The following is a 43,781-nucleotide window of genomic DNA, read 5'->3' on the forward strand; positions in this document are numbered from 1 at the left end:
CTGTCGGAGAGAACGCGGTCAAACCTAGACCCGTGACGCTTGAGAAGTTTCGCCCGCAATGGCTCGATCTTGCACGCGGTAGCAATGTCGAGCAGGACGTCGCGCGCCCAGTAATTGTCCTGGTATTGGTCGTACAGGCTCGCTATGGTCCCGGCCAATCGGTCTGGCCCAGCCTGCCAGAAGTTCTCAGACGTCAACCGGAACTTAGTGCGGCCGATGTGGTCGCCCTTTTCCACCAAGCGCTTGATGCTCTCCGTCAAAGCGTCCTGTGCAGCTTTGGTCGGGACGGCCGGATTGCGCAGGTCACCGAAGAACGCTAACGCCTGCGGATCCTTCTGCAGGATGACCTCGCGGCAATGCGCGTTCAGCGTGGCGAGCCATCCCAACATCGGCAAGAAGGCAGGCTGCACCCCTTGCTCGCCGCTAGTCGCAGCCCAGCTGAAGTTCTCGAGGAGCCGCTCCGCTTGGTCCGGCGAGGCCACCAGGCCGGCGAGGCGTTTGGCCGCGAGGAACGGCGCAAGCTCGTCGGGATAGACCTTGACCTGATGGAAGCCGGCGTCGATGAAGAGCTGGGAGTTCAACAGGGCCTTGATGCCCGCCTCATGAAGCATCGGTGACGCAATCAGCCGTGCTGACAAGGCCGTTTTAGGAATAGCCAGGGTCGCTTCGGGCATTTCGATATTCACCAGCTGGCACACGACCGACGCAGAGGCAAGGCGCTGAGCCACACTGGTCAGGACCTCCAGTTCAGGGATGCCGGCGTCAACTAGCCGATGGTCAGCCCCGCGCAGGGTGCCGATGGCGTTCACGACGCGCTCGAACACCTCGGTCAAGGATTCCGGCGGACTGGCCACCAAGTCGATGCGCGCAAGGATGTCCAGTCCGCCCGGGCTGCGAACGAAGCCCGACAAGCCACGCTCACTGGCAATCTCGATCAATTGCTTGGCATCCAGTGCTGGGTATCGCCCGGTAAGGTACAGGGCAGCCTGGTGGTCTTCTAGATGGGCCATAGAAAACAGGCGTAGCGGCACCGGCGCCTCGGCTTCCACTGCTACGCTGGTCGCACCGCCAGTACCAAGACCACTTGGTCCGCCCGAGCTTCCGACAGTCTTCGAGGCCGACTTAGAAAGCAACTCCGAGAGCTTCTCGAAGATGTCTGCAGTGAGGACAGCGGGCCGAGTCGAAATCACCCACCGAACATACTCGTTAGGCCACCCCAGTTCGTCGGCAACGTCGCCGACGAGGTGGCTGATATTTTCGGCCTTGCCGGCGGCGGCCTCATCCAACGAGTCGACAAACACCGTGATGGGGCCGCCTGGCGAGGCCTTCCACGCGCGATAGGCGTCGCGGTCATCGCCGGTCAGTGCCTTGTCGAGACTGCCGCGATCCGCGAGTTGGCGCAGCGCGACGAACACGGCGGTCTCGCCATTCGCACGGAGTTGCGCCGCCTGTTGGCGCATTTCGGTGGTCTTCCCAAAGTTCGCTGCTGCAACGATGACGCTGGCGCGGTTCTCGATCACCTTGGCCCACGCCACTTGCTTGCCACGCAGTTGCGCGGCGACGAGTTCGTGCTGGTCGTAGCTTTCGCGCTCGGCAAAACGTCGATTCAGATCGTAGTAGGCCAATTTGCCCTCCGCTGTTTGTATCTGCTTTATGCGGGAGCAGTTTAGTCACATGAAAACACTCCGAATTGAATCGGCGGCCTACGAACGTCGAGTGCTATTTCTTCCTGTGCAGCGGTCAAACTTGCCGCTGTCCATTGGTTGCCCGGTGAGGAAAAAGTGGTCGCTCGCTCTACCGGCGGAGAGGGACTCCGAGCAGCTTGTTACCGAAGTTTGACTAACTTCAGCTGAGAGCACATTGCCGCCGCTGACGCTCAATGACCACCCAGTTGCTCTGGACTAGGCCACGCCCGACCCGGCCAAGTCGATCGCAGATCCCTCGACGAAAACATTGCGCACTTGCAACTCAGCATCCATCACCACCAAGTCGGCCCAGGCGCCAGCCTGCAAGATGCCGCGCTCGTCCTGCAAGCCCAGGTATTCCGCCGGGTATTGGGACAAGCGGCGCGAGGCGTCCGCCAGGTCCAGGCCGATGGAGACTAGATTGCGCAAGGCTTGGTCCATGGTCAGGGCGCTGCCGGCCAGGGAATCGCCCAGCACTAAGCGCACGCAGCCAAAGCACTTCATCACCCGCTGCAAGCCCAAGGCGTATTCGCCGTCGGGCATGCCGGTGGCTGCCGTTGCGTCGGTGACGCCATAAGCCTTGGGGATGCAGCGCATGGCGGCGCGCAAGGCGCCGGGGTGCACATGGTGCAGATCGGGGATCAGCTCGGCAAACTCCGCATGGGCCAGGGCCGCGCCCACCATGCCGGGGTCGCGGTGGTTGAGCGGCGTCATGCCGTTGAACAAATGAGTGAAGCCCGCCGCACCGGCTTGCAGCGCGGCCAGGCCGTCTTCATACGTGCCCGCGCTATGGCCCAGCTGCACCCGTATGCCCATTTCACACAGCGCGGGGATCAGGGCCAGATGGCCGCTGACTTCGGGCGCCAGGGTCAGCACCTTGACGGGGGCGATGGCATGCAGGCGTTGCACACCTTCGAGCGTGGCCTGCACCACCAGGGGCGGCTGCGCGCCCAGGCGGCGGTGGTTGAGAAACGGCCCTTCCAGATGCACACCCAAGACCCGTGCACCGGCCGGGTCGCGCTGGGCGATGGCGCCGGCCAGGCCCTGCAAGGCGCGTTCGATCTCGGCCGCATGGGCCGTCATGGTGGTGCCCAGCATCGCGGTTGTGCCGTGGCGGGCATGGGCGCGCGCCACATGCTGGGCAGCGTCGCCGCCGCGCATGATGTCCACGCCCTCGCCGCCATGCACATGCAGGTCGATGAAGCCGGGCAGGATGATTTGATCGGCGGCCACGCTCGCGTCTTCTTCCAGACGCTGGATGCGGCCGTGCTCAAAGAACAGGCGGCCGAGCAGCCAGCCCTGGGCCGTCAGGATGCGGCCTTGCAGCACTTGGGCTTGGCTCATCAATCGACCAGGATCAGCTCGATGCCCAGTCGCTGCAGGCCATCACGGTACTCGGCGCTGATGCCGGCGTCGGTGATGACCGCCTGCACCCGCTCCAGGCCGATGATGCGATGCAGGCTGACGCGGCCGAACTTGCTGGAGTCCGTCATCACGATGGTGCGGCGCGAACGCTCCACCATCTTGCGATTCAGGCTGGCCTCGCGCTCGCTGTGGGTGGTGATGCCGAAGTGCAGATCGAAACCGTCCACACCCAGGAACAGTTTGTCGAAGTTATAGGCCGCCAGCGAGGCCTCGGCCTGCACGCCCTGGAAGGACTGCGAGGCCTTGCGCAAGACGCCGCCGGTGATCATGACCTGCACGCCCTCGGCCTGCGCCAACTCTTCGACGATATTGAGCCCGTTGCTCATCACCGTCAGGTCCTGGGCCGTGCGCAGATAACGCGCCAGCTTGTGGGTGGTGGTGCCGGAGTCGATCAGGATGTTCTCGCCCGGCAAAACCATCTCGGCCGCGCGTGCGCCGATGCGCTCCTTCAGCGTGGGATTGAGATGGTCTTTTTCACGGATGTCCTGCTCGGGTGTGCCGCGCGGATTGAAAAATGCACCGCCGTAATTGCGCGTTAGCAAACCCTGTTGCTCAAAGTGGTCGAGGTCGTGACGAATCGTCACGGCCGACACACCCAGCAGCGGCACCAGGTCCGAGACCTGCACGCTGCCTTGCTCCATCAAGAGCTTGAGCAATTGTTCCCTGCGTTGATTGGTATTCCTCATGCTGCCCTGGTTTCCGACCTGAGCCTGCACTTTAGCCGTGATTGCCGGCGCTTTCGCTGAAGTGGCGCTCATGGTTTTCGCTCTCCGCAGGCGCGCGCATACGAGGCGATGACCCGCTCGACCTGATGCTGCAGCAGGGCTTGCGCCTGCACGGGCAGCTCGCCTCGCAGCACCGCCTCGTATTGCAGCGGCATGAACTGGCTGAGCACCGGCAGAGGAATCCCGCTGGCATCCAGATTCGCCAACAGGGTGGCCTGGGCCGCGCGCAGCTGGGGCAGGCCCCAGTAATAGCGGCAGCGGTCGCTGAGCGAGTACTGGCGCAGCAAGGCTTGCTGGGCCGGCTCGCCCGTGTAGTACTTCTGCCAGTGCTTGGGGCTGGCCAGCATGCAGCTTTCCAGCACGCCGGGCAGATTGGCGCATTGCTCGGGCGGCAAGAGCACGCGCTCGATGGCGGACAGCGCGAACAAGGCCTCGCGCAAGGCAAAGGTCAGGGCCGGCCCCACCTTGAGGATGGCGAAATGGTCGCGCACCAGCTGGCTCAGGGCGGCCTCGGTCTGGTAGTCGGTGGAATGGGCTTCAAACAGCAGGCCGCCCAGGCCCTGCTCCGCCAGCTGAGCCAGCTCACGCGCGGCCTCGGGCTGGTAATGAAAGATGCGGCTGTGGTCAAAGTCCACGCCCGGCTGCACCACCAGGGCGACGACGCGGGGCCAGGTCTTGCTCAAGGCCCGGGCTTCAAAGGCTTCTCGGTGCACGGCCACCGTGCGCTGGGCCGCGGCCACGCGGGTGACGGCGATCACATCGGGCTCGCCCACCTCGCCGCCCGGCACCGGCACCTCGGTGCCGATGACGTAAACCGGTGCGGGCCCCGTCTGGCTGCCGCGCGCATAGGCTTGCTCGGCCACCTGGCACAGCTCGGCCGAGCGGGCGGCGATCACTTCGTCCGACAGAACGGCCGGGTCGTCTGCGCAGCGCATGCTGCAGTCCAGATGGATCTTTTCGAAACCGGCATCCACATAGGCTTTGATGAGATCGCGCGCATGGCCCATGGCCTCCGCGGCGGGCAGATGCTGCCAGGCGTTCGGCCCCAGATGGTCTCCACCCAGGATGACTTGCTCAGGCGCCAAACCCACCGTGGCCGCCAGCGCCAGCACATGGGCGCGGAATTCCTGCGGCCGCATGCCGGTATAGCCGCCGAACTGATCGACCTGGTTGGAGGTGGCTTCGATCAAGACAGGGCTGCCTTGACGCTGAGCATGCTTGAGCGCGGCCAGCAAGACCTGATCATTGGCCGAGCAGACGCTGTAGATACCCAGGGCTTGGCCGGCACGGTGGGCGGCGAGTTGTTGCAGGATCCAGGACATGGCGTTCTTCGAGAATGAGTGAGATTAAGAAGGCAAGACCAGCAAGGCTGCGCCGCGCGTGCCACCCGCGTCACCAAAGCGCGGCGGCAACACTTGCGGCGGCTGAACCTGGGCAAACAAATGCGGCCGCATCGCGCCGGGTAGGCGCTGATACATCAGCGGCATTTGCGAGAGCCCGCCGCCCAGCACCAAGACCTCGGGGTCCAGCACCAGCACCAACTGGGCCAGGCCATAGCCCAGCAGATCGAAGTAGCAGTCCAGGGTGTGGCGGGCCCCGGCGTCACCGGCCTCGGCCGCAGCGGCAATGGCCGCGGGCTCGCAAATCTTGCCGGTGAAGAACTGGTGCAGACGCCGCATGCCGCTGCCCGACACATAGGTTTCCAGGCAGCCTTGCAGGCCGCAGCCGCAGGCCACCAGGGGCAGCTGGTAATGCAGGGCCAGACGGGCCGGCACGGCCATATGGCCCCACTCGCCGGCCAGGCCCTGGGCGCCGCGCAGCAAGCGCCCATCGGCGCAGAAGCCGCCGCCCGCGCCGGTGCCAAGAATGGCGCCGAACATGCTGCGCGCCTGCGCGGCCGCGCCGCCATGGGCTTCCGACAGGGCAAAGCATTGGCAGTCATTGCCAAAGGCCAGGCGGCGGTTTTGCCCGGGCAGAACCAGGCGCTTCTCAAGCAGCTCCACCACCGGCTGCTTGTGCAGACAGGGCACGTTGCTGCTGATCTGCAAGCCGGTCTGGCCGTCGCGCAGGCCGGGCAAGCCGATGCCCACGGCGCAGGCCTGCAGGCCCAGCGCGTCCTCGGCCTCCTGCACCAGCTCGGCCACCGCCTGCACAAAGGCCGACAGCTGCTGGGTCGGTGTGGCCACACGCTTGCGGAACACGGCCTCCATCGCCTGCGGCCCAGAGGCCGCCACGCGGTAGGCCACCAGCTCGATCTTGCTGCCGCCTACATCGATGCCCAGCAGGGTTTCTTGGCTCATTTCAGCTGTTCTTGAAGGGGTAGATGGTCACGCCCTGCACCACGCGATTGACGGTGCCGCCGGGGAAGGGGTTATCTGGCGTACCGCCCACCGCGACCGAGCGATGCAGCGCGTACTGCTGGGCCAGCAAGAGGCCCAGCAAGGCCTGCCAAGCATCACCACCAGCCAGCGAAGGCAGGCAGAAATCGGGCGCAGCAAAGCCTGCCTGATCGGGGCCCAGGGCCAGCACCTCACCGGCCACGCCATCGCGCCGCAGCTCGTCCAGCAGGTCTTGCTGATAACGGCGAGCATGCGCGTCACCGCTGGTGTAGAGCAGGACCAAGGTCTCGGCATTGAGCAAGGACTTGGGGCCATGGCGGAAGCCCAGCGAGGTGTCGGCAAAGGCGACGACCCGGCCGGCCGTCAGCTCCAGCAGCTTGAGCGCGCTTTCCTTGGCGATGGCGGCCATGGGGCCGTCGCCCAGGAACACCACCCGCTGGCGCTCCGACAAGGCCAGGCGCGCCAGGCGTTCGGCCGTGGCCTGCAGGACTTGCTCGCCCTGCTCGGCCAAGGCCAGCAGACGCTGCTCGCGCAGCGGCCAGGGTTCGGCGCAGAACACGGCCAGCGCGCTCAGCAGCATGGCGCTGAAACTGCTGGTCATGGCGAAGCCGCGATCGCAGCTGCCGGCGGGCATCAGCAGGTTCAAGGTGTCGGCCTGACCCTGCCCCTCGCGATACAAGGCGCCCTGCTCGTTGCAGGTGATGTTGAGAAAGCCGCAGCCGCTGACCTGCTCGCGCAGCAGCTGCACGGCGGCCAGGCTCTCGGGGCTGTTGCCGCTGCGCGCGAAGGACACCAGCAGCGTGGGCCGCTCGCGCTTGAGGTAGAGCTTGGGATGGGTCAGCAAGCTGGTGGTGGCGATGGCGCGCACCTCGCAAGGCCATGGGTGATTGACCTCGTCCGCCACTGCCTCGCCGATGAAGGCCGAGCTGCCCGCGCCGGTGAAGATGAGGAGGCTGTCGGCCGCATGCAGCCAGTGCTGCAGAAAGCCGTCGATCTCGCTCTGCCGGGCGGCCAGGCTCGCGATCAGCTCGCGCCAGAGGCGGGGCTGATGGGCGATCTCCTCGGCGGTGTGCAGGCCGCTGAGGGCCTGCCATTGCGCGAGGCTGCGGGTCAGAAGAGGAAGGCTCATGGTGGAAGGCGATGAAGAAGGAGTCAGAAACATAGGTGGGAGCAAAGCAGGTGTTCTTCTTGCAATGGATTCAGTGCTGGTCGCGACCTTGCTTGAGTTGATCCAGGGCCACGGCGATCAGCAAGATGCCGCCGCGCACCACGTATTGGTAGAAGGCATCGATATTGAGCAGGTTCATCGCGTTCTGCACCGTGCCCATGATGAGCACGCCGATCAGCATGCCGAAGATGGAGGCGCGCCCGCCCATCAGCGAGACGCCACCCAGCACGCAGGCCGAGATGACGTTGAGCTCAAAGCCCTGGGCCGCATTGGGCTGGCCGCTGGTGATGCGCGAGGCCAGGATGATGCCGGCCGCAGCCGCCACCAGGCCTTGCACCAAAAAGATGGTGACCCGCAGGCGCGCCACCGGAATGCCGGCCAGGCGGGCGGCCTCGGGGTTGCCGCCTATGGCCAAGGTGTTGCGGCCGTAGACCGTGCGATTGAGCAACAGGCCGAACACCAGCACGCACAAGCCCATGATCCACACCGGCAGGGGCACGCCGAGGAAGAACTCGCTGCCCAGGGCAAAGAAGTCATCACGAACAATGCCCACGGCCTGGCCGCCCGAGGTGATGAAGGCCAGGCCGCGCACGATCTCCATGCTGGCCAGGGTGGCGATCAAGGCGTTGATGCGCAGCTTGGCGATCAAAAGGCCGTTGACCATGCCGATCAGGGCGCCAGCGGCCAAGGCGGCCGCCACGCCGAGGGCGATGCTGTCACTGCTGTTGATGACCACGGCGCAGATCACGCCGGACAGGGCGACGGTGGAGCCGATGGAGAGGTCGAAATCGCGCGAGGCCAGGCAGAAGGTCATGGCGCAAGCCACCATGCCGATCTGCGAGACCGAGAGCGCCAGGCCGATCAGATTGGGCACGCTGAGGAAGTAGTCCACGCTCAGGCTCAGGGCGGTGAACAAGGCCAGAAAGACCAGGGTCAGGCTGTGCTCCTGCAGGCGCGCGAAGCGCGGGCCGGCCGGGGCCGCGTGGGCCCCGGGGGAGGGAGATGAAGAAGTGGTCGTCATCGCTGAAATCTGCCGTGTTTGATTTGCTTTGTTGGGAATATCAATGCCGGGCAGCGCCCTGGCCATCGGGGAAAGCCAAGTGCAGCACCGCCGCCTCGCTGGCCTCGCTGCGCGCCAACTCGCCAACGATGGCGCCCTCGCGCATCACCAGCACCCGGTCCGCCAGGCCCAGCACCTCGCTGAGTTCGCTGGAGACCATCACGACGCTGACGCCGCTCTCGGCCAGCTCTTGCAGCAGCTCGTAGATCTCGCGCTTGGCACCCACATCGATGCCGCGGGTGGGCTCGTCGATGATGAGTACCCGCAAGGCCCGCTCGGCCAGCCAGCGCGCCAGAATCACCTTCTGCTGATTGCCGCCCGAGAGGCGCTGCACCTCTTGCTGCGGCCCGGCCGTGCGTATGCCCAGCTTACGGATGAAGGCATTGGCCAGCTCGCGCTCCTGCGTCGGCGCGGTGACGAAGCCGCCCAGGTGGCCACCGTGGCGGCGGCAGCTGATATTGATGTTCTCCTCCACCGAACGGCCGGTGAGGATGCCATCTTCCTTGCGGTCCTCGGGGCATAACATCAAGCCCGCCTGGATGCAGCTTCTGATCTCGGGGCGCAAATCCTGGCCGTCCAGCCGCAAGCGGCCGGCCGTGGCGGCATCGGCGCCAAAGATGGCGCGCATCAGCTCGCTGCGGCCCGCGCCCACCAGGCCAAAAAAGCCCAGGATCTCGCCACGCCGCACGCTGAACGTGGCGGGCTGCGGCAGCTGCGCGCTGCACAAGCCCTGCACCTCCAGGCGCACAGGGCCGATCTCGCGCGGCCGCCAGCCGTAGACGTCATCGATCTCGCGCCCCACCATGGCTTGCACCAGGGCGGCACGCCCGATCTCGGCCAGGCTCTCAAACTCGGCCACCACCCGGCCATCGCGCAAGACGCTGGCGCTGTCGCAGAGGCGAAAGATTTCGTCCATGCGGTGCGAGACGTAGATGATGATCTTGCCCGCCTCGCGCAACTCGCCCACCAGGCGGAACAGCTGCTCGGCCTCGCGGTGGGAGAGCGAGCTGGTGGGTTCGTCCAGGGCGATCACTTGGGCATCGCGCAGCAAGGCCTTGCAGATCTCCACCATTTGGCGCTGGCCGGTGGACAGCTCCCGCAATTTGGCCTTCAGGTCCAAGCCAATGCCCATGGCTTGCAGGCGCTCACCCAAGTCGGCCGCCGCCCGGGCGGGCTGCACAAAACCCCAGCGGCTGGGCATGCGGCCCAGCAAGAGGTTTTCCAGCACCGTCATTTCGGGCACGTATTGCAACTCCTGGTGAATCACGGCGATGCCGCGCTCCAAGGCATCGGCGGCACTGCTCAGGCGCAAGACCTGACCCCCAAGCCGCAGCTCGCCGCCATCGGGTGCCAGATCGCCGCTGAGGATTTTCAGCAAGGTGCTTTTGCCCGCGCCGTTCTCACCCATCAGGGCGTGGACGCGGCCGGGGCGCAGCTGCAGGTCCACCCCCGCCAGCGCGCGCACGCCAGGGAAGGATTTGCTGATGCCGCGAAATTCAAGCGTATTCATGACCACGGGCTCCGCCCCAGGCTCAGAGGCCCAGACGGGCACGCACCTGCTTGAGATTGGCGCGGTCCGCCACCTCGCCGCTGGTCAGGGTCAGGAGCGCCGGGGCCTGGCCGTCCTTGATCCAGCGGTACATGGCGAGGGCCGTGTCGTAGCCATGGCGACGCGGGCTCAGCATCACGGTGGCGACGAAGCCGGTGGCTTCGGCCTTGGCGAATTCATTGGCCGCCGCCGCGCTGCCGCCAATGCCAGCGCCGATGAATTTGTCGGCGCGCAAGCCCTTGCCCTCGGCGGCTCGCACCGCACCCAAGACCAACTCGTCGTTAGGACCGAAGGCGATCCACTGCTTGAACTGGGGCTTTTGCGTCAGCACGATGGCGCTGGCGTTGAAGGCGTTCTCCACATCCGCCTTGGGGGCGGGCGCGCTGAAGATCTGCGTTGCGGGCAGGCCGGCTTGGGTGAGCACGGCCGTCGCGCCATCGGTGCGTTCCTTGGAGGTGGCCAGCTGATCGTAGGTGACGCGGATGGCGCCCACATCTTTCAGCGCCCAGCCCCGCTTCTTGATCTCGGCCAGCAAGGCCTGGCCCACCTGCTCGCCGATGGCGCGGGCCGACACGCCCACATAAGGCACTTGCGCCATCACCTGGCCGGCCCCGTTGACCAAGCGGTCATCCACCGTCAAGAGCTTGAGCCCGGCTTGGCGGGCACGCGCCACCAGGGCCGGGCCCAGCTTCACATCGGGCACGCAGACCACCAGGCCTTGAGCACGCTGGGCGGCCAGATTGTCGATGGCGGCCAGCAGGCGGTCGCCGTCCGGCGCGGCGATCTTGACCAGCTTGAAGCCATGCTCCTTGGCCGCCTGTTCGGCGAAGCGCCATTCATCCTGGAACCAGGCCTCGTCCGCCTGCTTGATCACAAAGCCGATCTTGATCTCGGGGGCGGCCTGGGCCGCCGAGGCCGTCAGGCCCAGCAACCCCGCCAGGCCGCTGGCCAGGGAAGCCGAAACCGCTGTCTTGATGAACAGGCGCCGCATCGCAAGTCTCCTCTCTAGGTGTTATGGATCTCTCATTCGATTCACAAGACCCACACCGGAAGCGCAGGGGAATGAAATGAGATCAGCGGGGGCAAGTCTAACAACACAAGATAACGAAAGACAAGAGAACTTTCGTTTATCTTTCCTTTGAGTTTTTCTCTCAGTGTTTTCACTAAATACTTTTTTGTTTGTTTCGTATGCACAATGAATTTCAGCAAAGAAAAGGCCTGACACCGGGGGTTTTGGCAGCAAACACCGGTGAATCGAAAGATACAAGTTCACAAAATCGAAAAACGAAAGATATTTCGATGGGTGAATTCAGACAAGCAGGGCCGGCGGGCGAAATTCGCGCCGCCGTGACTGAAGAGGAGCACACAAGATGAACAAGAAACACATGGCAAGCCGGCAGCGCAGACTGCGCGGCACCGTGGCCGCCCTGGCGGGCACCCTGGCCGGTACTCTGGCCATGAGTGGCGGCGCCGCCCAGGCTGCGGCCGTGGGCAATCTGCGGGAAATCAAAGCCCTGGGCGAGGCTGCCGACCAAAGGCCCCAAGACAAGCAATCGGCCACGCCCCAATGGGAGTTGCGCACCGATGCCCAGACCCTGATCCGCATCAGCTTGCTGAACAAGTCCATGTTCCGCATCTGGGCCGGCGCCAAGGGAAAACTCAGCGAGCCCGGCAACAAGGCCGCCGCCATCGTCGAGAAAGAGCCCAGCGGCTGGGTGGATCACCAGATGAGCGATGCCGGCGACCACCACCTGCTGCGCACCGAAGAATTCGCCCTGCGCATCTACAAAAAGCCCCTGCGCTTTGAGCTCTACAAGGCCGACAACCGCCAGCCCCTGTGGCAAGAGACCCTGGGCCTGGACCTGAGCGACAAGCTCAGCGTGCAGACCCTGGCCAGCGACAAGGGCGAGCGCTTCTTCGGCGGCGGCCAGCAGAACGGCGCCTTCGAGTTCAAGGGCAAGCAGTTGGAGGTGTCTTACTCCGGCGGTTGGGAAGAAGGCGACCGCCCCAGCCCCGCTCCTTTTCTGATGAGCTCGCGCGGCTGGGGCGTTTTGCGCAATAGCTGGGCCGACGGCAGCTATGACCTGCGCGATGCCCGCCAGATCACCCTGGCCCACCAGGAAGGCCGCTTCGACGCCTACTACTTCGTCGGCCCCAGCATCCGCGAAGTGCTGGCCGGCTACACCTTGCTGACCGGCCGCGCCCGCCTGCTGCCGCGCTGGGCCTATGAGTACGGCGATGCCGACTGCTACAACGACGGCGACAACATCAAGAAGCCCGGCACCGTGCCCCCGGGTTGGAGCGACGGCCCGACCGGCAAGACGCCCGACGTGATCGAGTCCGTGGCCAAGAAGTACCGCGAACACGATATGCCCGGCGGCTGGATCTTGCCCAACGACGGCTATGGCTGCGGCTACACCCAGCTGCCCGAGGTGGTGCAGGGCCTGGCCAAGTACGGCTTCAAGACCGGGCTGTGGACCGAGAACGGCGTCGACAAGATCAAGTGGGAAGTCGGCACTGCCGGCAGCCGCGCGCAAAAGCTGGACGTGGCCTGGACGGGCGCGGGCTATCAGCACTCGCTGGACGCCAACCAGGCCGCCTACCAAGGCATTCTGGACAACTCCGACTCTCGCCCCTTTTTGTGGACCGTGATGGGCTGGGCCGGCACCCAGCGTTATGCCGTCACCTGGACGGGCGACCAGAGCAGCAGCTGGGACTACATCCGCTGGCACATCCCGACCCTGATCGGCTCCGGCCTCTCGGGCCAGGCCTACGCCACCGGCGATGTGGACGCCATCTTTGGCGGCAGCCCCGAGACCTTCACCCGCGATCTGCAGTGGAAGAGCTTCACCCCGGTGCTGATGGGCATGTCCGGCTGGGCGGCACAGGCGCGCAAACATCCCTGGGCCTATGAGGAGCCCTATCGCAGCATCAACCGCAAGTATCTGAAGCTGAAGCTGCGCCTAACGCCGTATATGTACGGCCTGGCACGCGAGGCCGAGCAAAGCGGCGCGCCCCTGGTGCGCGGCCTGATGTGGGACCACCTCGGGGACGGGAACGATGCACAGGCCCTGAGCGAAGCACACAAATACCAGTTCCTGCTGGGCCGCGATCTGCTGGTGGCCCCCGTCTACCGCAGCCAGGCGGCCAGCCAGGGCTGGCGCAAGGACATTTACTTGCCCGAGGGCCTGTGGTTCGACTACTGGGACGGCCGCCAAGTGCGCGCCGGCAAGCAGGGCCAGACCCTGGATCTGCAGGTGACGCTGGACAAGCTGCCCGTGTTTGTGCGCGCCGGCGCCATCCTGCCCATGTACCCCGAGGTCTTGTTCGATGGCGAGAAGCCCAAGGATCAGCTGACCCTGGACCTCTACCCCAGCGGCAGCTCGCAAACCACGCTTTATGAGGACGACGGCAGCAGCCGCCGCTACAAAGAGGGGGAGTTCAGCCAGCAAGAGATTCGCATGCAAGCGCCCGCCCAGGGCGCGGGCGATGTGCGGGTGGAGATTGCCGGCGTGCAGGGTCGCTATGCCGGCCAGGAAGCGCGCCGCAGCTATGCCTTGCTGGTGCACAGCCGCACCCGACCACAGGCGGTGGAGCTAGGGGGTCAGGTCTTGCCTGAGTTGAAAGACGCGGCGGCATTTGCGGCGGCCGAGAGCGGCTGGTTCTTTGATGCCGACGATCGCTACGGCACCGTGCAGGTCAAGACGGCCAAGCAAGACATCCGCCAAGCCTTGTCCTTTGTGATCCGCATTGCCGCCGATGCGGTGCTGACGGAAGGGTCGGGCTTCCCCGCCGCCCCCGTGCTGGGCCGCGAGGTGCCGGTGGACAGCTTGCTGGTCGTGGCCCGCCCGGCGGAAGAGCCCGGCCACCCGCTGGAGAATGCGCTGAACGGCGGCAAGCGTGATGGCAAGCCGGAAAGCTGGTTCCGCACCAGCCGCAACCAGGCCCAGAAGACCGGGCCGCATGAATGGGTGCTGGGCCTGGGCGAGCGCCGCATGATCGATGGCATCGAGCTGGCACCGCGCAACGACAAGCACTGGAAGTACGGTCAGATCCGCGACTACGAAATCTATCTTTCCGACAATATGGGCGACTGGGGCGCGCCCGTGCATCGCGGCCGACTCAAGCTGCAAGAAGGCTTGCAAAAGATCGCCTTCAAGGCCGCGGCCGGCCGCCTCTTGCGCTTCCGCGTGCTGAGCGTGCACAAGCCCGACGAGGAGGAAGGCACGGCGGCGCAAGACCCCATGGTCACGGCCAATCAAAAAGGCGGGGAAGCGCCGGTGGCCAAGGCCTTCAACGCCTTCACACCGGCCGAGGTCCCGCCGATTGTGCTGAGCGAGTTCCGCGTGATGGAGCAGCGCCAGCCCTTGCAAGCCGAACAGCAGCAGCACTACCTCTCCGACCTGCCCGCCCTGCCCGCAGGCTTCGCCAAGGACAAGCCAGCAAGTAGCAAGGCCGAGATGCGCATGAACGGCCTGCAGTTCCGCAAAGGCCTGGGCGCCAAGCCCGGCGCCAAGCTAGCACTCAATCTGAGCGGAGGCTGGAGCCGCTTCCGCGCCGATGTGGGCATCGACGACAGCTGCCGCGGCGACAAGCGCGGCATGGAGTTCCAGGTCTGGGGCGATGGCCGCCTGCTCTACAGCAGCGGCCTGGTGCAAGCCCCGGCCGTCGTCAAACCCGAGCTCGATGTACGCGGCCTGCAGTTGCTGGAGCTGCGCAGCGTGGGCGCTGGCCCCGGCCAGACCAGCGCGGCCTGCGGCAACTGGGCCAATGCCTCGCTGCTGGGGCCCGAGGACGCTCGCGTGAGCCCCAGCAAAGCACGCTGAGGCGGGCCCGACGCTCAAGCCTTGATCCCGATTTTTCAATGAGAACCGGGCGGCGGCCCCTGCCGACCGCCCCCACCAGGAGATAGACGCGATGACGAACAAAAGACTCAACAAGCTGGCCACCCTGCTGGCGCTTGCAGGCATGGCCAGCTGGAGCCAGGCGGCCGAACCGGCCAAGCCCGGCGCCGAGACCGAGAAGCTGGACCGGGTGGAAGTCACCGGCTCCAGCATCAAGCGCATCAACGCCGAGACGGCCTCGCCGGTGCAGGTGGTGGACAGGCGGCAGATCGAAAATATGGGCGCCACCACCTTGCAACAGGTGCTGAACAATCTGCCCGCCAATATGCCGGCGCTGCAGGACTTCCGCTCCATGTTCACTGGCACCGACGGCGCCTCGCAGGCCAATCTGCGCGGCCTGGGCGCGGGCGCCACCCTGGTGCTGCTGAACGGCCGCCGCCTCTCTTTTTACGGCGCACCGGACGGCTTCCAGACCCAGTTCGTCAATATCGACAGCATCCCGGCCGCCGCCATCGAGCGCATGGAAATCCTCACCGATGGCGCCTCCGCCATCTACGGTTCGGACGCGATTGCGGGCGTGATCAACGTCATCACCAAGAAGTCTTACCAAGGCCTTGAGCTCAGCGGCAGCACCCAGAAGTCCACCCGCATCGGCGCCCTGGGCGAGCATCAAGCCTCGGCGGTGTTCGGCTTTGGTGATCTCGCGCGGGACCGTTTCAATGTCTACGGCTCGCTCAATCTCTACAAGCGCGACCCCATCTACCCCAAGGACGATTACGACAAGCGCCCCGAAGGCTTCTACATCGACAACCCGAACTACATCAAGAACTTCCGCATCAACGAGGGCAGCCAGCCCGGCCAGCTCAACCCCGGCACGCTGTTTGTCTTCGATAGCAAAAAAGTGCGCAGCTCCATGGCCGCACCGGGCTGCCAGAACGTCGTCACCACCGGCAGCAACACCAGCTGCGTGCTCAACACCCTGCCCTATCAGCTGGCCACGGTCGGCGACTCCGAACGCCTAACCGGCTTTTTGAGCGGCACGTTTGAGATCAGCCCCACGCTGCAGGCCTTTGCCCAGGCCAACTACACCCATATCAATCTGCACTCGAACAACCGCCCGCCCACCTTCAACAGTGGCTCGACCAGCAACTGGTATGCGCGCGATACCGGCAGCACGCTCAACACCTTTGTCGTGCCCTATCTCTCGCCCACCAATATCTACAACAAGCTCACGCCCGAGCTGCAGGCCAAGATGGGAGGTGCGGCCGGCCTGAGCTACACCATGTTGGACGCGCCCGGCCATATCGGTCAGCGCAATACCGATGACAACTACCGCGTGCTGGCCGGCCTGCGTGGCGGCTGGGGTGACTGGGACTTCGAGACCGCCGTCAGCGCGGCCGGTGGCCACTCGGTGCTCTACCAGACCATCAATATCAGCAAGACCGGCTTCGCCAAGGCCTTCGGCCCCTTCACCACCGACCCGGTGACCGGCCGCCAGTACATCGCCGACAAGCCGGCCTACCAGTTTGGCGTCAATAGCGAGGCCAATGCCGCCCTGCTGCGCGAAGCCTTCCCGACCTTTGACATCCAGTCCTGGACCAAGCTGCTGACCTGGGACGGCAAGCTCGAAGGCACGATCGCCACCCTGCCCGCCGGCGATGTGCGCGCCGCCTTCGGCGCCAATCTGATGCGCGAGGAGTTCTACACCCCCGGCAATGCTGCGGCCGCGGCCGGTGACATCACCCAGCAAGGCGGTTCCTGGTTCAAGGGCGAGCGCAATGTGGCGGCCTTGTTCAGCGAGGTCGTCGTGCCCATCACCAAGAGCCTGGAGCTGGACGCCGCCGCGCGCCTGGACAAATACCCCAACTTCGGCGCCAACCTCGCGCCCAAGCTGGGCCTGAAGTTCCGCGCTAGCCCCGAGCTGCTGCTGCGCGGCACTTATTCCGAAGGTTTCCGCGCGCCGAATCTGGCGGAGTCCGGCAATGGCGGCGTGTTCGCCCAGACCGCCTTGAAGGACTCGGTGCGCTGCAGCGAGACCGATGCCATCGCCAATCTGCTGAAGAAGTCGGTCACCGCCTCGGACCGCGAATCGGGCAGCCAGCTCTTCAACTCCAACTGCTCCACCGTGGTGGGCGGCCTGACCCCGCCCAACCCGAATCTAAAGCCTGAGACGGCCAAGATCAGCACCCTGGGTTTTGTGCTGCAGCCGACCAAGGACTTCGACTTCTCGGCCGACTACTTCTTCGCCTACCGCCGCAACGAGATCATCCGCGAGGACTTCACCCAGCTGTTTGACAAGGCGGTGGAGAAATACGGCCCGGCTCTGATCGGCGCGCCCAACGCAACCCGCCTGGCCATCTCCGACGCGGACCGCGCCAATATGGCCCTGGTCGCCAATATGTGCGCCAACCCGGCCAATGCGGCCGCCTGCGCAGCCGGGATACCGGGCTACACGGTGGGCAATCTGGCGGGTCTGGTCAATGCCTACTCCAACCGCGGCCGCACCCTGGTGGATGGCTTTGATATCGACGCTCAAGCGCGCTTCTCGCTGAACAGCTGGGGCCGCCTGAACCTGGGCGCCAAGGCCACCATCATGAACCGCACCAAGTACAACGCCGACGATGGCGAGGGCTGGTCGGGCAATTACATCGGCCTGCACGGCACGCCCAAGGTGACGGCCACCGTCAACGCCGATTGGACCTACGGCAATCTGGTCAGCAGCGTCTTCGTCAACTACACCGGCTCGCGCCAGTGGAAGGACTATCCGAGCGATGAGAGCTACACCGCGCAGGCCTGCGAGGACAAGGGCGGCGCGCTCTCGCCCGCCCAGTGCGTGGCCGGTGCGCCCTCCTACACCACGGTCAATCTGGCCTTCAACTGGACGCCGGTCAAAGACCTGCGCCTGGGCCTGAACATCATCAATCTCTTCGGCACCCAGCCCTATTACGACCCCAATGGCTGGGAAGGTTATGACCACCGCTACAACATCTACGGCCGGATGTTGAACCTGTCGGCCAGCTACAAGTTCTGGTAAGCCGTAAGCCCCTTGTGCCCAGTGCATGAGGGGCTTTTTTCAAGAGTCCCCCGCAAGACCCATGGCTCGCCTGGCCCCAGGTGAAGCCGCTGCATTGCTCCCCGCAGTTTCAAACCAAGGTTCACACCATGTCCAAGTCCAAGTCCAGGCACCATGCGATCGCACACGCCCTCGCCCTGCTTTGCGGTGCCACCCTGCTCAGCGCTGGCCTGAGCACGCCAGCCCAGGCGCAGTCCAACGCCACGTCCACCATCTACGGCGAGGTGCCGCCAGGCCCGGGCCAGAGCATCGTGCTGAAGAATCTGGCCACCGGCATCCAGCGCGTACTAACGCCAGATGCCAACGGCAAATTTCAAGCCACCTCCATGCCGCCGGGCCGCTACCAGATCCGCCTGATGCGCGGCGATGTGCTGGAGAAGAGCCTGGAGGTCGAGGCCTTGGTGGGCCAGGGCGTGGAGGCCAGCTTCAGCCAGATCGAGCGCCTGGACGCGGTGCAGGTGACGGGCCAGATCAAACGCATCGATGTGTCCAACACCAATAACGGTGTGGTGCTGACGGCCAAAGAGCTGATCGCCCTGCCCTTGAAACAGACGGTGGCCGACATCATCCAGCTGGCGCCAGGCACCAATCGCTACACCAACTCGCAGTACGGCAATGCCGCCAGCTTCGGTGGCTCCGGGGCCTCGGAGAACGCCTTCTACATCAATGGCTTCCCGGTCACCAATCTGCTGACCCAGGTGGGCGCTTCGGAGCTGCCCTTTGGCGCCATCGCCAATGCCCAAATCTTGTCGGGCGGCTATGGTGCCGAGTTCGGCCGCGCTACCGGCGGCGTGGTCAATATCACCACCAAGAGCGGCTCCAACAACTGGGAAGTGGGAGGCAAGCTCTTCTTCGCGCCCAATAGCTTGCGCGGAACGCCCGACAACAGCTACTACCCCAATACCGGCGCCAACCCGCTGACCGACGGCAAGCTGCGCTACTTCAATGAGAAGAACAGCACCGACACCAAGGGCTATGGGCTCTACGCCGGGGGGCCGCTGATCAAGAACAAGCTGTTCGCCTTTGTGGCCCTGGAGCGCCAGCAGACCGACAGCGGCAGCATCTCGGCCACGCCCGATGTGCCCATCAACCCGGCCGGCTTCACCGAGAGCCGCAACACCGTGGACCGCGGCCTGTTGAAACTGGACTTTCACCTCAACGACGACCACCACTTCGAGTTCACCCGCATCCACGACGAGACGCGCGGCCAGAGCCGCTCCTTCGGCTTCAACTACAACACCATGGAGCGCGACTACGTCTACAAGAGTGGCCAGAGCACCGTCAACTGCTGCGGCGGCGGCTCGGCGCCGGGTGCCGACATCTCCATCCTCAAGTACACCGGCTATCTCACGGAGGACCTGACCGTCACCGCGCTCTACGGCGAGTCCGCCACCAAGCACACACGCCTGCCCGATAGCTACGACCCCAATATCCATCACATCAGCAGCACGGCCGCGACCCGCGTGCCCGGTCTGGTCTACCCGCTGGACCCGCAGACCGTGGGCGGCACCCTGCCCGCAGCGGACCAGGGCGACAGCCAAAAGGTCTTCCGCCTGGACTTCGAGTACCGCCTGGGCAAGCACTCGCTGCGTGCCGGCATCGACCACATCAAGGTGAACTCGGTGGTGGGCGAAACCCAGGCCGGCGGCTCCGCCTTCAACTACGGCCGTTTGAACGACCCGAACAAAAAGTTGACCGGCTTCATCGAGTCACCCGCCCAAGGAGGTGGTTACGGCGCCCAAGGCTATTACGTGGGCGAGAACGTGTTCTTCAATATCTCCAGGCCTAGCGGCACCCAATCGGCCCAGTACATCCAGGACCGCTACCAGATCAGCGACAACATCTTGCTCGACCTGGGCCTGCGCAATGAGAGCTTCAACAACAAGAACACCGACGGCAAGGACATGATCTCGCAGAAGCAGCAGATCGCGCCGCGCCTGGGCGCCAGCTGGGACTTCCATGGCGACGGCTCGCTCAAGCTCTTTGCCAATGCGGGCCGCTACCACCTGCCGGTGCCCTCCAATCTGACCAGCAATCTGGGCGTGCCCCGCACCAACTACACGACCTACTACACCTACACCGGCGTGGACCCGATCACCGGCCTGCCCACAGGCTTGCATGCCATCAGCGACAAGGTCTCCATCAACGGGCAGTTTGGCCAGTCCGTCGATCCCAAGACGGCGGTGGCCGAGGGCATTCGCCCGCTCTACCAAGACGAGATGAGCCTGGGCTTTGAGAAAGCCTTCTCGCCCCGCCTGAACTTCGGCGCCTCCTTCAACTACCGCAGCCTGCGCAGCACCAATGACGACACCTGCGACGCCGGCATCATTGCGGACTGGGCCAAGAAGAACAATGTGGACTTCGACGCCAGCAAGTTCCCCGGCTTCTGCACCGTTATCAACCCCGGTGAAGCCAATCGCCTGTGGGTGGATCTGAAGGGCGACGGCAAGCTGGTGGCCATCGACCTCAGCGCGGCCGATATGGGCCTGCCCAAGGTCAAGCGCACCTATGCCGCGCTGAACCTCTTTTTGGAGCACCCTTTCCGCGACGGCTGGTACGGCAAGCTCAACTACACCTACTCGCGCAGCCAGGGCAATAGCGAGGGCCAGGTGGACTCCATCGGCGGCGGTGATGTGGCCCTGACCACCAGTTCCGATCTGCGCTCGCTAATGCTCAACTCCGACGGCTATCTGCCCAATGACCACACCCATGTGATCAAGGCCTACGGCTTCTACCAGCTGACACCCGAGTGGATGCTGGGGGCCAATCTAAGCCTGACGTCGGGCAAGCCGCGCAACTGCCACGGCATGCTGCCCGCCAATGTGCCGGGCGACAACAGCTATGGCTCGGCCTATTGGTTTTGCGATGGCGTGGCAGCACCACGCGGCAGCATGGGACGCCTGCCCTGGCAAAAGCAGTTGGACATGAATCTGGCGTACTCACCTTCGCTCATCAAGGGCTTGAAGCTGCAGGTTGATGTCTTCAACGTCTTCGACGCGCGCACCGTCAGTGCCGTCAACGAGGTGCGCGAGGACGACAACGGCATCAGCAACACCTATCTCAGCATCAACGAGCGCCAGTCCCCGCGGGCCGCACGCCTGACGGCCAGCTACCAGCACCAGTTCTGAACGAAGTCCGGGGCCCGGTTTCCCCATGCCTCCATGGCCTCATGCCCGCCGGGGCTGGCAGCAGGCTTGTCGTTTCACTGAAAGAGAAGGAAATTGCCATGCATGAATTTCGATTTCATCGCCCACTCAAGCACCTGGCTTTGAGCCTGGCCCTGAGCGCATCGCTGGGCCTAATGGGCATCAGCAGCGCGCTTGCCGCGCCGGCAGCAGCAGCATCAACGGCAGCAGCCTCAAAGGCCACGGCACCGGTCGTCGCCCTCTCGGGCAATGCCTTCATCACCCAGTCCGCCGCCGATGCGCCCGAATGGATCGATGGTGCCCAGGGCTTGATGGATTGGAGCGATCCCAACACCGTCATCAGCACTTATGTGCGAGTCGCCCAGGCCGGCAAGTTCAATATCACCCTGCGCGGCAGCGCGCCACCCGGCAGCCTCAGCGATGTGAAGGTCACGGCCTTGGGCAAGAGCTTCAAGATACGCATGAACTCGGGCGCTACTCAGTTCAGCAGCCTGGCCACGGTGGACGTCACCGCACCCGGCTATGTGCGCATCGATGTGCAAGGCCTGAACCGGACCGGCCCGCAGTTCGGCACCCTCACCGACATCGTCTTGAACGGCACGGCCACGCCGGGTCTGATCTACGCCAATGACCCCAGCAATTTCTACTGGTCGCGGCGCGGGCCCTCGGTGCATCTGGGCTTCAATGTGCCGAGCAATACCGAGTATTTCTACAGCGAGTTGACCGTGCCGCAGGGCGAAGACACGCTCGGTTCCTACTACATGACCAACGGCAATTCTGAGAGCTATATGGGCATCCAGGTCAACGCGCCGGATGAGCGTTGGGTGCTGTTCTCGGTCTGGGATCCGGCCTCGGGCGCCACCCGTCTGGTCAGCAAGGGGCCTGATGTCATCGTCAACAACTTCGGCGGGGAAGGCACCGGCGGCCAGTCCCATTTGGTCTACCCCTGGGTGGCTGGCAATACCTATAAATTCATCACCCGCGTGCGGCCCGATGGCCTGGGCGCCACCAACTACTCCGCCTGGTTCTTCGCCCCCGAAGACGGCCGCTGGCACTTCATCGCCACCTGGCATCGGGAGAACACCACAACCTGGATGAAGGGGGTTTACTCCTTTGTGGAGAACTTCAATGTGGACAAAGGCTATCTGGGCCACCGTGCGCTGTTTGGTCAGCAATGGGCGGTGAGCAGCAGCGGCGTCTGGACCGAGATCAACAAGGCCTGGTACGACACCGACCCCACCGGCGACAACAAGCAACGCATGGACTTCGCCGGTGGCCTGGACGCCGGCAGCGGGCAGTTCTTCTTGCGCATGGGCGGCTTCTTCAACGAGACCGTGCCCTCACACCAAAACTTCATCCGCCCACTGACAGGCCGCAAGCCCACGGTGGATCTGAACACCCTGCCATGAGCTTGCGCCCCACCACTCTTGCCTCTTGGAGATCGATATGAAAACTCTTGTCAATTCACGCTTCAGCGCCGCGCTGGGTGGCCTGACCCTGCTCCTGGCTGCGGCCAGCACGAACGTCCAGGCCGCGAGCCTGCTCATCGATGTCTCCGGCATCGCCAGCCGGGATCTGCTGGGTTCCGGCGCCAACACCGTGCTGAGCTTCAATATCGGCGCCGGCAGCCATGTGACCGGCCTGAGCTGGGACCTCACGCTGCAGGCGACGAACCCGAGTTGGTTGTCCGAGATGCAGCTGAGCTTCTCGGGCTCGGACGCCACCGGCCCTGGCGTGCTTTTCACCCCAGGCTTGGGCAGCGATCAATCGGGCACGGCACAGTTCAGCGGGCAGTCCGACTGGAGGGTGCAGGGCCTGGACTTCAGCGTCGGTGCCGACGGCGTGCTACGCCTGGAATTCAGCGAGGCCGCCTCGGACGGCTTGGCGCCAGACGGCCTCTGGAAGTCCGGCCGGCTAAGCCTGGACTATGCGACCGCCGCGGTCCCGGAGCCCGCCAGCTATGGCCTGATGGGCTTGGGGCTGGTGCTGCTCCTGGGCACGCAGAAGCGCCGAGCAAGCAAGGGATGAGCGCGCACGGTATGAGCACGCCTGTGGGGGAATCCTCTTCCGCAGGCGCGCCCCAGGCTTGAGAATCCAGAGCCGGGCGCAGGCATCTGCCAGCGCCCGGCCTTCGGCGGCTCCTGCCACTCTCGTTCTCCAACAGGCCCTTTTTGAGCGCCCCGCCAGGCGCCAACCCAAGTCCACTGGACTTGCACCTTTGAATCAAGATGATGAAACGTAGAAGCTTTCTTTCTTCCGGTGCCGCACTGGGCACGCTCGCAACGCTGAGCAGCACGGGCCTGAGCCGCCCCGCTTTTGCCGCCGGCCGTACCCGCCTGCGCCTGGGCATGATAGGCACCGGCATGCGGGGTCAGGTCTTGCTACGCGAGCTGCTGCGTCGCGAAGATGTGGAAGTGGTCGCCCTGTGCGATATCGAGCCCATCATGCTGGGTCGGGCCATGGCCATGGTCGAGAAGGCCGGCAAGGCCAAGCCGCAGGCCTATGGCGAGTCGGGCGACAAGCTCGCCTACCGCAAGCTGCTGGAGCAAAAAGGCCTGGACGGCGTCATCATCGCCACCCCCTGGGAGCTGCATACGCCCATGGCGATTGATGCGATGAATGCCAAGGTGGCGGTGGGTTGCGAGGTGGTGGCCGGCATCACCTTACAAGACCACTGGGATGTGCTGCGCACCCAGCAACGCACCGGCACGCCTTACATGCTGCTGGAAAACGTCTGCTATCGCCGCGACGTGATGGCCGTGCTGCAGATGGTGCGCGCCGGCATGTTCGGCGAGTTGGTCCATCTGCAAGGCGGCTACCAACACGATTTGCGCGCGGTGAAGTTCAACTCGGGCGACCCGAGCAAGCCCTATGGCGGCGGCGTGGAAATCGGCGACAAGGCGTGGTCGGAGGCGCGCTGGCGCACCGAGCATTCGGTGCAACGCAATGGCGAGCTTTACCCCAGCCACGGCATCGGCCCTTGCGCGATGTTCACCAATATCCACCGCGGCAACCGCTTCACCCACATCAATGCCTTCGCCAGCAAGGCCCGCGGCCTGCAAGACTATGTGGGCAAGAAGATGGGGGCCAAGGATCACCCCAATGCCAAGCTCAAGTACAAGCTGGGCGATGTGGTCACCACCACCCTGGCCTGCGAAAACGGCGAAACCATTTTGCTGCAGCACGACACCTCGCTGCCCCGGCCCTATTCCCTGGGCTTCCGGGTGCAGGGCACGGATGGCCTGTGGATGGACCTCAACCACTCGGTGCATATCGAGGGCATCAGCAAGCCCCACCAGTGGGAAGACTTCCAGGCCTATCAGGACAAATTCGACCACCCGCTGTGGAAGAAGTACGCCGCAGCCGCCGAGGGCGCGGGCCACGGCGGCATGGACTTTTTCGTCATCCACGCCTTTGTCGAAGCCTTGAAGGCCGAAGCCCCCATGCCCATCGATGTGTACGACGCCGTGGCCTGGAGCGCCATCACGCCGCTGTCGGAGCAGTCCATCGCCGAAGGCTTCAAGACCTTGGCCTTCCCCGACTTCACCGAAGGCCTGTGGAAGAGCCGCAAGCCCATCTTCGCCTTTGGGGACAGTTACTGAGGCCTGGCGCGATGCACGCGGACGGGCAGCGCTGGCGCGAACCAGCCGGCAACGCCCATCCGCCGATAGCCCCGCACATGCCCGCACTTTGACGGGCTGTCGCAAGCCGGGAGCATGGCTGAGCCTGAAGTCCTAATCTGGGGGCATCGACATCACCCATGCCTCAGGCAGGCTCGCCATGACCACTCAAGCCCGCAGATCCTTACGACTACCCACCCTGCTCTTCAGCCTGCTCTCCGCTACCCTGGCTCTGAGCCACGCGGCATCCGCTGCCGAGAGCAAGACGGAAGGGCTGAACCTGGGGCTGGAACTCCGCGCCTCCACCGACAGCGCGGACATAGGACTGCCGATTTACCCCGGCGCGATCCAACGCAAAGAGCAGGGTGAGGAAAACAAAGGCCTGGCCATGGGGTTCTGGTCGAATAGCTTTGGTTTCAAGCTTGCGGTGCAAAAGTACAGCAGCAAGGACTCGGTCGACGCCATTGCACGCGTCTACCTTGATGCCATGAGCGCCTACGGTAAGCCACTGGTTTGCGAAGGGAAGAAGGGGAGTGCCGAGGCGGTCAGCAAAGGTGGCGAGATGACGGCCAGCAAAAAGGACAAGCCCCTGAACTGCGAGGACTCCAGCCCCAAACCAGGCGGCCGACTGTTCAAGGTCGGCACGGAGAATCAACAGCGAGCGGTGTCGATCTACCCCGTGGGCGAGCGCGTCTTCATTGACCTCGTGCGAATCGACATCAAGCACTAAAAGCCACGCGATCAGAATGAGGACCTACAACGCAAAAAGCCGACCCTAGGGATCGGCTTTTCTTTGGCGCCCAAAACAAACCCGTGGGTGTTTTGAAAATTGGTTGCGGGGGCAGGATTTGAACCTACGACCTTTGGGTTATGAGCCCAACGAGCTACCAGACTGCTCCACCCCGCGACTGATTGTTATCAGAAGCGAAAGCCGCCCAAATGCTCATCAAAGCTGGCGGCTTGCGTTCTACAAGTCTTATCGACTTGCTCGGCGTTCTTGCAAACGCCTTGTATTCACTTGCATCCGGCCACTGGCATGACCGAACAAAATTCTTGGTTGCGGGGGCAGGATTTGAACCTACGACCTTTGGGTTATGAGCCCAACGAGCTACCAGACTGCTCCACCCCGCGACTGAAGCTAGCAGTATAGCGCACTTTTATGCAAAGCGTTAGAGGCCCGCTGCATTTAGTGAAGAAAGAAAGCGCTCGGCGTTCTGGAAGCCGATGACGCGCACGCCGGACTGCTCCTGGCCCTGGGCATCAAAGAAGATGATGCCGGGCGGGCCGAAGAGCTTGAAGCGTTTCAGCAATTCCCTATCGGCCGGGCTATTAGCCGTCACATCGGCCTTCAGCAGCAAGGCGCCAGCCAGGCGCTGACGCACGGCCGGGTCGCTGAAGGTGAAGCGCTCCATCTCCTTGCAGGACACGCACCAGTCGGCGTAGAAGTCCAGCATCACCGGGCGACCGGCCTTGGCCACGGCTTCGTCCAGTTCGGCGACGCTGCGGACCTTTTGGAACTGCAACTCACCAGTGGCCTCACCACCGGCCGCCAAGGTCTTGGCCTCCACGCGGCCCAAGCCAGCCAGCGGCTTGAGAGTGTCGGTGCCGCCCGCAGCCGCGCCCACCAATTGCAGCAGGCCGTAAACCATGGCGATCACCGCCACCGTCTTGCGCAACCAGGTGCGCGGACGATGCACCGCATGGGCCGGCTGGAAGATCCCCAGCATGGCCGAGCTGCCGATCAGCAAAGCACCCCAAAGAGCTTGGGCCAGGGCCGGGGCCAACACGGGTTGAACCGTCCACAGGGCAACAGCCAGCAAGAGCATGCCGAAGAAATGCTTGACGCCATCCATCCAGGCACCTGCGCGTGGCAGCAAACTGCCAGCCGAAGCGCCCAACAAAAGTAAGGGCACGCTCATGCCGCAAGCCAGGGCGAACAGAGCACTGCCACCCAGCAACACATCGCGGGTCTGGCTCAGGTAAAGCAAGGCGCCGGCCAGCGGAGCCGCCACGCAAGGGCTAACGATCAAAGCCGACACGCCCCCCATCACAAAGACGCCGAAGAAGCGGCCGGCAGGCAGACGCTGCGACGCTTGCGACAAGCCGCCCGTCAAACCGGCGGGCAGTTGCAACTCGTACGCACCGAACATGGACAAGGAGAACAGCACCAAGGCCGCGGCGAAGGCCGCCAAAACCCAGGGCTTTTGCAGCGTTGCGGCCAGACCTTCTCCCGCCAGGCCTGCCGCCACACCCAGAGCGGTGTAGACCAGCGCCATGCCCAGGGAATAGCTGATGGCCAGAAGCAGGCCTCGGCTGCGTGTCGTCTTTCCGCCCGAGCCCACGATGATGGAGGACAGAATAGGCAACATGGGCAAGACGCAAGGCGTCAGCGACAAGAGCAGACCAGCCACGAAGAACACGCCCACCACCGTCCAGAAACGGCCAGATTGCAAGGCGGCATCGAGGCGACTGGATTCGGAAGCGGGCACGGCTTGAGCGTCGCTCTGCGCCACTGAGGCCTCGGGCAAAGCCGCAGGAGCGCTTTGCTCCGCCGGAGAGCTCAGCGCACCCGTAAGAGGATCGCCGCCTTCAAGCCGTTTGACCTGGCCATCCCCGCCAAAGTCAGCCAGGCTGAGCTCGAAATGCGCGGTCATCGGGGGATAGCACAAGCCCTTGTCCGCACAGCCTTGCCCCGTCACCGCCAGCTTGAACTTGCCATTGGCCTGAGTCACCGGCACCTGCACATTCAAAGCCTCGCGATAGACCTCCACGGTCTTCTGAAAGGTTTCGTCAAACTTGGTCTTGCCCGCAGGCAGAACCGGCTCCCCCAAGCTGGCGCCGGTGGCCTCGAGCTTGAACTGCTCACGGTACATGTAGTAGCCGGGCGCGATCTCAAAATTGACGGTGAGCTTGTTACCGTCCAGGGCCTTGACGCTCAGCTTGAAGGCCTGTTCGGGCTCCAAGAAATCGTCGGCGCGGACTTGGCCGGCCAGACCCAGCATAGAGAGAAGGCCCACAAAGCCCATCAGGGCCAGCGTTTTGAACTTATGGAGATGAAGAGTCATGAAGCATGCCCTGCGCCCGAATTCGGCCCAGAGCTGTAAGCGTGAGGTTTGGGCCGTGAGCTTAAACGGATTCGGCCCAGTTTTGACGTGCGCAAAGTTATTGCCCTTGCCGCCGCTCGCCCAAATTGCTGGGCAAAACGCGAGCGGAGACCGGCCCAGACCTTAAGCGAGCAAAAAAAAGGCCAGCGAAACGCTGGCCTTTCAAATCAACCCATGAGGCTAGCAGCTTGCGCTGCGCGCCTCAGAGTTCTATTTCTTATTCGGCCGCTTCGCCAGCGGTCTCGCCTTCGGCGCGATCCACCAGTTCAACATAGGCCATGGGTGCGTTGTCGCCAACACGGAAGCCCATCTTCAGGATGCGGGTGTAGCCGCCAGGACGAGCCTTGAAACGGGGACCCAGCTCATTGAAGAGCTTGGTGACCATGTCGCGATCACGCAGACGGTCGAAAGCCAGGCGGCGATTTGCCAGCGTGGGTTCCTTGGCCAAGGTGATCAGGGGCTCGACAACGCGACGCAGTTCCTTGGCCTTGGGGACCGTGGTCTTGATTGCTTCGTGTTGCAGCAGCGAGTTGCACATATTGCGCAACATTGCTTTGCGGTGTTCGCTCGTACGGTTGAGCTTACGGAGGCCGTTACGGTGACGCATGGTGCTTATCCTTTCCTTGATTAATCGCCAGCAGCCGTATCAGGTACTGCCGGGTGCACCGGACTGAGCTTGTCAGGGCTCAGCCCACTTACTTCTTCACTACAAATTCAATGCAGGAACAGACGTTGAACGATCAACGCTTGTCCAGACCTTGCGGGGGCCAGTTTTCCAGGCGTGCGCCCAGAGTCAGACCGCGCGAAGCCAGCACTTCCTTGATTTCGTTGAGCGACTTGCGACCCAGATTCGGGGTCTTCAGCAACTCGGTCTCGGTGCGCTGGATCAGGTCGCCGATGTAATAGATGTTCTCTGCCTTCAGGCAGTTGGCCGAACGAACGGTCAACTCGAGCTCATCCACAGGGCGCAGCAGGATCGGGTCGAAGCTGCTGGAACGCTGAGCCGGCTGGTCAAAGGCATCGACCAGGTCGGTACCTTGCAGCTGTGCAAACACGGCCAGTTGTTCAACCAGGATCTTGGCCGAAGCACGGATCGCTTCCTCGGGCGAAATAGCGCCGTTGGTTTCGATTTCCATGACCAGCTTGTCCAGATCGGTACGCTGCTCAACGCGAGCGTTCTCGACGGCGTAGCTGACGCGACGCACGGGCGAGAAGGAAGCGTCCAGAACGATGCGGCCAATCGACTTGGTCGGCTCATCGCCGTAGCGACGCATCGTGCCAGGCACATAGCCACGGCCCTTTTCAACCTTGATCTGCATGTCCAGCTTGCCGCCTTGCGACAGGTGGGCGATGACGTGCTCAGGGTTGATGATCTCGACGTCATGCGGCGTCTGGATGTCGGCTGCCGTCACCGGGCCTTCACCTTCCTTGCGCAGAACCAGGGTCACTTCTTCACGGTTGTGCAGACGGAACACCACGCCCTTGAGGTTCAACATGATGTGAACCACGTCTTCTTGCACGCCATCGATGGCCGAGTACTCGTGCAAGACGCCAGCAATGGTCACTTCCGTCGGCGCATAACCCACCATCGAAGACAGCAGCACACGACGCAGAGCATTGCCCAGCGTATGACCATAGCCGCGTTCGAACGGTTCCAGCGTTACCTTCGCGCGATGACCGCCGAGGGGCTCCACATTGATGGATTTGGGTTTGAGCAGATTGGTTTGCATGAGGTCTTTCTTTCAATACCCTCGGTTCGTTACACCGATAAGGCTGAGGGACCAACCGGGCAGAGCCGCAGGGTGGCCTAGCCCAGACGAGGGAACGCCGACAGTGCCAGTGAAGGCGCCGTCGGCAACAGCGAAACGATTAACGCGAGTACAACTCAACGATCAGCGATTCGTTGATCTCAGCACCGAACTCATCACGGTCAGGTGCCTTCTTGAACACACCTTCCAGCTTGGTAGCGTCAACAGCAACCCAAGCCGGCAGGCCGATGGACTCGGCCAGCTTCAGAGCTTCGGTGATGCGCAGCTGCTTCTTCGCCTTTTCACGGACGGCAACGGTGTCGCCAGCCTTGACCGAGTAAGAAGCGATGTTGACGACTTCACCGTTCACGGTGATGCCCTTGTGCGACACGAGCTGACGTGCTTCAGCGCGGGTCGAGCCGAAGCCCATGCGATAGACGACGTTGTCCAGACGCGATTCCAGCAGCGAAAGCAGGTTGGTGCCGGTCGAACCCTTGCGGCGCTCGGCTTCGGCGAAGTAGCGGCGGAACTGACGCTCCAAGACGCCGTACATGCGCTTGACCTTCTGCTTTTCACGCAGCTGCAGACCGAAGTCGGAGGTGCGCTGACCCGAGGTGCGGCCGTGTTGACCGGGCTTGGAGTCGAACTTTGCCTTGTCGCTGATCGGGCGGCGTGCGCTCTTCAGGAACAGGTCGGTGCCTTCACGGCGGGAAAGTTTGGCCTTGGGGCCGAGATAACGTGCCACTTTGCGTGTCCTTATTCAATCTGACGCACGCCCTGCCCGCTCTCAAAAAGCTTGCAAGAAATACGCGAGTCCGGCCAGTGTTTTTATCGGCTCGGACGGTGGTCTTAAAAACTCAGCTACCTGCGGATCTGTGCCTAAACACAACCCAAAAACAGTGCAACAAAGCTTCAACGAAACGGCCGGCGCGGCACTTGCGTGCCCGCCGGCGCGGGAAAAACAGCGATTATCGCATCTTTCGCATCAAAGGGACAAGACCCTTAGATACGACGACGCTTTTGCGGACGGCAGCCGTTGTGCGGCACGGGTGTCACATCAGAGATCGAGTTGATCCGGATGCCCAGTGCGCCCAGAGCGCGGACCGAAGACTCACGACCAGGACCGGGGCCCTTGATCTTGACGTCCAGGTTCTTGATGCCCTGGTCTTGAGCGGCACGGCCGGCCACTTCAGCAGCGACCTGCGCAGCAAAAGGAGTCGACTTGCGCGAGCCCTTGAAGCCTTGTCCGCCGCTGGAAGCCCAGGACAGAGCGCCGCCTTGGCGATCGGTGATCGTGATGATCGTGTTATTGAACGACGCGTGAACGTGTGCAATGCCATCGGCGACGTTCTTGCGAACCTTCTTGCGAACGCGCTGCGCAGCCGAGTTATTGGGTGCTTTTGCCATCTTGACCTTCTTTCAATGCTTAGCGCAGATCACTTCTTGCCCGTAGCGGCCGACTTGCGCGGGCCCTTACGAGTGCGAGCGTTCGTGCGGGTGCGCTGACCGCGCATCGGCAGACCGCGGCGATGACGGAAACCACGGTAGCAACCGAGGTCCATCAAACGCTTGATGTTGATCGACATCTCGCGGCGCAGATCGCCTTCGATGGTCATGCGGCCCACTTCGTCACGGATCTTTTCCAGATCAGCGTCGGTGAGGTCCTTGACCTTCTTGTCGAACGGGATACCGCAAGTCGTGCAGATCTTCTGGGCGGTCGTACGGCCAATGCCGTAGATCGAGGTCAGACCGATCTCAGTGTGCTTTTGCGGCGGAATATTAATACCAGCAATACGTGCCATTTGCGTCCTCTAATTCGCTCGTGTCGTGCAGCAATCAGCCTTGACGCTGTTTGTGGCGCGGATCGGTACAGATCACACGCACCACGCCCTTGCGACGGATGATCTTGCAATTGCGGCACATCTGCTTGACGGATGCCGAAACTTTCATGGTCTGCTCCTTGACCTACTCAAAAGCGCTCACAGCGCATAACCGGGGAAAAGATAAGCTCACTTCGCCCGGAACACGATGCGAGCACGACTCAAATCGTACGGGGTTAGTTCTACGGTGACCTTATCACCTGGCAAGATACGGATGTAATGCATACGCATCTTGCCCGAGATGTGGCCGAGAACGACATGCCCGTTCTCCAGCTTCACACGAAACGTAGCATTAGGAAGATTCTCAAGAATCTCGCCTTGCATCTGAATGACGTCGTCTTTCGCCATGCCTTCGTTTCTGTTCTGATGGATCTTGGTTAAACGTTGACTCAGCTTTTCAGCTGGCCTTGAAATTCGACTTCTTCAGCAGTGATTCGTACTGCTGACTCATCACGTAAGACTGCACTTGAGCCCAGAAGTCCATGGTGACCACAACAATGATCAACAAGGAGGTGCCACCGAAATAGAAAGGCACGTTGTACTTCAAGGTCAAGAACTCAGGCAACAAGCACACACCAGTGATGTAGATGGCGCCGGCCAAAGTCAAACGGGACAGGATCTTGTCAATATGCTTCGCAGTTTGCTCACCCGGGCGGATGCCTGGGATGAACGCACCACTCTTCTTCAGGTTGTCTGCTGTCTCGCGGCTGTTAAACACCAGAGCCGTGTAGAAGAAGCAGAAGAACACGATGGCCGAAGCATACAGGAGCACATAAATGGGCTGACCTGGGTGCAACATATCCGCAATGTTCTTCAACCAGCGCATGCTGTCACCGGTAGCGAACCAACTCACCATGGTGGTCGGCAGCAGGATGATCGACGATGCGAAGATCGGCGGGATCACGCCCGACATGTTCAGCTTCAGCGGCAGGTGCGAGCTCTGACCACCGTAGACCTTGTTCCCCACCTGGCGCTTGGCGTAGTTCACCAAGATCTTGCGCTGACCGCGCTCGACAAACACCACCAGATACGTCACCGCGACCACAACAGCCACAATGAACAGCGAAGAAACAGGACCCATGGCGCCGGTCTGCACCAGGCCCAACAAACCACCAATAGCACCCGGCAAACCTGCGGCGATACCGCCAAAGATCAGGATCGAAATCCCGTTGCCTAAGCCACGCTCGGTAATCTGCTCACCCAGCCACATCAGGAACATCGTGCCGGCAACCAGACTGGAGACTGCCGTGAGGCGGAATCCGAATCCAGGGCTGATCACCAGACCAGCCGAGCTTTCCAAAGCCAGAGCAATGCTCAGCGATTGGAAAATTGCCAGGCCCAAAGTGCCGTAGCGCGTGTACTGCGTAATCTTGCGACGCCCTGCTTCGCCTTCCTTCTTCAGCGCTTCCAAAGCCGGCACCACATAAGTCATCAACTGGATGACGATGGAGGCCGAAATGTAGGGCGTGATGCCCAGCGCGAAGACGGTGAAGCGCGACAGCGCACCGCCCGAAAACATATTGAACAGGGACAGGATGCCACCTTCCTGACCCTTGAAGAACTGCTTCAGCTGGCCAGGATCGATACCGGGCACGGGGATATGCGCCCCGATGCGGTAGACGACAAGCGCCAGCAGAAGAAACACAAGGCGGCGACGCAAGTCGCCGAACTTGCCGCTCTTGGCCAGTTGGTTTGCGTTGGTAGCCACTGTGCCCCGTTCCGTTCTACTTAGATGATCGAGCCGCCAGCGGCTTCAATCGCAGCCTTAGCGCCGGCCGTTGCAGACACGCCCTTCAGCGTGACCTTGCGGCTGATGGAGCCAGACAGAATGACCTTGGCGTTCCGGGCCAGTTCAGGCACCAGACCGACAGCCTTCAGCGTCAACAGGTCGATCTCGTCGGCCACCAGCGCTTGCAGGTCGTCGAGGTTGATCTCAGCGTTGAACTTCAGCGTGGTCGACTTGAAACCGCGCTTAGGCAGGCGGCGCTGCAGAGGCATTTGACCGCCTTCGAAGCCCACCTTGTGGTAGCCGCCAGCACGCGACTTTTGACCCTTGTGACCGCGACCGCAGGTCTTGCCCAGACCGGAGCCGATGCCACGGCCCACACGACGCTTCGAATGCTTGGCGCCAGCTGCGGGTTGAATGGTATTGAGTTGCATCTTCTTGTCCTCAGTTCGTGACGGTGCTTACAGCACCTGCACGAGGTAGGCGATCTTGTTGATCATGCCGCGAACCGCAGGCGTGTCTTCCAACACGCTGGTGCTGTTCAGCTTGCGCAAGCCGAGGCCAACCACGGTGGCACGGTGCGAAGCACGGGTACCGATGGGGCTGCGAACCAGCTTGACAGTTACAGTTTTCTTGTCAGACATGTGTCTCTCCAGTACAGCCGATTCAGCCGAGAATTTCTTCGACCGACTTGCCGCGCTTGGCTGCGACTTGCGTAGCCGTGGTGGAACGCTTCAGAGCATCCAGGGTGGCGCGAACCAGGTTGTACGGGTTGGTCGAACCGTGGCTCTTGGTCACGATATCGGTCACGCCCATCACTTCGAAGACTGCACGCATCGGGCCGCCGGCGATGACGCCGGTACCAGCCGAAGCAGGCACCATCATCACGTGGGAAGCACCGTGCTCGCCCACCACATTGTGGTGGATCGAACCGTTGCGCAGATCGACCTTGAACATGTTGCGGCGAGCAGATTCCATCGCCTTTTGCACGGCGACAGGAACTTCCTTCGCCTTGCCCTTGCCCATGCCGATACGACCAGCGCCATCACCGACCACCGTCAGAGCAGCGAAAGACAGCGTACGGCCGCCCTTCACAACTTTGGTGACGCGGTTGATCGCGATCATCTTTTCCTTCAGGCCGTCGTCATTGCCTTCGGTCTGAACGCGGGGTTGAAACTTTGCCATTTCGAATTCCTTTTTGCGTCAGAACTGCAGGCCGGCTTCGCGGGCTGCTTCGGCCAGGGCCTTGATACGGCCGTGGTAAGCAAAGCCTGCGCGGTCGAATGCAACCTTTTCCACGCCAACAGCCTTGGCCTTCTCGGCGATCAGCTTGCCAATCAGGGTAGCGGCAGCGACGTTGCCGCCCTTGCCCGAACCGCCGAGTTGTTCGCGGACAGCCTTCTCGGCCGTCGAAGCGCTGGCCAGCACACGAGTGCCGTCGTCGGAAATGACGGAGGCGTAGATGTGCAGGTTGGAGCGGAACACCGTCAAGCGCACAACGCGCTGGATGGCGATGCGAGCACGGGTCTGACGCGAGCGACGGATGCGCTGTTCTTTTTTGGTCAACATTGCGCTGCTCCTTACTTCTTCTTGGTCTCTTTGAGAGAGACCTTCTCGTCGGAATAGCGGATGCCCTTGCCCTTATAAGGCTCGGGCGGACGGAAGGCGCGCACTTCTGCAGCAACCTGGCCGACCACTTGGGCGTCCGCGCCCTTGATCAGAATTTCGGTCTGGGTGGGGCACTCAACCTTGATGCCAGCCGGCATATCCTTCACCACAGGGTGAGAGTAGCCGATTTGCAGATTGAGCTTTTGGCCCGTAGCCTGGGCACGGAAGCCCACGCCAACCAGGTTCAGCTTGCGCTCGAAACCCTTGCTGACGCCAGTGACCATATTGGCCACCAGAGCGCGAACGGTGCCGCTCATGGCGCCGGCAGCAGCCGACTCGTCGTTAGGAACGAAGCTCAGCTTGCCGGCTTCGTTCTTGATCGACACCAGGCTATGGATCGGACGCACCAGCGTTCCGAGCGAGCCCTTGACGCTGATTTGCTCAGCGGTAACGGTCACGTCCACACCTTGCGGGATGGCGACCGGCATTTTTCCAACGCGGGACATTGTTATATCTCCTTGCGCTTAGGCGACGTAGCAGAGCACTTCGCCGCCGATACCGGCTTGACGTGCTTTGCGGTCCGTCATCACACCTTGCGGCGTGGTGACAATCGCCACACCCAGGCCATTCATGACCTGAGGGATGTCGTGGCGGCCCTTGTAAATGCGCAGGCCGGGACGGCTCACGCGTTCGATGCGCTCGATCACCGGCTTACCGCCGTAATACTTCAGCGAAATCTCCAGCTCAGGGCGGGCGGCTTCGCCACGCACTGCGAAACTGTCGATATAGCCTTCGTCCTTCAGGACTTTGGCGATCGCCACTTTCAACTTCGAGGACGGCATCACGACGCTGACCTTCTCAACGCTCTGGGCGTTGCGAATACGGGTCAGCATGTCGGCGATAGGATCACTCATGCTCATTTGCGATATCTCCTAATCGTGCCGATTACCAGCTAGCCTTGACGACACCGGGGATGTCGCCCTTGAAGGCCAGCTCGCGAATCTTGTTACGGCCCAAACCGAACTTGCGGAAGGTACCGCGAGGACGCCCAGTCAACGCGCAGCGGTTACGCTGACGAGTCGGGTAGGCATTGCGGGGCAGCTTCTGCAGCTCCAAACGAGCAACATAACGCTCTTCGTCCGACTTCTTGGCATCGTTAGCGATGCCCTTCAGTTCCGCATACTTCTTTGCATACTTAGCTACCAGCGCGTCGCGCTTGAGCTCACGTTGCTTCAGTGATGTTTTTGCCACGGGTCACCTCAGTTCTTGAACGGAAACTTGAATGCAGCCAGCAGGGCCTTGCACTCGTCGTCCGTCTTGGCGGAAGTGGTGATGCTGATGTTCAGCCCACGCAGCGCATCCACCTTGTCGTAGTCGATCTCAGGGAAGATGATCTGTTCTTTGACGCCAATGTTGTAGTTACCACGGCCGTCAAACGAACGACCCGAGATACCACGGAAGTCACGCACACGCGGCAGAGCGATGGTGACAAAGCGATCCAGGAATTCGTACATCTGCACACCGCGCAGAGTCACCATGCAGCCGATAGGCACGCCGTCACGAATCTTGAAGCCGGCAATTGCCTTCTTCGACTTCGTCACGACAGGCTTTTGACCTGCAATCTTGGTCAGATCACCCACAGCGTGGTCCATGACCTTCTTGTCGGCGACTGCTTCGCTCACACCCATGTTCAGGGTGATCTTGGTGATGCGAGGCACTTCCATGACCGACGTGTAACCAAACTTCTCAGTGAGGCTTGGCACAACTTTTTCGCGATAAAACGCTTGCAAACGAGCCATGTCGAACCCCTTAAGCCTTGATCTCTTCGCCGGTCGACTTGAAGACGCGCACCTTCTTGCCATCAGCTGCGAGCTTGATGCCCACGCGATCGGCCTTGCCGGATGCGGCGTTAAAAATCGCCACGTTGGATTGATGAATAGGCATTGTCTTGTCGACGACGCCGCCAGTCGTACCCTTCATGGGGTTCGGCTTGACGTGCTTCTTGACGACATTCACACCTTCTACAACGATGTGATCGGCATCAATGCGCTGCGCAACTGCGCCACGCTTGCCCTTGTCGCGACCGGTCAAAACAATGACTTGGTCGCCTGTACGAATCTTGTTCATGGCAGTACCTTTGACTGTGACCGAGCTCAGAGAACCTCTGGCGCCAGCGACACGATCTTCATGAAACGCTCGGTACGCAGTTCACGCGTCACGGGTCCGAAGATGCGAGTGCCGATAGGCTCCAGCTTGGCATTCAGCAGCACGGCGGCATTGCCGTCGAACTTCACCAGCGAGCCGTCTTGACGACGAACACCCTTGGCGGTACGAACGACCACAGCGCTGTAAACCTCACCCTTTTTCACTCGGGCACGAGGAGCAGCTTCTTTGATGCTGACCTTGATAATGTCGCCAATGCCTGCGTACCGACGCTTGGAACCACCAAGCACCTTGATACACATGACGGACTTAGCGCCAGTGTTGTCCGCGACGTCGAGTCGCGATTGCATTTGAATCATGTCTATCCCCAACTTTTCCCAAATCACCCGAAACACAAAAAGCGCATCGGAGTCATCGGTCAGTCTTGGGCCCGTTGACCAAACACAAGACTGGATTCACTTCCGTGAGGGTCTTGCGCTCAGCAGTTGAGGGCGGATCCGAGGCCTTAACGCACCACTTGATGCGCCTTGCGTTCGGCGAAGCTTTAGATTGTGCACTGGACGCACCGCTTGCGTCAAGCACTTTCTCTAAAGTATTTAGGGCGCCGCAGCAAATCGCGCCGCGCCCTGCTCTTTCAGGCCATCAGTTGGCCTGCGCTTGCACCAACATGGTGGCGGCGTCGCTGACCTCGAACTTGGCAGGAGCCTCGATGTTCAGCGTCTTGACTTGGCCATTCACCAGCAGCATCGAGTAGCGCTGCGAGCGCAGACCCATACCACGCGAACCCAGGTCTAGGGTCAAACCGGTGGCCTTGGTGAACTCGGCGCTGCCGTCAGCCAGCATGCGGATCTTGCCGGCGGTTTGTTGATCACGCGCCCAGGCACCCATCACAAATGCGTCGTTGACGGAGACACACCAGATCTCATCCACACCTGCCGCCGCCAACGCGTCAGCTTGAGCTTTGTAGCCAGGCACGTGCTGGGCAGAGCAAGTTGGGGTGAAGGCGCCAGGCAGCGCGAAGACCGCAATCTTCTTGCCTGCAACCGCCGCGGCAACGTCGACCGCATTCGGGCCCAGCGAGCAACCATTGCCCTCGACTTCGACAAACTCATACAGCGTGCCGCCAGGCACCTGATCGCCAACTTTCAACATAGAGATTCCTTTTGTTTGTAGTCACAGGCCGTCAAGGCACTGTGAGTTCTTGGAGGCAAAAAAAACGGCCGGACGCTAGTATTCCAGCGTTCCGACCGTTTGATGCAGAGCACGGCACAAGACCGTACTAAGCAAACGTCTTCAAAAACCTATCAGACGACTTCAGCCTTCTCGACCAGGCGGGTCACAACCCAGCTCTTGGTCTTGGACAGAGGACGGCCTTCGGCGATCTCGACCACATCACCCATCTTGTACTCGCCCTTTTCGTCGTGGGCGTGGTACTTGCGGGAACGGGCAACGATCTTGCCGTAGAGCTCGTGCTTGGCACGACGCTCGATCAGCACGGTCACCGTCTTGGCGCGCTTGTCGCTGACCACACGACCGATCAGGGTACGTGTGTTCTTTTCTTGAGCTTGCGTCATTTCGCGGCTCCCTTCTTCTTCTCGTTCAAGATGGTCTTGACGCGAGCGATGTCACGGCGCGTGTTGCCCAGAACAGTGTGATTGCTCAACTGTTGAGTGGCTTTTTGCATGCGCAGGCCGAAATGGGCCTTGAGCAGATCGGTCACTTCCTTTTCCAAGGCAGCGACATCCTTGCCACGCAGTTCAGATGCTTTCATGGTGTTCTCCGCTTCAGGTGCCGACCTGGCGCGTCACGAAGGTGCAGCTCAAAGGCAGCTTTGCAGCCGCCAGAGTGAACGCTTCGCGAGCCAGGGCTTCCGGCACACCGTTGATCTCGTAGAGCACCTTGCCAGGCTGAATCTCAGCGACGTAGTACTCTGGGTTGCCCTTACCGTTACCCATACGGACTTCGGCGGGCTTCTGGGAGATCGGCTTGTCCGGGAAGATGCGGATGAAGATACGACCACCGCGCTTGATGTGGCGCGAGATTGCACGACGTGCAGCTTCGATCTGACGAGCCGTCAAACGGCCGCGCTCGGTTGCCTTCAGGCCGAATTCGCCAAAAGACACCGCAGCACCACGGGTAGCAACACCCGTGTTACGACCCTTTTGCTCCTTGCGATATTTGCGACGAGCTGGTTGCAGCATGTTTATTCTCCTTTGGCCTCGCCGCCAGCAGGAGCGGCCTTGCGGACCACTCGCTTGGCTGCGGGCTGAGCTGCGTCACCGGTGGAGGCCGGCTTGTCGCCACCTTCACCACGCGGGCCACGGTCACCACCGGGGCGGCCACGGCCGCTCGGTGCGCCAGGACGGGTGTTGCGACGTGGGCGACGATCATCTTCACCAGCTTCGCTCTTGATCACGGGTGCATCGCCATTGGCGAGGCGGTCACCGCGATAGACCCAGACCTTGACACCGATGATGCCGTAGGTCGTGCTGGCTTCAGAGAAACCGTAGTCAATGTCAGCCTTCAGGGTGTGCAGGGGCACACGGCCTTCGCGGTACCACTCGCAACGAGCGATTTCGATACCGTTCAGACGACCCGACGACATGATCTTGATGCCCTGAGCGCCCAAACGCATAGCGTTCTGCATCGCACGCTTCATGGCGCGACGGAACATGATGCGCTTTTCCAGCTGCTGGGTGATCGAGTCAGCGATCAGTTGAGCATCGATTTCAGGCTTGCGCACTTCTTCGATGTTCACTGCCACCGGCACGCCCAGACGCTTGGTCAGCTCGGCCTTCAGGTTTTCGATGTCTTCGCCCTTCTTGCCGATCACCACACCCGGACGTGCCGAGAAGATGGTGATACGAGCGTTCTTAGCAGGACGCTCGATCAGAATGCGCGAAACGGCGGCATTCTTCAGCTTGGTCTTCAGGTATTCGCGAACTTGCAGATCTTCGGCCAGCATGGTGGCGAAGTTCTTGTTCGACGCGTACCAACGCGAAGCCCAGTTACGGGTGACTGGCAGTCGAAAGCCAGTCGGATGGATTTTTTGTCCCATAGTCTTCCTTCAGCCTTCAGTTGCCGACCGACACGAAGATGTGGCACGTGGGCTTGCTGATGCGATTGCCACGGCCTTTGGCACGGGCAGAGAAGCGCTTCAGCGTAGCACCTTGTTCCACATAAATAGTGGTGACCTTCAGTTCATCAATATCAGCGCCGTCGTTGTGCTCGGCGTTGGCGATGGCGCTTTCCAGCGCCTTCTTGATGATGACGGCAGCCTTCTTCTGGGTAAATTCCAGGATGTTCAGCGCGTGGTCCACCTTCTTGCCGCGGATCAGGTCTGCCACCAGGCGGCCCTTGTCACACGAAAGACGAACACCGCGAACGATTGCTTTGGTTTCCATCGTTGGCATCCTTACTTCTTCCCAGCCTTCTTGTCGGCCGGGTGGCCTTTGAAGGTGCGGGTCAGTGCGAATTCACCCAGCTTGTGGCCGACCATTTGGTCCGACACATAAACTGGCACGTGTTGCTTGCCGTTGTGCACTGCGATCGTCAGGCCGATGAATTCGGGCAGGATCGTCGAGCGACGCGACCAAGTCTTGATAGGCTTTTTGTCCTTGTTGGCCACAGCCTTCTCGACCTTAGCCAAGAGGTGATGGTCAATGAACGGGCCCTTCTTCAATGAACGAGTCATGGCCTACCCTTTACTTCTTGCGACGCGAAACGATGAACGTCTGCGTGCGCTTGTTGTTACGAGTGCGGAAGCCCTTCGTGAGGGTGTTCCACGGCGACACAGGCGCCTGGCCCTCGCCGGTACGACCTTCACCACCACCGTGCGGGTGATCCACCGGGTTCATGGCGGTACCACGAACGGTCGGACGAATACCCTTCCAACGGATGGCACCGGCCTTGCCGTACTGGCGCAGCTGATGTTCTTCGTTCGACACTTCACCAATGGTGGCGCGGCAGTCGATGTGGATGCGACGGACTTCGCCCGAACGCAGGCGCAGCTGAGCGTAAACGCCTTCGCGAGCCATCAGAACCACGGAGACACCAGCGGAACGAGCGATCTGAGCACCCTTACCCGGCAGCATTTCCACGCAGTGGATCGTCGAACCCACGGGGATGTTGCGGATAGGCAGCGTGTTGCCGGCCTTGATCGGGGCTTCCGCACCGCTCAAGATCGTTGCACCCACTTCCAGACCACGGGGAGCGATGATGTAGCGACGCTCGCCGTCGGCATAGCACACCAGAGCGATGTGGGCCGTACGGTTGGGGTCGTACTCAATCGTCTCAACCTTGGCCGGAATACCGTCCTTGTTGCGCTTGAAGTCGACCACACGGTAGTGGTGCTTATGACCACCGCCCTTGTGGCGAATCGTGATGTGACCGTTGTTGTTACGGCCAGAATTCTGGATTTGCGGCTCAAGCAGAGCTGCATGGGGCGCGCCCTTGTGCAGATGCGAGTGCACCACCTTCACGACGGCACGGCGGCCGGGTGACGTTGGTTTGACTTTAACGACGGCCATTACGCAGCCTCCCCGGAGAAGTTGAGCTCTTGGCCCGCCTTCAGCGACACGTACGCCTTCTTGACGTGATCGCGACGACCGATGGAACGACCAAAGCGCTTGACCTTGCCCTTGACCTGAACAACGTTCACGGCCTCAACCTCGACCTTGAACATCAGTTCAACAGCGGCCTTGATTTCGGGCTTGGTGGCGTCACGCAAGACCTTGAACAACACTTGGTTGTGCTTCTCAGCAACTGCCGTGGCCTTTTCGGACACGATAGGCGCCAGCAGCACCGAGGCCAGACGGCCTTCAGAATAAGTTTTCACAGCGCTCATGCCAGCATCTCCTGGAGTTGCTCCATTGCGGCCTTGGTCACCAGCACCTTCTTGTAGAAGACCAGTGACAGCGGATCGGCATAACGCGGCTCGCAAACCAGCACATTGGCCAGATTGCGCGATGCCAGCGCCAGGTTGTCGTCCACTTGGTCGGCGATCAACATCACCGACTCCAGACCCATGGCCTTGAACTTAGCGGCCAGCAGCTTGGTCTTGGGGGCTTCGAGGGAAATCGAATCCACCACGGCCAGGCGGCCTTCGCGAGCCAGCTGCGACAAGATGGCGGCCATACCGGCGCGGTACATCTTCTTGTTCAGCTTGTGCGTGAAGTTCTCATCCGGCATGTTCGGGAAAATCCGACCGCCCCCGCGCCACAGCGGCGAAGACGTCATACCGGCACGTGCACGACCCGTTCCCTTTTGACGGAAAGGCTTCTTGGTCGAGTGCTTGACTTGTTCGCGGTCCTTCTGGGCGCGAGTGCCTTGGCGAGCGTTGGCCTGGAAGGCCACGACCACCTGGTGCACCAGGGCTTCGTTGTAATCGCGAGCAAACAGCGTGTCAGGAGCATCCACCTTGGCAGTGGCCTGACCTTGCTCATTCAGGAGCTCGAGCTGCATCAGTTGGCTCCCTTCTTGACCTTGACCTTGACTGCGGGACGCACGACCACATGGCCGTTCTTCGCGCCCGGAACAGCACCGCGAACCAGCAGCAGTTGACGAGCTTCGTCAACGCGCACGATGTCCAGGTTCTGCACGCTGACAGTCACGTCACCCAGGTGGCCCGACATCTTCTTGCCAGGGAACACACGACCGGGATCCTGGGCCATCGAGATGGAGCCAGGCACATTGTGCGAACGGCTGTTACCGTGGGACGCACGCTGCGAGTGGAAGTTGTGACGCTTGATGGTGCCTTCGAAGCCCTTGCCGATAGAGGTGCCTTGCACATCCACCAACTGACCCGCTGCGAACAGCGAGACCGGCACTTGCGCACCCAGCTTGTATTCGGCGGCGACTTCAGCGGCAACGCGGAATTCGCTCATCACACGACCGGCTTCAACACCTGCCTTGGCAAGGTGGCCGGCTTCCGGCTTGGTCACGCGCGATGCTTTGCGCGAACCGAACACCACCTGAATGGCGGTGTAGCCGTCGTTTTCTACGGTCTTGATCTGGGACACGCGGTTGTCGGACACATCGAGCACCGTCACAGGCACGGCATCGCCGTCGTCCGTGAAGATGCGCATCATGCCCACCTTGCGGCCCAGCAATCCGAGACGATTGCTTAGACTCATGGTTTTCTCCAGCCCCACAGGATTTCCCTGGAAGCCATTTACAAACACCCGACAACGATTGGCCGGGGCGACCTCGACATCGGAAATTCCGCTTTTGACCCGGGCTTTCACCCGATGCCGCAGCTTTTTACCGATGCGAAAAATCCCGCACTGGAATAGACCAACGCGGGAAAGCTTGCGAGTATAGCGCGCACTAGGGCTTTCACGCAAGCGCAAGCTGAGACTGCAACAAAAAAGGGCAACCTTTCGGCTGCCCTTGTCGCTGATCGCTCTTTTGAGCGACAAGCTGACGAGAACTCCTTCAACGACTGTGTCGATGCAAGAGCCTCATCGTGTTGCCTTTACTGCAACTTGATTTCGACGTCCACGCCAGCCGGCAGGTCCAGCTTCATCAGAGCGTCAACCGTCTTGTCGGTCGGGTCAACGATGTCCATCAGACGCTGGTGGGTGCGGATTTCGAACTGGTCGCGCGAAGTCTTGTTGACGTGCGGCGAACGCAGGATGTCGAAACGCTGCATGCGGGTCGGCAGAGGCACGGGGCCCTTGACGATCGCGCCAGTGCGCTTGGCGGTTTCAACGATTTCCGCGGCCGATTGGTCGATCAGCTTGTAATCAAATGCCTTCAGGCGGATGCGGATCTTTTGCTTTTGCATGACGATTCCTTCAAAGAACGAGCGGCTAGACCGAAAGGCCCTTTACCGCGATGTTGGTGAAGCCTGGCTTCTGAAAAATCAGCAGCCAGGCCGGTCACGCAAAAGACTTAGGCCAGGATGGTCGCAACCAC

The 43,781-nt window shown here is 62.1% G+C and carries 48 protein-coding genes and 2 tRNA genes (1 of these 50 running past the window's edge); 8 read left to right on the forward strand and 42 right to left on the reverse strand.

What is annotated here, in order from left to right; genetic code table 11:
- The 9 genes from DBR47_RS07970 to DBR47_RS08010 all read right to left on the reverse strand — a co-directional run.
- Window positions 1–1,625, reverse strand: partial view of a hypothetical protein gene (locus DBR47_RS07970; protein WP_124448745.1) — the 5' end (the start) only. Its footprint begins 2,647 nt before the window's first position; only the first 1,625 of its 4,272 coding nucleotides appear in the window; its start codon is at window positions 1,623–1,625; its stop codon lies off the left edge, out of view.
- 276 nt (window positions 1,626–1,901) lie between these two features.
- A complete protein-coding gene (nagA, locus tag DBR47_RS07975) occupies window positions 1,902–3,014 on the reverse strand; it encodes an N-acetylglucosamine-6-phosphate deacetylase (RefSeq protein ID WP_197046937.1) in 1,113 nt (370 codons plus the stop codon).
- A 14-nt stretch (window positions 3,015–3,028) separates the two neighbouring features.
- Window positions 3,029–3,796 carry a transcriptional repressor AgaR gene (gene agaR / locus DBR47_RS07980; protein WP_124448749.1) on the reverse strand — a complete coding sequence of 256 codons (768 nt, stop codon included), beginning with the start codon at window positions 3,794–3,796 and terminating at the stop codon, window positions 3,029–3,031.
- Between the two features lie 68 nt (window positions 3,797–3,864).
- Window positions 3,865–5,157 (reverse strand): D-tagatose-bisphosphate aldolase, class II, non-catalytic subunit, encoded by a 1,293-nt coding sequence (locus tag DBR47_RS07985; RefSeq protein WP_124448751.1) that lies wholly within the window; start codon window positions 5,155–5,157, stop codon window positions 3,865–3,867.
- Between the two features lie 24 nt (window positions 5,158–5,181).
- Complete coding sequence (locus DBR47_RS07990) at window positions 5,182–6,135, reverse strand: ROK family protein (RefSeq protein WP_124448753.1); 954 nt, start codon at window positions 6,133–6,135, stop codon at window positions 5,182–5,184.
- A gap of 1 nt (window position 6,136) precedes the next feature.
- Entirely contained in the window at window positions 6,137–7,303 is a 1,167-nt protein-coding gene (locus DBR47_RS07995) for an SIS domain-containing protein (RefSeq protein WP_124448755.1), read from the reverse strand.
- Window positions 7,304–7,373: 70 nt separating this feature from the next.
- Window positions 7,374–8,363: an L-arabinose ABC transporter permease AraH gene (gene araH / locus DBR47_RS08000; RefSeq protein ID WP_124448757.1), complete on the reverse strand. Its 990-nt coding sequence runs from the start codon at window positions 8,361–8,363 to the stop codon at window positions 7,374–7,376.
- Window positions 8,364–8,403: 40 nt separating this feature from the next.
- Window positions 8,404–9,912, reverse strand: coding sequence for an L-arabinose ABC transporter ATP-binding protein AraG (gene araG / locus DBR47_RS08005; RefSeq protein ID WP_124448759.1), 1,509 nt, complete (start codon window positions 9,910–9,912; stop codon window positions 8,404–8,406).
- Window positions 9,913–9,934: 22 nt separating this feature from the next.
- Window positions 9,935–10,942 carry a substrate-binding domain-containing protein gene (locus tag DBR47_RS08010; protein ID WP_124448761.1) on the reverse strand — a complete coding sequence of 336 codons (1,008 nt, stop codon included), beginning with the start codon at window positions 10,940–10,942 and terminating at the stop codon, window positions 9,935–9,937.
- Window positions 10,943–11,130: 188 nt separating this feature from the next.
- On the opposite strand from DBR47_RS08010, the gene DBR47_RS08015 reads away from it, so the two are divergent.
- From DBR47_RS08015 to DBR47_RS08050, 8 genes are all read left to right on the forward strand, one after another.
- Window positions 11,131–11,325, forward strand: coding sequence for a hypothetical protein (locus DBR47_RS08015; protein ID WP_124448763.1), 195 nt, complete (start codon window positions 11,131–11,133; stop codon window positions 11,323–11,325).
- Entirely contained in the window at window positions 11,322–14,777 is a 3,456-nt protein-coding gene (locus DBR47_RS08020) for a TIM-barrel domain-containing protein (RefSeq protein ID WP_231512196.1), read from the forward strand. The genes DBR47_RS08015 and DBR47_RS08020 overlap by 4 nt, the downstream gene beginning before the upstream one ends.
- A 91-nt stretch (window positions 14,778–14,868) precedes the next feature.
- Entirely contained in the window at window positions 14,869–17,829 is a 2,961-nt protein-coding gene (locus DBR47_RS08025) for a TonB-dependent siderophore receptor (protein ID WP_124448765.1), read from the forward strand.
- 128 nt (window positions 17,830–17,957) lie between these two features.
- On the forward strand, window positions 17,958–20,996 hold the full coding sequence (locus tag DBR47_RS08030; protein ID WP_124448767.1) for a TonB-dependent receptor: 3,039 nt from the start codon (window positions 17,958–17,960) through the stop codon (window positions 20,994–20,996).
- 98 nt (window positions 20,997–21,094) lie between these two features.
- Entirely contained in the window at window positions 21,095–22,423 is a 1,329-nt protein-coding gene (locus tag DBR47_RS08035; RefSeq protein WP_124448769.1) for a DUF3472 domain-containing protein, read from the forward strand.
- Between the two features lie 37 nt (window positions 22,424–22,460).
- Window positions 22,461–23,042 carry a PEP-CTERM sorting domain-containing protein gene (locus DBR47_RS08040; RefSeq protein ID WP_124448771.1) on the forward strand — a complete coding sequence of 194 codons (582 nt, stop codon included), beginning with the start codon at window positions 22,461–22,463 and terminating at the stop codon, window positions 23,040–23,042.
- 203 nt (window positions 23,043–23,245) lie between these two features.
- Window positions 23,246–24,616: a Gfo/Idh/MocA family protein gene (locus tag DBR47_RS08045; RefSeq protein ID WP_124448774.1), complete on the forward strand. Its 1,371-nt coding sequence runs from the start codon at window positions 23,246–23,248 to the stop codon at window positions 24,614–24,616.
- Window positions 24,617–24,794: 178 nt separating this feature from the next.
- Window positions 24,795–25,364 carry a hypothetical protein gene (locus tag DBR47_RS08050; RefSeq protein WP_124448776.1) on the forward strand — a complete coding sequence of 190 codons (570 nt, stop codon included), beginning with the start codon at window positions 24,795–24,797 and terminating at the stop codon, window positions 25,362–25,364.
- Window positions 25,365–25,464: 100 nt separating this feature from the next.
- Here the strand turns inward: DBR47_RS08050 and DBR47_RS08055 are convergent.
- The 33 genes from DBR47_RS08055 to rpsJ form a co-directional block, all read right to left on the reverse strand.
- Window positions 25,465–25,541: transfer RNA gene (locus tag DBR47_RS08055), tRNA-Met, on the reverse strand.
- A gap of 147 nt (window positions 25,542–25,688) precedes the next feature.
- Window positions 25,689–25,765, reverse strand: a tRNA-Met gene (locus DBR47_RS08060).
- Between the two features lie 38 nt (window positions 25,766–25,803).
- A complete protein-coding gene (gene dsbD, locus DBR47_RS08065; protein ID WP_197046936.1) occupies window positions 25,804–27,699 on the reverse strand; it encodes a protein-disulfide reductase DsbD in 1,896 nt (631 codons plus the stop codon).
- 256 nt (window positions 27,700–27,955) lie between these two features.
- The gene (rplQ, locus tag DBR47_RS08070) at window positions 27,956–28,345 is read right to left on the reverse strand and encodes a 50S ribosomal protein L17 (RefSeq protein ID WP_124448778.1); all 390 of its coding nucleotides are present in this window, start codon (window positions 28,343–28,345) and stop codon (window positions 27,956–27,958) included.
- A 133-nt stretch (window positions 28,346–28,478) separates the two neighbouring features.
- On the reverse strand, window positions 28,479–29,468 hold the full coding sequence (locus DBR47_RS08075) for a DNA-directed RNA polymerase subunit alpha (RefSeq protein ID WP_124448780.1): 990 nt from the start codon (window positions 29,466–29,468) through the stop codon (window positions 28,479–28,481).
- Window positions 29,469–29,607: 139 nt separating this feature from the next.
- Window positions 29,608–30,231 (reverse strand): 30S ribosomal protein S4, encoded by a 624-nt coding sequence (rpsD, locus tag DBR47_RS08080; RefSeq protein WP_124448782.1) that lies wholly within the window; start codon window positions 30,229–30,231, stop codon window positions 29,608–29,610.
- 257 nt (window positions 30,232–30,488) lie between these two features.
- A complete protein-coding gene (gene rpsK / locus DBR47_RS08085) occupies window positions 30,489–30,893 on the reverse strand; it encodes a 30S ribosomal protein S11 (protein ID WP_058721926.1) in 405 nt (134 codons plus the stop codon).
- A gap of 29 nt (window positions 30,894–30,922) precedes the next feature.
- Window positions 30,923–31,288 (reverse strand): 30S ribosomal protein S13, encoded by a 366-nt coding sequence (gene rpsM, locus DBR47_RS08090; protein WP_124448784.1) that lies wholly within the window; start codon window positions 31,286–31,288, stop codon window positions 30,923–30,925.
- Window positions 31,289–31,322: 34 nt separating this feature from the next.
- Window positions 31,323–31,436: a 50S ribosomal protein L36 gene (gene rpmJ, locus DBR47_RS08095; RefSeq protein WP_056194202.1), complete on the reverse strand. Its 114-nt coding sequence runs from the start codon at window positions 31,434–31,436 to the stop codon at window positions 31,323–31,325.
- Between the two features lie 59 nt (window positions 31,437–31,495).
- The gene (infA, locus tag DBR47_RS08100) at window positions 31,496–31,714 is read right to left on the reverse strand and encodes a translation initiation factor IF-1 (protein WP_009855680.1); all 219 of its coding nucleotides are present in this window, start codon (window positions 31,712–31,714) and stop codon (window positions 31,496–31,498) included.
- Between the two features lie 49 nt (window positions 31,715–31,763).
- On the reverse strand, window positions 31,764–33,074 hold the full coding sequence (gene secY, locus DBR47_RS08105; protein ID WP_058721924.1) for a preprotein translocase subunit SecY: 1,311 nt from the start codon (window positions 33,072–33,074) through the stop codon (window positions 31,764–31,766).
- Between the two features lie 20 nt (window positions 33,075–33,094).
- Window positions 33,095–33,526, reverse strand: a complete 432-nt coding sequence (gene rplO / locus DBR47_RS08110) for a 50S ribosomal protein L15 (RefSeq protein WP_124448786.1) — start codon at window positions 33,524–33,526, stop codon at window positions 33,095–33,097.
- A gap of 27 nt (window positions 33,527–33,553) precedes the next feature.
- Entirely contained in the window at window positions 33,554–33,736 is a 183-nt protein-coding gene (gene rpmD / locus DBR47_RS08115) for a 50S ribosomal protein L30 (RefSeq protein WP_102766033.1), read from the reverse strand.
- 22 nt (window positions 33,737–33,758) lie between these two features.
- Window positions 33,759–34,277: a 30S ribosomal protein S5 gene (gene rpsE / locus DBR47_RS08120; RefSeq protein ID WP_124448788.1), complete on the reverse strand. Its 519-nt coding sequence runs from the start codon at window positions 34,275–34,277 to the stop codon at window positions 33,759–33,761.
- Window positions 34,278–34,295: 18 nt separating this feature from the next.
- Window positions 34,296–34,661, reverse strand: coding sequence for a 50S ribosomal protein L18 (rplR, locus tag DBR47_RS08125; protein ID WP_124448790.1), 366 nt, complete (start codon window positions 34,659–34,661; stop codon window positions 34,296–34,298).
- An 11-nt stretch (window positions 34,662–34,672) separates the two neighbouring features.
- Window positions 34,673–35,206, reverse strand: coding sequence for a 50S ribosomal protein L6 (rplF, locus tag DBR47_RS08130; protein ID WP_124448792.1), 534 nt, complete (start codon window positions 35,204–35,206; stop codon window positions 34,673–34,675).
- Window positions 35,207–35,224: 18 nt separating this feature from the next.
- Window positions 35,225–35,620, reverse strand: coding sequence for a 30S ribosomal protein S8 (gene rpsH, locus DBR47_RS08135; protein ID WP_058721918.1), 396 nt, complete (start codon window positions 35,618–35,620; stop codon window positions 35,225–35,227).
- Window positions 35,621–35,645: 25 nt separating this feature from the next.
- Complete coding sequence (gene rpsN / locus DBR47_RS08140) at window positions 35,646–35,951, reverse strand: 30S ribosomal protein S14 (RefSeq protein ID WP_058721917.1); 306 nt, start codon at window positions 35,949–35,951, stop codon at window positions 35,646–35,648.
- 8 nt (window positions 35,952–35,959) lie between these two features.
- Window positions 35,960–36,499, reverse strand: coding sequence for a 50S ribosomal protein L5 (gene rplE / locus DBR47_RS08145; protein WP_124448794.1), 540 nt, complete (start codon window positions 36,497–36,499; stop codon window positions 35,960–35,962).
- 10 nt (window positions 36,500–36,509) lie between these two features.
- Window positions 36,510–36,827, reverse strand: a complete 318-nt coding sequence (gene rplX / locus DBR47_RS08150) for a 50S ribosomal protein L24 (RefSeq protein ID WP_124448796.1) — start codon at window positions 36,825–36,827, stop codon at window positions 36,510–36,512.
- Window positions 36,828–36,853: 26 nt separating this feature from the next.
- Window positions 36,854–37,222 carry a 50S ribosomal protein L14 gene (rplN, locus tag DBR47_RS08155; RefSeq protein WP_058721914.1) on the reverse strand — a complete coding sequence of 123 codons (369 nt, stop codon included), beginning with the start codon at window positions 37,220–37,222 and terminating at the stop codon, window positions 36,854–36,856.
- 283 nt (window positions 37,223–37,505) lie between these two features.
- Window positions 37,506–38,015: a peroxiredoxin gene (locus DBR47_RS08160; protein WP_124448798.1), complete on the reverse strand. Its 510-nt coding sequence runs from the start codon at window positions 38,013–38,015 to the stop codon at window positions 37,506–37,508.
- A gap of 152 nt (window positions 38,016–38,167) precedes the next feature.
- Complete coding sequence (gene rpsQ, locus DBR47_RS08165; RefSeq protein ID WP_124448800.1) at window positions 38,168–38,437, reverse strand: 30S ribosomal protein S17; 270 nt, start codon at window positions 38,435–38,437, stop codon at window positions 38,168–38,170.
- Window positions 38,434–38,634 carry a 50S ribosomal protein L29 gene (gene rpmC, locus DBR47_RS08170; RefSeq protein ID WP_058721911.1) on the reverse strand — a complete coding sequence of 67 codons (201 nt, stop codon included), beginning with the start codon at window positions 38,632–38,634 and terminating at the stop codon, window positions 38,434–38,436. The genes rpsQ and rpmC overlap by 4 nt, the downstream gene beginning before the upstream one ends.
- Window positions 38,635–38,647: 13 nt before the next feature.
- Window positions 38,648–39,064, reverse strand: coding sequence for a 50S ribosomal protein L16 (gene rplP, locus DBR47_RS08175; protein WP_124448802.1), 417 nt, complete (start codon window positions 39,062–39,064; stop codon window positions 38,648–38,650).
- A gap of 2 nt (window positions 39,065–39,066) precedes the next feature.
- Entirely contained in the window at window positions 39,067–39,921 is an 855-nt protein-coding gene (rpsC, locus tag DBR47_RS08180; protein ID WP_124448804.1) for a 30S ribosomal protein S3, read from the reverse strand.
- Window positions 39,922–39,937: 16 nt separating this feature from the next.
- Complete coding sequence (rplV, locus tag DBR47_RS08185) at window positions 39,938–40,267, reverse strand: 50S ribosomal protein L22 (RefSeq protein WP_058721908.1); 330 nt, start codon at window positions 40,265–40,267, stop codon at window positions 39,938–39,940.
- Window positions 40,268–40,278: 11 nt separating this feature from the next.
- A complete protein-coding gene (gene rpsS, locus DBR47_RS08190; protein ID WP_058721907.1) occupies window positions 40,279–40,557 on the reverse strand; it encodes a 30S ribosomal protein S19 in 279 nt (92 codons plus the stop codon).
- 10 nt (window positions 40,558–40,567) lie between these two features.
- Window positions 40,568–41,392, reverse strand: a complete 825-nt coding sequence (rplB, locus tag DBR47_RS08195) for a 50S ribosomal protein L2 (protein ID WP_124448806.1) — start codon at window positions 41,390–41,392, stop codon at window positions 40,568–40,570.
- Window positions 41,392–41,709, reverse strand: coding sequence for a 50S ribosomal protein L23 (gene rplW / locus DBR47_RS08200; protein WP_124448808.1), 318 nt, complete (start codon window positions 41,707–41,709; stop codon window positions 41,392–41,394). The genes rplB and rplW overlap by 1 nt, the downstream gene beginning before the upstream one ends.
- The gene (rplD, locus tag DBR47_RS08205) at window positions 41,706–42,326 is read right to left on the reverse strand and encodes a 50S ribosomal protein L4 (protein ID WP_124448810.1); all 621 of its coding nucleotides are present in this window, start codon (window positions 42,324–42,326) and stop codon (window positions 41,706–41,708) included. The genes rplW and rplD overlap by 4 nt, the downstream gene beginning before the upstream one ends.
- The gene (gene rplC, locus DBR47_RS08210) at window positions 42,326–42,997 is read right to left on the reverse strand and encodes a 50S ribosomal protein L3 (RefSeq protein ID WP_058721903.1); all 672 of its coding nucleotides are present in this window, start codon (window positions 42,995–42,997) and stop codon (window positions 42,326–42,328) included. The genes rplD and rplC overlap by 1 nt, the downstream gene beginning before the upstream one ends.
- 341 nt (window positions 42,998–43,338) lie before the next feature.
- Window positions 43,339–43,650 (reverse strand): 30S ribosomal protein S10, encoded by a 312-nt coding sequence (gene rpsJ / locus DBR47_RS08215; protein WP_058721902.1) that lies wholly within the window; start codon window positions 43,648–43,650, stop codon window positions 43,339–43,341.
- Between the last annotated feature and the right edge of the window lie 131 nt (window positions 43,651–43,781).

This window comes from Paucibacter sp. KBW04 (assembly GCF_003852425.1).
Taxonomy (GTDB): Bacteria; Pseudomonadota; Gammaproteobacteria; order Burkholderiales; family Burkholderiaceae_C; genus Paucibacter_A.

Coding starts and splice junctions, on each gene's coding strand:
- agaR (WP_124448749.1), bottom strand. CDS start 3,796: ATGAGGAATACCAATCAACGCAGGGAACAATTGCTCAAGCTCTTGATG.
- DBR47_RS07985 (WP_124448751.1), bottom strand. CDS start 5,157: ATGTCCTGGATCCTGCAACAACTCGCCGCCCACCGTGCCGGCCAAGCC.
- DBR47_RS07990 (WP_124448753.1), bottom strand. CDS start 6,135: ATGAGCCAAGAAACCCTGCTGGGCATCGATGTAGGCGGCAGCAAGATC.
- DBR47_RS07995 (WP_124448755.1), bottom strand. CDS start 7,303: ATGAGCCTTCCTCTTCTGACCCGCAGCCTCGCGCAATGGCAGGCCCTC.
- araH (WP_124448757.1), bottom strand. CDS start 8,363: ATGACGACCACTTCTTCATCTCCCTCCCCCGGGGCCCACGCGGCCCCG.
- araG (WP_124448759.1), bottom strand. CDS start 9,912: ATGAATACGCTTGAATTTCGCGGCATCAGCAAATCCTTCCCTGGCGTG.
- DBR47_RS08010 (WP_124448761.1), bottom strand. CDS start 10,942: ATGCGGCGCCTGTTCATCAAGACAGCGGTTTCGGCTTCCCTGGCCAGC.
- DBR47_RS08020 (WP_231512196.1), top strand. CDS start 11,322: ATGAACAAGAAACACATGGCAAGCCGGCAGCGCAGACTGCGCGGCACC.
- DBR47_RS08025 (WP_124448765.1), top strand. CDS start 14,869: ATGACGAACAAAAGACTCAACAAGCTGGCCACCCTGCTGGCGCTTGCA.
- DBR47_RS08030 (WP_124448767.1), top strand. CDS start 17,958: ATGTCCAAGTCCAAGTCCAGGCACCATGCGATCGCACACGCCCTCGCC.
- DBR47_RS08035 (WP_124448769.1), top strand. CDS start 21,095: ATGCATGAATTTCGATTTCATCGCCCACTCAAGCACCTGGCTTTGAGC.
- DBR47_RS08040 (WP_124448771.1), top strand. CDS start 22,461: ATGAAAACTCTTGTCAATTCACGCTTCAGCGCCGCGCTGGGTGGCCTG.
- DBR47_RS08045 (WP_124448774.1), top strand. CDS start 23,246: ATGAAACGTAGAAGCTTTCTTTCTTCCGGTGCCGCACTGGGCACGCTC.
- DBR47_RS08050 (WP_124448776.1), top strand. CDS start 24,795: ATGACCACTCAAGCCCGCAGATCCTTACGACTACCCACCCTGCTCTTC.
- dsbD (WP_197046936.1), bottom strand. CDS start 27,699: ATGACTCTTCATCTCCATAAGTTCAAAACGCTGGCCCTGATGGGCTTT.
- rplQ (WP_124448778.1), bottom strand. CDS start 28,345: ATGCGTCACCGTAACGGCCTCCGTAAGCTCAACCGTACGAGCGAACAC.
- DBR47_RS08075 (WP_124448780.1), bottom strand. CDS start 29,468: ATGCAAACCAATCTGCTCAAACCCAAATCCATCAATGTGGAGCCCCTC.
- rpsK (WP_058721926.1), bottom strand. CDS start 30,893: ATGGCAAAAGCACCCAATAACTCGGCTGCGCAGCGCGTTCGCAAGAAG.
- rpsM (WP_124448784.1), bottom strand. CDS start 31,288: ATGGCACGTATTGCTGGTATTAATATTCCGCCGCAAAAGCACACTGAG.
- rpmJ (WP_056194202.1), bottom strand. CDS start 31,436: ATGAAAGTTTCGGCATCCGTCAAGCAGATGTGCCGCAATTGCAAGATC.
- infA (WP_009855680.1), bottom strand. CDS start 31,714: ATGGCGAAAGACGACGTCATTCAGATGCAAGGCGAGATTCTTGAGAAT.
- rplO (WP_124448786.1), bottom strand. CDS start 33,526: ATGCAACTCAATACCATTCAACCCGCAGCTGGCGCCAAGCATTCGAAG.
- rpmD (WP_102766033.1), bottom strand. CDS start 33,736: ATGTCTGACAAGAAAACTGTAACTGTCAAGCTGGTTCGCAGCCCCATC.
- rpsE (WP_124448788.1), bottom strand. CDS start 34,277: ATGGCAAAGTTTCAACCCCGCGTTCAGACCGAAGGCAATGACGACGGC.
- rplR (WP_124448790.1), bottom strand. CDS start 34,661: ATGTTGACCAAAAAAGAACAGCGCATCCGTCGCTCGCGTCAGACCCGT.
- rplF (WP_124448792.1), bottom strand. CDS start 35,206: ATGTCCCGCGTTGGAAAAATGCCGGTCGCCATCCCGCAAGGTGTGGAC.
- rpsH (WP_058721918.1), bottom strand. CDS start 35,620: ATGAGCATGAGTGATCCTATCGCCGACATGCTGACCCGTATTCGCAAC.
- rplE (WP_124448794.1), bottom strand. CDS start 36,499: ATGGCTCGTTTGCAAGCGTTTTATCGCGAAAAAGTTGTGCCAAGCCTC.
- rplX (WP_124448796.1), bottom strand. CDS start 36,827: ATGAACAAGATTCGTACAGGCGACCAAGTCATTGTTTTGACCGGTCGC.
- rplN (WP_058721914.1), bottom strand. CDS start 37,222: ATGATTCAAATGCAATCGCGACTCGACGTCGCGGACAACACTGGCGCT.
- DBR47_RS08160 (WP_124448798.1), bottom strand. CDS start 38,015: ATGTTGAAAGTTGGCGATCAGGTGCCTGGCGGCACGCTGTATGAGTTT.
- rpsQ (WP_124448800.1), bottom strand. CDS start 38,437: ATGACGCAAGCTCAAGAAAAGAACACACGTACCCTGATCGGTCGTGTG.
- rpmC (WP_058721911.1), bottom strand. CDS start 38,634: ATGAAAGCATCTGAACTGCGTGGCAAGGATGTCGCTGCCTTGGAAAAG.
- rplP (WP_124448802.1), bottom strand. CDS start 39,064: ATGCTGCAACCAGCTCGTCGCAAATATCGCAAGGAGCAAAAGGGTCGT.
- rpsC (WP_124448804.1), bottom strand. CDS start 39,921: ATGGGACAAAAAATCCATCCGACTGGCTTTCGACTGCCAGTCACCCGT.
- rplV (WP_058721908.1), bottom strand. CDS start 40,267: ATGGAAACCAAAGCAATCGTTCGCGGTGTTCGTCTTTCGTGTGACAAG.
- rpsS (WP_058721907.1), bottom strand. CDS start 40,557: ATGACTCGTTCATTGAAGAAGGGCCCGTTCATTGACCATCACCTCTTG.
- rplB (WP_124448806.1), bottom strand. CDS start 41,392: ATGGCCGTCGTTAAAGTCAAACCAACGTCACCCGGCCGCCGTGCCGTC.
- rplW (WP_124448808.1), bottom strand. CDS start 41,709: ATGAGCGCTGTGAAAACTTATTCTGAAGGCCGTCTGGCCTCGGTGCTG.
- rplD (WP_124448810.1), bottom strand. CDS start 42,326: ATGCAGCTCGAGCTCCTGAATGAGCAAGGTCAGGCCACTGCCAAGGTG.
- rplC (WP_058721903.1), bottom strand. CDS start 42,997: ATGAGTCTAAGCAATCGTCTCGGATTGCTGGGCCGCAAGGTGGGCATG.
- rpsJ (WP_058721902.1), bottom strand. CDS start 43,650: ATGCAAAAGCAAAAGATCCGCATCCGCCTGAAGGCATTTGATTACAAG.